Raw genomic sequence first — 57,671 nt, forward strand, 5'->3', positions numbered from 1 at the left:
TGTATCGTTAAAAGAGGGTTGGATTAAAGTTCATTACCCTAACGGGTAGTTAAATGAACCGCCCTGTGCGGACCCGCATGCAGGGTGGTGTGGGGAGGGCTGGCTAGATACCAGCCCTTACCCGATTAAGCATTTTTTACCTTGTTTAGAACAATAGTGCCAACACCAATTATTTTACTACCTTCTCGGATGCCGAATTGCTGACCTATAGGAAAGCGACCTTTTGAGCATTTTAGTAAGTTTGGAGATAGCACAATTTTACATGCTGCACATTGACCGGGATGAACTTGACCACTTTCAAAAATGTAGTGAGCATCCCAATCGGTAGAATCAACGTCATTAATATGCCAAAAGAATTGCCCGCAATATCCGTCAAAGACAGCAGATGACCTACCACCAAATTCTGTTTCTATTAAATAGACGTTCGCTTCTAAGTGAAAATCTTTAAATGTAGTGAAATCTTCCATAGTGCTTAACGCCCCGCACAGGGGCAGACAAAAAAGCGCAGCGTTTTGGCTGTCCCAGCGACCAACGGGAGCGATTGCTGCGGCTTGTTATGCGATTTCTCTATGCTGAGCATTCTTGCAACCCAAAGATGAACAGGATAAACCAAAAATTTGCTATTAGCAGTGAAATTACAACAGCATCTCTAGCAAATTTCGGGATATTTCTATAGCAATATAAATACGCTATTACGGCAAATTCTGAGACCAACCAAATTATAGATAGGTAAAAGAAAGAAACGTGACATTGCAGCTCTGGGATTGTGAATAAGATGTAACCAAACGCAGCTACTCCACCACCACACATAATAAATAATGCCGCCGTACTAACTGCGTTTCTCCAACCTGTAACGGATGTTGATAACAGTCTGCCCTTTATTTCAGTCATTCTATCCATTTGGTGATTTCGCATAACGCCCCGCACAAGGGCAGACAAATAAGCGCAGCGTTTTGGCTGTCCCAGCGACCAACGGGAGCGATTGATGCGGCTTGTTAAGTGTTGGGCACGGCAGGTTATTCATAATAATTGATACCTAATATAAATTCTGGTGCCTGATTGCGAACGAAGTCAGCTTCTACTGCTAGCAGATGAACTTCATTATTGATGACTATACGATCAAACAGAGATTTAGCTGCTGTCTTTCTAAACTCGAGGGACATATCAAGGCCATCATCTATCCTGGTGAAAATATCAATTGCCTTAGCTTCATCACTAGCCACTTCATCAATATTGAAAACGACTATGGCACATCGATTATCTTCCCTGCCCATATTTAAATTTACACTTAACGCTTAGTAAACGGCACCTGCCGAATTATCTCAAATGATACTGCACATGCCGTGTTATTTTATATTTAAGGTAATAATACGGCATGTGCAGTATATTACCCTATATCGCATCAGCTACACAGGGCGCTAACATCATGATTTTATTAATATTTTTATAGGACATCAAAATCAATTTAAAATGAACAACAACCGACCAAAATTTAATCACGCGAATAAAAAACAACCTCTTGCAGCCTAACCCACCATACTCCCAATAATACTTTTCTCTGTAACTGCATGAAAAACATGACGTTTTTCATTGAGACTCCTAAAAGGGACTGAATAACACTGCACTTGCTGTTTTTCTCCTCTCTGCGATAACGATCGAAATAGTATCACCTCTTATAAGCCATTCTACCCCCCCTCCTGATGCTCAGGTGTATTTCAAAAGCAGCATCGAACCACCGCCCCGCCCTGAGTACACCAAATGCTTTATTCTCCCGCCCAAAAACCAGTCTAACTTGAAATAATCCAATATTATATTGTGTTAAATACACACTATTGATGAATTAATTTTGTTAAAATATACTACATATTTACATAGTATGTAATACAGTATGAAATAGTAACGAAGTATAAAAAGCACTCAAAAGTCGAAAGAAAACTAATAACCAACCTATATAGGCAGCAAAATGGCTCGTGGCGGCATTAACAAAGCGGTTGTACTTAAGGCTCGGCAGGCTCTGTTAGCCAGAGGGGAAAACCCATCTATTGATGCGGTGCGAGTGGAACTTGGTAATACGGGCTCTAAGTCCACCATTCATCGCTATTTGAAAGAGATTGAGGCAGCGGAAACCACACGAATGGACGATGAGTCTTTACTCAGTGAACCCATTCGTACTTTGATTACACAACTGGTGTCACAGTTGAAGAAAGAGGCGGATACTATCGTCTCTTCAGCACAAGAGGTTGCTGATAATAAAGTAGCAACCATGGAAGCAGCTTTGCTCGAGCAGGCAGCCCATTCGGAGCGCTTAAGTCAGGAGCGGGACGAACACGCAACGATGATCAACGCCCTCACCTCTCAATTGGATGCCACACAGTTGCGTCTGAACGCCTCCGAAGAAAAACGACAAGCGTTAACGCAGTCTTTGGCCGTCTCCACTGAAGAACAGGCTCGGCTGCAGGCCGTTATTGAGGAAAAGCAAAGTCATATTGAATCATTAGAAGAGAAGCATGTTCATGCTCGTGAAGCATTACAACATTACCGGGAAGCCGTAAAAGCACAACGGGAGCAGGACGCGCGTCAACAAGAGCAACAATTACACACGCTGCACCGTGAACGACGACAACTAGCCGAAACCTTATCAGTAAAGCAATCCGAAATGACACAACTCAATCAGGAGAATGCACGCCTTGTAACTGAGTTATCAGCGGCTCAGCAACAACTTCAAACGCTAACCGTTCAAGCCAAGACTCTGGCATCTCTACAAATCGAACACGCCACCCTGGCCCAATCCTCAGAGCACCTTCAGGTCGAAAGAGACCGACTTGTTTCACAGCTGAAAATCGCACTCACAGAGCAAGAGAATGTTAAATCGGCACATGAAACACTCTCTCTAAGCCACGCTCGGCTTGAATCGGAAATGGCGGTTAAAACGGAATGGCTGGAAAACATCATGGCAGAGCTTACCCAACTCAAAGCGATGAAATCTGGCACCGAAAATAACACGATCGACAAACTGTGACCTCGTCCAATACACGCTATCATTGAATAAGACATTTTCCGTCCCCAATTGAACTGAAACAATGAGTTACTTGTCCAAGCAGTGGTTATGACAAAAATGTCTCAAACGGCGTACTGTGTTGAAAAATAAAGCATTTTTCTGCGGTATTCACTGCGATAAGATACATTTTTGAGGACGATACTCGAATTTCTGTGTCATATTGTCCGAAGGTGTTGCTACAGCGACCCAGTAGAATGACGGAGTAAATCACAGAAAACGGTTTACTCTATAAAAGACGCATATTAAGCGCCATTTACACAACTTTAGTGACAACCGATTGATAGCAACTGGAGCGAATGCACCAGTGAAATTGAGCAAAAATAGGATATTCCATGTATGAAAGCGTTTAAAACCTTGGCGCTTGCGGTTGCGCCACTGGCTTTAGCCTCCCAGTTTACCCTCGCTGCAAGCGAGCCCCTGAAGATGTCAACGTCACAGTCTAAGACGCTGATTGAAATTATCGACACTCTTTCTAAAAATCACTATCGACTTCAGGGTGTGGATGATTCGCTCTCTGCAAAATACCTGGATAATCTCTTAGAGCGCCTAGATCCGAATAAGGTGTTCTTTTTCCAATCGGATATCGACCACTTTGAAACCTATCGTCACGAGTTTGATGATCGCTTTAAACGTGGCAACCTAGACCCGGCCTACACCATCTACAACCGTTTTCGTCAGCGCCTTCAAGACCAGCTAGGCAAGAATATTTCCTTGCTGCAAGACGAAAACATCGTTTTTGATTTCACCAAAAATGAAGATTTGGCATTGGATCGAGATGAAGTTGAGGTCTGGCCAAAGAGCAAAAAAGAGTACGATGAACTGTGGCGCAAACGCTTGAAATCAGCGGTATTAAGCTTGGTGCTGTCAGGCAAAACACAACCAGAGGCAAAGAAAACCCTAGAGCGCCGCTACTCCAATCAGCTCAAGCGTGTGGAACAGCAAGATCAGGAAGACGTTTTCGAAACGTTGGTCAATGCGTTGGCTGAGTTGTACGACCCACATACCAGTTACCTCTCTCCTCGCACCGAAGAAAATTTCAACATCAATATGTCTCTCTCATTAGAAGGCATTGGAGCGGTGTTACAAAGTGAAGACGAATTTACCAAAGTTGTTCGCTTGGTGCCTGCCGGGCCTGCGGATAAACAAGGTGAACTGAAAGCCGCAGACCGCATTACCGGCGTCGGACAAGGCACAGATGGCGAGATTGAAGATGTCATTGGCTGGCGCTTAGACGAAGTGGTTGACCTGATTCGCGGAAAAAAAGGCACCTATGTGCGCCTGCAAGTGATTCCATCGGAAAGCAAAACCGAAGAAGGCACCAAAGTGGTCACCATCAAGCGTGACAAGGTCAAATTGGAAGAGCAAGCGGCGAAAAAGGCCGTTTTTGATGTGGACGATGGCAGTGGCGAAGTGTACAAGCTGGGGGTAATCGATGTTCCTGCCTTTTACTTAGACTTTGAAGCCTACCGCAAACGCGACCCCAATTACAAAAGTACAACGCGCGACGTTTACCGCTTATTAAATGAGCTAATGGCCGAAAATGTCGACGGTGTCATTTTGGATCTTCGCAGTAACGGCGGCGGCTCATTACAAGAAGCGACTCAATTAACCGATCTATTTATTGATGCAGGCCCCGTGGTACAAATTCGCGAGACCAATCAATCCATATCTCGCCAAAGCCGTTCTCGCTCTAAGGCACATTATCGTGGGCCATTAGTGGTGTTGATGAATCGCCTCAGTGCCAGTGCATCGGAAATTTTTGCTGGAGCCATTCAAGACTATGATCGAGGTCTGATCATCGGTACTCAATCTTTCGGTAAAGGCACCGTGCAATCTTTAACGCCGGTACACGAAGGGCAACTGAAAATCACCGAATCGAAATTCTATCGGGTTTCTGGTGACAGTACCCAACATCGCGGCGTTGTGCCAGACATCACCATGCCTCCAATGGTAGACCCAGAAGAAGTGGGTGAAAGTACTTACGACCATGCTCTTGACTGGGACCGCATTCACCCCGTCCGTCACGATAAATACATTGATTTTAGTGCGATTGTGCCGCAACTGAAATCATTGCACGACAAACGCGTCTCCACCGACCCGGATTTATTGTTCCTGAAGGATCAATTCTCTTTCGCTCAAGAAAATCGTAATCAAGATCGATTATCGCTGAACCGTAAGCAACGAGAAATGGAAAAAGAGGATCGCGAAAAGGTATTATTGGCGATCGAAAACAAGCGCCGACAAGCGAAAGGGTTGGAAGCGTTTGAATCCTTCGATGAAGCCACCGAAGAGGATGAAGACAATAATTCCGCCGTTGGCACCAATAAAATCGAACCCTCCAAAGACCCGCTGCTGATGGAAGCCGGTTATATTATGGCAGACTACATTCGCCTACAGTTGAAAAACCAAACAGCGAAAGCCGGTGGTATTTAATGAAGGCCTATCAGCCACCATTGACGGTTAATGGCGGCTGAGCATTATTATTCGTAACCGTTTGATATTACATCCCGCGTTATCGCGGGATTTTTTTACCTAAAAAGAACAACACAGAAAAGGGTTAAAAGTGAAAATTGTTTCCTTTAACGTCAACAGCCTTCGTGCACGTTTGCATCAATTAGAAGCTGTTATACGCAAACATTCGCCAGATTTTATCGGGTTACAAGAGACCAAAGTCCGCGATGAAGAATTCCCATTAGCGGAAATTGAAGCGTTGGGTTACCACCCTATTTATCACGGCCAAAAAACCCATTACGGTGTTGCCTTACTCTCTAAAGAAACACCCACTCATTCACAAAAAGGCTTTGAGGGCGAAGCCGAAGACGCTCAACGTCGCTTTGTATTAGGTGAGTTTGATCGCCCCTATGGAAAACTGGTGGTGGCCAATGGTTATTTCCCACAAGGAGAAAACCGCGATCACCCTACCAAATACCCAAATAAAAAAGCGTTTTACGAAGATTTACAAGCATTGTTAGAGCAGCGCTATTCCCCCAATGACCACATTATTGTAATGGGAGATATGAATATTTCTCCTGAAGATATTGATATTGGTATTGGTGAAGACAATCGCAAGCGTTGGCTGCGAACCGGAAAATGCAGCTTTTTGCCAGAAGAGCGAGAATGGTTACAGCGCTTAAAAGATTGGGGGTTAAGTGACACATACCGTTTGCACTATTCCGGCATGGAACAATTCAGCTGGTTCGATTATCGCTCAAAAGGATTCGATAGAGAGCCCAAACGCGGTTTACGAATTGACTTAATTATGGCAACCGAAATACTGGCAAAACAGTGCCTAGATGCGGGCATTGATTATGATATTCGCTCACTGGAAAAATCTTCCGACCACTGCCCAGTTTGGGCGACTTTTGCAGAATAAAACCGGCCTACTCTAAATCCCATGATACGACAGATCAGCATATGTACGACGAAAGTACACGTTCCAAACACGTCGTATCAACCAATCATTTTGAATATAATAACCTCATACTGTCATTTTAGGTGTATACGCTTAATTACTATATTTTAGTAAGATACAAGAAAAGACATCGCATATGAGGCAATATTATTTAAAACCTTCATCACGTTTCTCACAGAGGTTTCTTTTTTTAAATCCACTCTCTTTTCTTTCACGCAAAGCCGTTACCGGTATTTTCTTTTTCGTTTACGTTGCAAGCCAATGTGCTTTCTCTTCAGCTTTTGCTCAAGCATTAAAAATGAGCAACCCAACTTCTGACGATACCTTTCGAATTTTTTCGAATGAAGAGCCTCCACTGGCGTACTGGGATGAACACCAAAATCTAGTGGGTTACTCGGTTGAAGTAGTCAGGGCAATTCAAAAAGAAATGGGTGATCAAAGTGACATTATTATTCACCACCCTTGGATACGAGCCTACCGAACCGCCTTGAAAGAGCCCAATGTGGTCATATTCTCTGCTGCAAGAACTCCAGAACGCGAAAATAAATTTCATTGGATCACCCTCCTCAGTCGAAACTTACTCACGTTTTACACGCTAGAAGAAACGGATTTAGACCTTAAAACAATAGATGATTTACACCACATCAACTCTATTGCCGTTTTACGTGGCGGGGTTCGTGAAAAATTCTTAGAAGATCATGGTTTTACCAACCTTACTTCCACCAGTAATCATAGCCAAGCACTCAAAATGCTCAGCTCAAAACGAGTGGATGCACTATTACTTTACCCTTCCGGTCTAAGGATATTGAGCAAGCAAAACCACCATGAGAAAGTGCGCTTTAATGCCCGTTACAGCTTTCGTTTAGGGGATGCTTACCTGGCCATTTCCAAAAAGACACCTCTTCGTCTCGTTCAAAAGTGGCAGAAAGCGGCACAGACCATCAAAGAAAATGGCACCTTCGAGGTCATTGCGCAACGCTGGCAAGCAAAATTATTAAACGACTATTCCATCGATAGCCATATCCAAGACGGTGGTCTTAACCTTTGGAATGAGAAAAACACCGCCCCGGTAATTCAATAATGCAATGAGCATGACATAAAAGTGATCAGCTATGTTGAGTAGTCCTTATTTGAAGGGCTTTAATATTCTGCTTCATCATGTGTATTTTCAGTATGGTGTCTGCGCTTAACTGCACGTTCTCGTCGGTGCTCTCGATGCACTTTGCGCAAGGCTTGCATTTTTTCCATTTGCTCCAATGTGAGCACAGAGGCTAACTGAATATCGGTATCCTTACGCACAGCTTTTAGCTCAGTTCTTACATTATCCCGAGTAGGACGGTGGTTTTCCAAAATCGATTCAACCCGTGCATGGCTACCCTCCAGAATCGCCCTTACCTGCTCCTGTTGTTGCGTATCCAATGCTAATTTCTCTGTTAAATATTGTGTATGTCGTTCAGGGTTCAACCTGTGTTTGGCTTCAGGGTTACGGTCGTCAGCGAAGGCACTAACAGCGCCTAAAACTAACGTCAAAACCAGACCCCAATTGCATATTACTAATCTCATAATCCAACTCCTCTCTATCTATCGGATACCCCATAGAATAACTCTGCACTGCGCAAGAAATGTGCATAAATGAGGGAAGTTTTCGTATGGAAGGGTGCGTCATCTCAATCGGTCTTTTAAGCAGAGAATAAATTGTTATTTCTAAAAAGTGTCGCGTTTTATTTCAGATAAGAATGACAAGAAAGTCGTGTAATCTGATGATTCTTTAAGCAATGGTGCTGTAATAGTATGTAATGGCAGTGCGTAAAATTTTTATGTTTTATTTCTATACTGATAATTCAGGGTGCCACTCACTGATGATGGGTGTTATGTTTTTATTCGCTTCAATTATAATAATTTTCGTGAAAAGGAGCTCTTATGTCTAAAATAAAACTCGGTATCGGCCTCTATTCTTGCCCTACTTCTGATCACAACCGTGTCGTGAGCTATATCAAAGGCGATGACGACGTTGACAAGCTTATTGTTACATTAGACCAACAGTTAAAAGCCTTAACGGATCATATTAAGGCCGCAAAGATACCTGGATTTGGAGTGCAAGGTATCTTTGTGGCACCCGAGTACATGTTTTCTGCTGGTGACGGTAAGACCAATAATCGCGGCGTTGACGATTATATGAAGGATAAAATCGTCGAAAAACTTAAAAAGCTGTCATTGAAATACAGCAATATCGTATTTATCCCTGGGTCTATCTGTTGGCAAACCTCTGCGCTAGGACAAGGTGTTGCCAATATTTCCATGGGGGGAACATTATCCGTTGATCAAGCCAAAAAAGCGATTCCTGCTGTCAAGGCAAAACAAAACTGGCAAAACCCTGTTGCCAACAAAGTGGGGTTTGCAAAAGACTTGGGATCCTCAAAAGCCTCTGCGTTAGACAGCAAAAAAGCCACCGGAGATAATGTTAAGGCCAAATTTCAGAAAAATACGGTTTTTATTTTTCACCAAGGGAAACTTCTCGGAGAGCACAGCAAATCCAGTGATTACGATGAGAGTAACAAAGACAATGTGTATCACGTTGCAGACCCTTATCCTGGGTTGCATCAAGTTAAAACTCACAAGGGCTATGTCAATATCGGTATTGAAGTGTGCTTAGACCACGACTGCGACACTTTATACAATTGGGTGAATGACCCAAGCGGTGGAAACCAGAAACCTCATTTGCATGTTATTGCTTCTGCAGCCGTTCAGCCTAAAAGGTTTGCCTGTAAAGCCAATGGCTATTTTTTGCATGCCTCTAGCCACCCTAGTTTTACGATGCTGTACGACCCAGCACAGGGAAAAGTGGTAAAGAGCTTAAATAAGCCAGACCTGCTGTTAGATACCGTCGAGATGGATGTGTAGATTACGGTTTGGCCTGATTAAAATAAATAGAACCATAAGTCTAGCCCTGACGCACAAGACCGAAGGTTAAATTTTCTTTGGTATTATTAGGGGCCCAGGTATTAAACCACCGGTCCCAACAGGCCAGTGCGACCCCTAAGTTCTTATCTCTGTGCTCAGGGGCATTACTGTGGTGAATTTGATGTTGCGCAGGGCTAATCAGCCACCGCTCTAATTTTCCAAAGCTCAGTCTGATGTGGCTGTGTCGAAGGTTTGCCCCAAAGACATTGAATAGAAACCCGAGGATATCGACCCCCAATATTTGCCAACTTTGAATATTGTCTTTAAAGAGATAGACAAATACACCACTGACCACACCAAAGACGAAAAACCCTCGCAGGGTATACAAGGACATTTCAATGGGATGCACACGGTGTACTGTTAGTGGTGTAAGTACTGTTGCGGAATGATGTACTTTATGAAAACGCCATAACCACGGTAATTTGTGCATGGCGTAATGCACACCAAAACGGCTGAAATCCTCCAGAATAAAAAAGACGCACGCATACAACAGCCCAACCCAAACAGCAGGCACAGCCAGTGTAGGGGCATCACCAAAAGTGGTTTGCAACAGGGAACCAAAAAAAATGGTGGCGGCTAAGTGACTACCGATAAGGGGCGTGATTAATAATAAACGTACGGTATTATTGATAAAGACGTAGAAAACATCGGTAGCAGTAGAGATATTGAGCCAATACCGTCGATTCAATAATGATTTTAACTGTTGAATGAGATCGAATTTTTTTGACTGAATCGTTACTGATAACGATGCCATTACCAAAGCACTGATTAAAAACAGCCAAAATAAACGTTTACTGGGCTCAATAAAATAAGAAAACGGCGTGAGCAGAAGATCCATAATTATGTCCAATGGGCTTCTCCTTTTTGTTTTACTAAATCGTCACGCCTTTTCACAATGATCTAATAACGTAGATTACGGTAAACGCGATGAAATACCGTTAAAAACGGTATTTCACTCGGGCACGGGTAGTGCGAGGTCGATTCGGACGAGCCCCAAACGGACGCCACGACACAATGGCCTCTTCGTTGGTGAGATTATCCACGGCTAATTGCAACATCCATTGCGCATTGACATTCCAGGTGGCCGACACATCGGCTGTGGTGTAAGCATCGGTATGCAACACGTCATCAATATTAAGACTGCCCGCTTGATCCCGCATTTCACTTTGATAATTTAACGCCAGATAAGCCTCCCATTGCGTCGTGCGCGCACCAAATTGAATTCTACCTACGTGCTCTGGTAAATAAGGTAATTCATCGCCCTCACGCACATCGCCCCACTGTGAAAACGAAGAGGTGAAACTCGATTGAAAAGCAGATTCCGTATAGGTGTAATTCACGTTGATGGGGAATTCGATGGTATCACTGAGTGGCAGTAAAATTTCACCGTATACCTCAACCCCCGCTACTTCGACACTACCGCCGTTAAACTCTTCACCAATATTGCAATCGGTGTCACTGGCCCGGCAGCGGCCTAACAAATTGGTGTAATCGCTGAAAAAACCAATCACTTCCGCGTTAATCAAAGCGGTTTGGTAACGTAAGCCGTATTCAAAATTCGTTGCTTCTTCTGCGTCTGTCTCTTCACCGGAGGTGGCACCAGCCGGTGAAAAGCCTTTATTCACCCCAGCGAGAAAACCTAAGCTTTCAGAAAATTGCCAATGCACCCCAACACCGGGAACCACAATAGACTGCGATTTTTCCGATTCCGTTTCATTCAGAAAGTCAGTGGCACTGGCATCGATGTCTTCAAAACGCACACCGGCATTAAAGGTCCAATCGCCCCAAGCAACGGTGTCGTGGAAAAAGACGGCGATAGCATCGGTTTCGGCTTCGTTTTCCGTTTTATTGCCCCACGCAATGCCATCATTTTGCATGGTGCCATCGACCATTAAATACCCACGAGTCGAGTGCTGCCTTTCGATATAATCATGATGGAAGCGAATTCCCGCCTCTAATTGATGTGACCAATCCCCAAGGGATACGTCATAATCGGCTTTAAATTGAAGCCCGTATGAACCGTATTCACGATCATTATTGGTGACATCCAACGTTTCGGCAGGTATGGCTCGTGAGTTAATTTCACCCCGCAAAATACCCAGCTCACGTGAAAATACATTATCGCTGCGCGACAAAATATCTCGAACAGGCACCCCAGCCTGAGATGCCTCTACGTAAGGCGCACCAATAAAGCCATCCAATTTATTCCAAGAGCGCTCAAAGGTATTCCAATACATTTTTGTATTTAACGATAATTGATCACCGGCCTGAAGAAAATGATCAAAATGTATTTGGCTGTGCTCAGAGGTGAATTTATCTAACTGGCTGGCCGCATAACGACGATTAGGGTCATCGTCAAAGTCATCGGGCGTTAACCCTAAATAAGTTTCGTCAGCGTCTTCTTCTGCGTACCCTAACTTTAACGTCATACGCTGTTGGTAACCGAATAAGTCATCAAACGACCACTGTAATTTGGAGTTGATATCGGTGCGCTCAAAACCCGTATCACCCCCGCCGTCCAATTCCTTAAAGCCATCACTGCCAAAATGCAATGCGTCTACCCAATAACCGAAATTGTCATGAGTATTGCCGTAAAATACTTGGTATTTTTCAAAACCGTATTCGCCAAGAGCGGCGTCTACATATCCTTCAGAGGCACTGGGTACAGGTTGTGTGGCAAGATTAATCGCACCGCCCACATTATTTGGCCCCTGCTTTATGGAAGCTGGCCCCTTGACCACTTCCACGGCACTCATACGAGAAATATTCGGCACATAATACGCAGAAGGCGCTGAATACGGCGCAGGCTTAATTAATACACCGTCTTCCATCAGCGTAATTTTTTGGCTGCGATCGCTCGACACACCGCGTAACCCAATATTCGGCCGTAAGCCATAACCGTCTTCCTGCCGGACATACACGCCGGGTAATGTGCTTAATACTTGGGTTAAATCGGCGGAATCAAACTGCTCTAATGCGGCTTCATCCAATAAATGCGCCGAACCCGATAACGTATTAATGTTCTCTTTACCGCCGGTAACTAAAATTTCTTCAAATAAAGTATCGGTGCTGTCTTTTTCTGCATCGGATGCGTGGGCTCCCGATGCAGATAAACCAATCAATAACGCCAGTGTTGTTTTTGAAGTCTTCATTGTTTTTTCTGAATCCTAGTCGTTGAAACCGAGTCTTTGAGTCCTAGTCGTTATCCGATTGAGCACGATCGGGTAAATCCACGTTGACGGCGGCAACGAACCCCACTTTTAAATCGTCGGTAATACGTTTCACTAAGCCCGATAGGTTACAGGCAGAAAAATCACTGGGTGTGTCTGGATTGGAAAACGCATTGGCACACGCCGCTTCACTGACACTGTCATTGATGTTTTCACTTTGATCAATTAATGATTCAACCGTGTTATCGATGACATTCATCGACAATCGAATGTTGTCAAAAAACCGAACATTTAAACTGTCGACTCCCGCTTGAGCAATAATGTCATCAAACCCTAAACCGTCTGCGCCGGTTAACATGGTCTGAAAACCTTCCAAATTATTTCGGATATTAACCAATGAATTTTCTACGTAAGGTGATTCTACGAATTCAGGGCAACTGGTTCCCCGGCAATCGGCATTAATACCCGTGGGCAATCCTAATTTAGTATCTTTCACATCGACGTCTACATAAAACATCGCGTCCGATAAACTTTCTAAACTGGCCGCCGCATTATTAGGGTTGATAAATGTACTGCGGTAGTTACCCCCATTACTGTCCCACTGAGCAATAACGGTGGTGGCAGCATCGGCAATATCGTTGGCAACATGAAGGGCATACTCACACCGAAGTTGTCTTCGTTCGTTAATAGAGCGGTCATTCCAATCGGTCGTTTCGGTAATTTGGCTTGGGCAAGTATGCACTAAGGTTTCGTTGAACAATAAATATTCAAGAGCGCCAATACCCCGCTGATTGGTTGTTTTAATGGCGATATCAAAATCGGCTTGAGTATTCGCTTGAACCACGGATTGATCAATACCGCAAAGGCTTAATGAGCCCGTACCGTATGAGGTGAAACGATTGCGTAATGCACCGTTATTGTCGGCAACCGGGCCAATGGCGTGAGCTTCAGAACGCTGAATAGACGCTTGCAATGCTTGCCACGCTACAGTGACTTCACTTAATGCTGCCCCAGCGGTGGCTGAGCCAATGGTGTCGCAATAGGTCGCAATGGCGCCGTCTGGCTCAGCCAATGACTTTGCTTGTGCTTCAATCGCTTGATAATTGGGAAGAAAAATATTATCGGTGTAGTTTGCAAACATACCAGCGAAATCAAAGGTTTCGTCCGATACTTCGGTGGAATCTGAGCTTGAACTGGAACCGCTATCCGCTCCACAACCGGCAAGCAAGGCACCACACAATGAAACCCCAAGAAAAAACGCTTGTTTTTTATTCATCTTTATTTTCCTTTGAATACAAAGAAAGGCGCTAACGCGCCTTTCTTAATAACTCAACCTTAATACCTCAACTACTTCTAACACTGTCAATAGTGTTGCTGCTCTTGTGCTATCTCGCAACTGTCTTAATTAAAATCGTTTTACCAACCGGCAACATTATCCGCATCAAACGCATAAGCCGTTTGCAAAAGGTCGCGGGCCATCATCAAGTTTTCTAAATAGGCGCTTTTTGCGGCCTCAGCCGTAGTCGCATTATTAAACATCATGCCATTTTGCGTACCGTCTGCTAATACGGGAGCCGTGCCCATTAACTCAAGAATATTCTTGAGGTCTTCAATAGTAACCGCGACGTCTTGCGCTTCACCATTAACCATAACGGAACCCGTACGGAATGGAGAATATGGACTAAATTGCAGGCCCAATGCAAAGCCTTTCATTTCGCCCCAATGTTTTGCTAAGTCAATAAAATTTTGTCGATCAGCAAAATCATTGTTCATAAAGTTCGCCATGTCCCCTTGAACATCATTAATATAGTGAACAACGGTAGCGGCGATGCATTTTTCCCAGGTCTGAGCCGCGATGGCAAGTTGAACATCCAGTGCTTCAGACGCTTCCATAGACAAACTGCCAGGTGATGTTTCAGTGGCACCGGTAGCGGCATTTTGCAAAATCTCACGGCCTAGTAAGAAAGCATCAAACACTTCTTTGGTGAAATCCGTTGGGTTGGCGTTAGCCGCCGTACCTCTATCACGCTTGGCACAATTGGTGGAGTTACCAAAGTTAAACTCGCTGCGCACATCAATGGAGCCATCAGCCAAGAAGCTGTCTTCATACGAAGGTGAGCTGATGATGTCGTCGGTTAAATCATTGTAATTACGTGCGGCACCAAAGTAGCCAAACGCTTCATCAAAATCATGAGCGCCTTCGGTGTAGGTTTTACCAGATGCGAGGGTTAAATTTGCGTCTGAGCCGTAATCAATGCTCATGTAATCGGCGGTGCCTTGCGAAAAGGTCAAGGCACCTAATAAGAATTTTTGTACCAGTTGACGAAGGTCTAGACCTTCTTCGGTGACCGTGGCAACACCAATGTTGGCAGTTCCACCGGATATCGTAATTGAGTCTGTGGTGTCAGCCGCTTCATCACCCAACATGTCTAAATACAGATCCATTAGGTCAGCAGGAGTCGCAACAGAATCCCAACCAAAAAAACCGTCTCCCAAGATGTGATCTGCGCTGTCTATGCCAGCAAGTTTACTTCTCACAACCTTACCGGAAGACACATCCCCTGGCGCAATAGTCAGTGCAGGGACGCCATCGTCGCTACCGATAATATTTTGATTTTCACCAACATCGAATGTCGCGATATAGCTGCTATCACGAGCGTCACTGTCTTCAAAACCATAAAAGAAGTTTAAGTCCTTCACAACGCTTGCGGGAACATTAGACGCATCACGAGTTAGCGCATTCATCGCATCAACTAGATCACTCACAAGTATGTGACGTGCTGTTTGCCCAGTGTAAGAAACTGTACTAATACCGGCTTCGTTTTCGAAAATATAAGTCGTCGGTAACGGATCACAAGCATCACCCATGCCATCCACATCGCTGTCAGCTTGATCGGCATTGGCATTATTGGGGCAATTGTCAGTGCTATCGGCGACGCCGTCACTATCAGCATCGGCAGTGGTTGAACCACCGCCCGTTGAACCACTATCTGTAGGCGTTGAAGGGCTATCGCTAGAGCCACCCCCACCACCGCCTCCACCACAGGCAGTCAGTTGGGTAACAGAAAGAACGGCCAGTAAACATGCAAGCGCTCGTGTCGTCATAATTCGCTTTCCCACTTTTCTTGTTAATTTGGTTGCTAATGATAATGATTATCAGAATTTTTACAATGTTTCTTTAATGTACACCTTTTGCGAAGCCCCGGCATGCAGAAATACGTCCTCTAACACCCCTTCTTGACATAATTCAAATAAACCAAATCGAACAGGGAGGCAATTCAAGAGGCAAGACAAAAGCGGTAAGAAGGAAAAGAGGATAAAAGACAACTAAAAAATGGTAGTTTTATTTGATGTCACATCGCTGAAAAAAGCATCTGATAGTGTCTTCCGCTCTTATGATTTAATTGTTTTGTATGCTGTTATTTGATTGGTGTTTTACAAACATTTTCATTAAAAATAAACAGGTAGAGTATGAAACCCAAAAAGAAACAACTCATTCTTTTTACAGTAATCACAACATTATTACATGTTGTGATTTCTCAAAGTCATGCCGCACCAGATGACACCTTTGAACCTTTTACCACATGGAATGGAAAAAAAGTGTACCTTTCTCCGGCCCGCCACTCAGACGCAGGGTCACGAGGAGAGTGTAGCGGTACCAATGGTATGGGTTCGTTAAATGAGAATACAGCTGCCTATCGTTACGCCTATTATGCGGCGACAGGGAATTACGTTGGTAATGATATCTCCACAAGCCCTTACCGAAATCTTCGTAGCCGGGGGTATAAAATTCGTATTGGGCGCGGCACCATCAGTTCCGCCATTGCCAATTCAAACGCTTGGGGTGCGACGGTACACATTCCTATTCACAGTAATGCTCGCCCAGAAACTTGTGGTGACACTCGTGTTGAACGCCACGGGACTCATGTAATCTATCAATCTTACGGTGCAACAGGTGGCGAGGGGTTGTCTGGATTTATCAAAGAAACCGTTGGCGTTTCTAGCCCTGGAACCAATGATTTGATCTGCCACAACAGTAGTGACTGCACGGCATTTAATTGTTTGGGAGAGTTATGCCGAACCTCGGCAAAAGCTGCGTATTTAGAAAGAGAATTTCATACGTGGAATCGAGGTGCGAAATGGATTGAAACGGATCAATACCATGCTTGGCGCTTGGGTTGGGCTGTTGATCAATTCTTGGGTTACCCACGGTAATTTATTCACTATCGTTGACTTATGAAAAATAGTGAAGTGATGAAAAAATACGTTCCGTTCAGTGTGGTTGTGGGAGTTTGTATTATTGGCGTATCTATATACTCAGCCCTCTTTCAAGAGAGAGAATTGAAGCGCACCCCACAATTAATCTCACCTTTAGTGAAAGAAAAGACGAGTGTCTCGAATACAAAACCGATGAACAATCAAAAATCGGACGAAGTATTTTCTGCAAAAGAGCCTACACCAACTCCGGATGCGTCTCTTTCTAATCGAGAATCTAAACTTGCTGAGTACCCAGGCTTTGGGCACAACAGTGAGCAAGACGAAGAAACGTTTTCTGAAGAAGAATTGGCGCGAGAACATTTCGTCGCAGATTGTATGGCGCAAAGGGGCTTTGAGTATACGCCCTCCCCCTCTATTGTGGTGGATGATGCAACGGCACAAGATCCGGAAGCGTTTGAGCGGTTGTTGCAAGAAGCGGCAAGTGACCCTAATGAAAAATACCTTCAAGGTTTATCCCATACAGAACAAGAAGCCTATTATTTGGCGTTAGTGGGAATGAAAGACCCTAATGCGCAAGAAGCCATTGAGCATGAAGCAGCAAGCTTTAGTGACAGCTGTGTAAATCAGGCATTTTCAATCATTCCTAGCGTGTATGAAAAACGGAATGCCTTGCGTGAGGAAATCGATCAAATGGAGTTGGCCATCCTTCAAGATGATCGACTTTCTCTTGCTAACGACCAATGGACACGATGCATGAGTGATGCCCAGCTTTACTACTCATCACCCCAGGCATTGCTTGCAGCGGCTGACCAAGAAATGGCGCAGTTACTCAGCCAAAACGCCAGTGTTGAAGCGATTACGGCTTCCCGTCAAATCCACACAGCGGCATACGAAATGTCTCATCGCTGTTACCAGCAAGCCGACATAGCAGAGATTACTCGCGAAGTGAGAATTGAGTATGAAAACCGCTTCGTCGACGCTTACCAGAAACAACTGGATCATTAGGTCGAGACGCTAAGTTGCCTCAATGACCAGATGAATACATCAATCAAAGGAACACCTTTCAACCTGAATACATTATAGACCTTAGTGAATCGCAAGCCCTGGCAAATTACATATACAAATTACAAATAGATGCGTAAATTCAATTGAGCGGTACAAACCAGCTTGCCATTTCGTTGAAGTTCAATGTGAACATCATTGATTAAATCGAGGCTACGACGATTAATTAATACATCGTTTAACGACGTTCGAGCACGAATGGCAGAACCGGTTTTTACTGGACTTAGAAAACGCACTTTATCTACGCCACAGTTAACGACCATCCTGGCCTCTGGATAGTACTGTTCACCGTAAGCATCCAACTCACTTAATGTCGGCAATAAAGAAATTAATAAAAACCCATGGGCAACGGTACTTTGAAAAGGAGATTCTTTTTTTGCCCGCTCCGGGTCGGTGTGAATCCATTGGTGGTCACCGGTCACTTCAGCAAACTGGTTAATGCGGTCTTGATCAATCGTCAACCAATCACCAATGTGCGTTTCTGTTCCTTTAAACATCATCAAGCGGTTATACACCTCCACCACTTGTGGATTAATGGGCAATGGCTGAGGTTTGTCATCGGGCAGAATAAATCGAAAGCGCGACATTAAGCCACTTTGTAATGAATTAATGACCGTCTGATTAATGGTTGCTGAAATTTCTCGAAATTGCGGCTCAATTTTGCGGATAAACTCCACATTATTGAGTTGTATTTCTTGTCGCTTTTCCTTGAGCAATCTCACAATGTCCATGGCTCAGTCCCCTGCTGATCGGTTCATCAAACGTATCGTGCGACCATCGAGTCACACAAGTGTATCTTATGTCGGTTTTGTGACAGTTTTTTTTAATTGTATTCTTTCATCATCGCGATCACTCAGTAATTTTCTCCAAAAACGGAATACGTTCTCGCGCTAACCGTAGGCAATCTAACGGTAGACAATCTGTGTATAAAGAGCGTTAGGCGTTTTCAAATATTATTGCACCAACCAGTGATCAATCGACTTCTTCAATTCTTCTCTACGAATGGGCTTCGCAATAGTATCGTCCATACCTGAGGTTAAACACAGACGGTCTTGTTGATCACTCTTTTGAGTGGTCATCCCCAGCAATGGAATACGCCGCTGTGCGGCATCGTTGGCGGCATGGATTTTACCCGCCAAGTTAAAACTGTCTTCACATTCAGAACAGCCATTAAGGTGGCACGATAAGAAAATCAGATCATAATGGGTTGATTGCAGTCGTTTTAAACCGTCTGTGGCGCCGGCTGCAATATCCACACTGATGTTCATTTTCTCCAGCATTTTAGACACCACCAACTGATCAACCGAGTTATCGTCAATCAATAAAGCATGAGAACCAACATGCCCCACATTGGCAGCGTTATTTTTAAATTTATCTGCAATGGCGTTATACAGTTTATCTTGGGTTACAGGCTTTTGAATCATGGCTGTTAAAGGGTGTTGCTGCAAATGGTCATTAAGAATATCCGATTGCGCCTGAAGATGACTGACCACCAGGAATTGATAAATGTCTTGCTGGGTATCGGCATCCGTAATTTGCTCAGACACCGCGACTGCCGTAAGGCTGTCTTTACGTGAAAAGACGACAGCAATTTGTGCCGGCTGTGCCATTTCCTGACAATGCTGTATTACATCTTTCACGGATTCATTCGTCCCAACCAAGCGTGGCTTTAAACCCCACTGTTTGAGTACATCCACCAACTCTTCCTCGATTTTCGCCGGTGGATTGACCACTAAAGTGGTCTCACCATGAAACTTGCTTTCGTATTGCTTCACAAAAGACTGATTACTCACCGGCTCTAGCGGCACTCGAATCCAGAAAACAAAGTTATCCAGATCTTTAATGCCCATGCCCCCCCCCATTGCCACCGCCAAATGTTTGCTCATATTGAAAGAAAACGCATTATCGTGGGCCTGGGTTTCTTGGTCAGTGGGGCTTTGCTCTTCGTCATCATCTTGAATGTTGATGAGTAAGTTCGATTGGTTTTCGGAGGTGGTATCGAAATTAATATTAACCGTCAATTCAACACCCCGGCTCATTCCCAATGCTCGGTCGAGCAATGCGGTAATCAATTGCGCCAGGCGAATGGAATCCCCTCGCACCCGCGTGGGAATGGACGCCGAATAGTTCACGGCTAATTCTTTTCCCAGTACTTCGGCTTCCGGCTCTTTCTCATTAAAGAGGGTTTCTAACAGCTTCGGTAAATTGAACACCGTATTTTCGACCAGTAATTTATTGGCCTTTATCTTGGAGTAATCCATGACGCTGTTCATGACTTGTAACTGTCGATCACTGGCTTTTTCAGCGATATTGATCAAAGTGCGCTGACGAGAGGTCACATCATCACCATGGGAAATCACCGAAAGCGCGCCGACAATGTCATTAAGAGAGGCCCGGAACTCATCACTGAGTGAAACAAAAAAGGAGTGGCTTAAGTCAGCCGCCGCTTGAGAGTCGCGTTTTTCTATTTCAAGAATATTGGCTTTCTGGCGCAACGCATAGTTGGCTTCTAACCGCTCCCAGTAAGTACGACTGACTAAGTTGCCCTGGTTTCTTAACAGCAAAAACAACGCCAGCATGACAGTGCCGTACAAGTAGCCATCCAATGAAAAAAGTGAAAAGCTGGACAAGGCAACGGGGATTAGCCCAATAAATAAGTAAATATTAAGAAAGCGTTGGTACGGGGCGAACACATTACAAATGCTGGCGTAAAACACCACCGTATAAAGCCACAGAAAATTCGTCTCAGGTTGAAAACCCAGCACAATGGTTAACGATGAGAGGATCACTCCCCACCACATAGACCCGGCAAAAGCCGCACAGAAATGCATATTTCGCCAGCGCGCCGGTGCTTTGGGGTATAAGGTTTCAAACCGGAAGAGTAAATAACCCCGACCTATGGTGATCAAAAACAAAACCGACGTTAAGAAAATCGCAAGGTTGGTGGCCTTACCATAAAAGTCGCCCAGCACAAGTGTGAGTATAAAAACCGAGACCGACATAAGCAGCCCACGACGGCTGTACTTTGCGACACGCGCGTCGGTTTCGCGCATAATATTCCGGTTACGTTGAACTTTGGATACCGGTTCAAACAGTTGCAGCATAGGGCCGACAGTCTCTAGTTAAATCTCTACTTTGAGGCTTAGGTTCTTAGTTATCCGGGTGCTATAAACTCGACATTAGAAACGACATTCAGTTTGTAAAAATAAACAAAATCAATAACTTAACTATCAAAGCTAATAACAAACATTAATTTAAACAGTCAACTTCTACACCACTAGATTTCCAAATACTCTACCAATACCGTCTTGATGATAAAGCCCAGAAGTCCGAGCCCTAGGGCGGTAAATAAAATGATGGTGCCAAACTTTCCAGCATTGGACTTCTTGGCCAAATCCCACATGATGAACGTCATAAACGCGATTAATCCGCCAATACCAAGATATAAGGATATGGTTTCAAATTCTTCAATACTCATAAAACTTACTGACTCACAGAACAGGCATTTACAGTAAAAGTATATCACTCATTGCACTAGGACAAAGCCCCATTGAGCGTCTCTCTCTTGTGATAGCTTGATAAAAAGGCACAAAAAAAGCGCCATCGTTAGAGGGCGCTTTTATCAAGCTTATCGGCGGGAAGCGATAGCTTATACAGATTGCTCAAGCTCTGGCAGAGCTTCGAATAAATCAGCAACCAGACCGTAGTCTGCCACCTGGAAGATTGGTGCTTCTTCATCTTTATTGATGGCAACAATGGTCTTACTGTCTTTCATACCCGCTAAATGCTGAATCGCACCGGAAATACCCACAGCAACGTACAGGTTTGGCGCAACAATTTTACCGGTTTGGCCAACTTGCATGTCATTCGGGACAAAGCCTGCATCAACAGCGGCACGAGAGGCACCCACAGCCGCACCAAGCTTATCAGCCACTTTGTAAAGCAACTCAAAGTTGTCGCCATTTTGCATGCCACGACCACCAGAAATGACGATGTCGGCTGCAGTGAGTTCTGGACGATCAGACTCGGCTAACTCTTCGCCTACAAAGCTGGATTTGCCTTCATCGTGTGCCGCATCCAGGGTAACCACTTCGGCACTGCCCCCCTCTGCCGCAACAGGATCAAATGCGGTGGTCCGTACGGTAATGACTTTGATGGCATCGCTGCTCTCAACGGTCGCAATCACATTGCCTGCATAGATAGGACGCTTAAAGACGTTCTCAGATTCGACAGCAATGATATCGGAAATGGGTTGCACATCCAGCAATGCGCCTGCGCGAGGCATGACGTTTTTGCCCGTGGTAGTGGCCGGAGCCAAAATATAGCCGTACTCTTTACCCACTTCGGCAATCAGCTTAGCGGTATTCTCGGCCAATTGGTGCCCATAAGCAGCGTTATCTGCCACTTTTACTTTGGCAACGCCGGCAATGCTTGCTGCGGCTTGTGCAGCACCCTGGCAGTCACTGCCAGCAACCAGTACGTCAATATCACCACCCAATTTTTGCGCTGCGGCGATGGTGTTAAGCGTTGCGCCTTTAATTGAGCCGTTATCGTGTTCTGCAACAACTAGAATAGACATTAGATCACCTTCGCTTCGTTTTTCAGTTTCTCGACAAGCTCTGCTACGCTGCCCACTTTAACACCCGCTTCACGAGTCGCTGGTGGCTCAACCTTCAAAGTTTTGACACGGGGCTCTACCGCGACACCTAAGTCATCTGGGCTGATGGTCTCAAGTGGTTTTTTCTTCGCTTTCATGATGTTAGGCAAGGTTGCGTAGCGGGGTTCATTCAAGCGTAAATCGGTGGTAACAATGGCGGGCAAGCTTAAGCTGACCGTTTGCAAGCCCCCATCGATTTCACGGGTTACTGCAACTTTGCCGTCTGCAATGGCCACTTCTGAGGCAAAAGTCCCTTGCGGCATACCCGTCAATGCACCGAGCATTTGACCTGTCTGGTTGTTATCACCATCAATGGATTGCTTACCTAAGATCACCAATTCAGGATTCTCTTTTTCAACCAATTTTTGCAGGCATTTTGATACGGCCAAAGGTTGTAATTCCACGTCGGTTTCAACCAAGATGCCTCGATCAGCACCCAAAGCCATGGCCGTACGGATTTGTTCTTGAGATTGCTTGGTACCCATAGATACCACAACAATTTCGCTTGCAATGCCCTTTTCTTTCAATCGTACCGCTTCTTCAACGGCGATCTCACAGAATGGGTTGATGGCTTTCTTAGCGTTATCAATATCGACATCGCTTCCATCTGCTTTAGGACGAACTTTAACGTTGTAATCGACAACGCGTTTTACAGCTACGAGAATTTTCATGAATGGCTTTCCCTCTTGTAAGCTTGTTGAGCACTTCTACATCAAAAACTAATCACAGCGTAGTCGAGTGACTGTATTGATGAGCACATTCGAGCAATAAATTGCCAGAGGATGTTGTTAGTTTATATTGACCTGAGTCTAAAGGTTCATCTGGTAAAAACAAATCTTTCGCTGATCAAAATTGCTGCGATTCCGGGGGTTTGTAGATTTTGAGCCTTTTTTGGTAACTCAATCGACGAATTTGGTCAGTATTCAGCGCAACCCCTTGATTCTCTAGGATAAATCGTTTCTTCACTGGCGATTTATGACCGTCAATTTGATCCCTTTGGGTATTGGTGCAAATTCTTACTCATTTATATACTTTTAAACATGATTGTTTACGCATGACTATTGTCTGCGGTGCATTTTTACGCTCAAGTGCGTACACTGCATCGCCACAACATCACCACTACATAACGAATACTCTCATCCGTTTACGCAGGGTATTCATAATAATAGACCGTGTTTGAGTCCGATTTCCCAGGAGATTAACGTGGAAAGAGAATATATGGAGTACGACGTCGTTATCGTCGGTGCAGGCCCTGCTGGTTTGTCTGCTGCGATTCGTTTACGTCAAATTAACCCCGAAATCAGTGTTTGCGTGGTTGAGAAAGGCTCCGAAGTTGGTGCCCATATCTTATCGGGTGCAGTGTTTGAACCTACTGCGCTCAATGAACTCTTACCCGAATGGAAATCTCAAGGGGCTCCCCTTAACACGGAAGTTGCCGAAGATCATATTTATCTTTTGAAAAACGGTGAGAAAGGCTCTCGTATCCCCAACTTTCTTGCGCCGAAGACCATGCATAACCATGGCAATTACATTATCAGCCTAGGCAATTTATGCCGCTGGTTAGCCGAGCAAGCCGAAGGACTGGGCGTTGAGATTTTCCCAGGTTTCGCTGCCGCTGAAGTGCTGTATCACGACGATGGTAGTGTCAAAGGCATTGCCACCGGTGACATGGGCATTAGCCGAGAAGGCGAGCAAAAAGACAGCTACATGCCCGGTATGGAATTACACGCAAAATACACCCTATTCTGTGAAGGTTGTCGTGGCCATCTTGGAAAAGAACTCATCGCCAAATACAGTCTTGATGAAGGCAAAGACCCTCAGCATTACGGCATTGGTATTAAAGAAATTTGGAAAGTCAGCGATGAACAACACCAGCAAGGTTTAGTGGTACACAGCGCCGGCTGGCCACTGTCTGAATCCAGCAGCACCGGAGGCGGTTTTTTATACCACATCGAAGACAATCAAGTAGTTGTAGGGCTAATTACCGATTTAAGCTATACCAATCCACACGTCAGCCCATTTGATGAGTTCCAGCGTTATAAGCACCATCCGGTCATCAAGCAATACCTTGAAGGAGGCGAGCGAATTGCCTATGGCGCGAGAGCCATTGCCAAAGGTGGATTACAAAGCCAACCTAAAATGAGCTTCCCCGGTGGTTTACTACTTGGATGCGACGCGGGCACATTAAACTTCGCCAAAATCAAAGGCAGCCATACTGCCATGAAATCCGGCATGATCGGTGCGGAAGTGGTTGCTGAAGCCTTGAAAGCGGAACGTCAAAGCGATGATTTGGTCGAATACGCACAAGCTTATCAAGATTCATGGGCATACAAAGAGCTACATCAACAGCGCAACTTTGGCCCAGCTCAACACCGGTGGGGTAATTTAATTGGTTCGGCATACAGCTTTATTGATTTAAACCTTTTCAATGGCGCCCTACCTTGGACGTTATCCGATCCGATAGCTGATCATGATTGCTTAAAAACGGCCGACCGCTGTCAGCCGATTACTTATCCGAAACCCGATAACAAATTGAGTTTTGACAAGTTGTCTTCCGTGTTCTTGTCCAACACCAATCACGAAGAAGATCAGCCCATTCATTTGCAACTGAAAGATCCTTCTGTACCACTGGCCATCAACTTACCGAAATACAACGAACCTGCACAACGCTATTGCCCTGCAGGCGTGTATGAAGTGGTGACCAATGAAAGTGGTGAAAAGGCGTTTCAGATTAATGCGCAAAACTGCGTACATTGCAAAACGTGTGACATTAAAGACCCAACCCAAAATATACGTTGGGTTGCACCTGAAGGCACGGGTGGCCCGAACTACCCCAACATGTAATCATTATTCTCACACTATAAAAAAGCCGATGCAGACTGCATCGGCTTTTTACATTCTATCAGCTACCTAAAAATTCCATCTTTAAATTAGCTTATAAAATTGACTTCTTTTAAATTGACTGGAGGGATTCAGAGTTAACTTCTAAAGAGAAAAACATGCCTGCACTGACAATCCCGTAACGGCCTGCTTTATTTTGTATTGCCCTATCGCACAACTCGTAATAGACATTACGATTAAGCACGCCATTTAAATTATGCCTCACTCGTATTACCGGTAATGGAAAATCGTCCGTTCCCTCTACCCACAACGGATTTTGTTCCGAAATCGTTACCGCATAATTTTGCAGCCCTTCAACCGTAAATACATTCGGTTCATTTTCCACCAGTTTATTAAAATAAAATGGATGGCTTTCAACGGAAATTTGCCATTTTTCCACTGGCGTTATTAAATAATAATGATCACCTTCTCTTTTAAGAACTCGAGAAAATAATTGAATCAACTTCTCTCTTTCAATTTTATCTCCTTCGTGAATCCATTCGCCATTCGTTTTTATAACGAGATCCATAACGCCGCTGAGAGGTGGATTCCACAAGTGTACTGGCGGAAGCTCCTGCTCCCTTTTCTGCTGTATATGTAAGATATGCTGGGATAAATCATCCAGTTTCATAGCGTCTTCTCGAAAAAATTATCAATCAACACAATGCAAAAAAACAGACAGATCAAGACTTCTGCTTAAATGGGTGCAAGAGTTTCAGCGTAGGCTGCCATCGCCTCGTGAATGGCAGCACTTGAAGTATCCGGCTGAAATTGAGTGTTATTGGCTTTATGAAAAGAAATAATATCAATACTGTAGATATTTTTCGAAACCGGAGAAAATAAAGTCACTTTTATTGTGAAATCGTTGGGGGCCTTACCCTCTAACCACTGCGCATACATGCCCACACTTCCACCATAATCATTGGCCATCCCTGGGTTGACACGAGGATCTTCTTTTACAAACCGTGTTTTTACGGAAGCAAAGTGTTTTTCCATCGCTGATGTTAAGCATTCGGCCATCACTACAGTTAGGTCATCGTCAATATCGTTACTATCACTCTTTTTAGGCGCACTTTTTTTAGACGTACTTTTTTTAGACGTACTTTTTTTAGATAAGTCTTCCGCCATTGAAAAGACGATAGCAGTTGCCGTTGAGGGAAAGCGAAACGGTGATGAACGGGTTATTTCCGTACGATTAATAACACCGGCATCACCGCCAACCTCTTGGCTCAAAGAGGTTAAATCGGCAATGGAACAGGCTTCTAAAACGACTACAACGCCGATAAAAAAAAAGGAGAATACAGACTTAGGCTTTACCATTCGCCAGCTTCGTCTTCTTTATGGGTATACTCCGTAGCATTTGCTTGGCCAGTGCCATCTTCCTGCTCTTTAGGCTCATATTGAGTCATTTCATTTCCCATATGAATCCCCACCTCCTTAATGAATTTCATCAAGCCATCCATGTCCTCTATCACTTCTGAGAAAGATTGAGAATGAAAAAGCTCTACAGCTCCCTGCGTTAATGCCCAATAAGCGCAATAATAAAAATAAGGCGGCACCGGTTTTAACACCCCCTGTTCTATTCGCGCAGAAAAGACATTATTCAATGCCTCTTTGCTGGCATTTCTTAAGGCATGTAGTTCCGCAAGGCTCTCTGGCGATTGGCGAGATTTAATCAGTTTTTCTTCTAAGCGCTGAAAGAGTCGATCTTTTACGGGGTCAGCCATTCTTGATTCAAAATATGCCCGAGCAGGTGCGCGGTAATCGCCGTTTTTCGCCGCCTCTAAAGATTGAGTCAAGTTATCAGAAATACTGCGTTCATAATCAAACAATAAACGAAAATAAATTTCTGTCTTCGATGAAAAGTGTTTGTAAATAGTCCCTTTACCTATATCTACAACATTGGCAATTTGCTCGACGGTAACGACATCTTCACCGTGCTTGATGAGCAAATCCAGTGCAGTATCCAAAATGGCCTGCTCTCGTTCACGAAACTTTAAAACTTTTAATCGTGTTTTATCCATGCTTTGGTCTCACAAATATTCATCGAATTGAAGCAGATGTGACGCTTGATACGCTGATATCGTTGATATAAAAACCATACCAACTGCAGGCCACTCACTTCGACACGCTACTCACTATAGTGCTAAAGTGCCAATCATTCATCCCGTCAAGACATTAGAATTACTCGGTAGATTCGCTGACTGGCATTGGTCAAATAGGCTTATTTGCAATACTTTATTGATTCACCCTCTATGTTATTAAGGCTAGCGTGCTCTCGCATTAATTGCCCATCCAAAACACCGCTTAACTCATTTGTGTAAATGTGTAACGTATGTTTGCACTTTATTTGGGCACATTAAACCAGAGGCCAAACCTATTCAGCAAATTACTAGAGAAAATTATTACTATTACGAAATGATTTAAAAAATTGCGCTAGAGCTGTGGATGTTTTTGGCTCGTGATCAATACTTAAAAGGCAGCTGGCGCTTTTCATCCCCCAAGTGATTGGCGCCAGTGAGGTCTAACGACCTGATATTAAGGTGTAGTTCCTTAATGTTTCACTCCTAATGGTCTTCGCCCGACGCTCTCCCCCAAGTCGTCGGGCTTTTTTTGTTCGTCAACCTAATCTTTTCTGCCTAGGGATATAATCTGCTATAAAAAGACAAAAATCCTTTATCAGCCACAACCAATTATGCCTCAAAACTTGCTGAAGAATTCCCGCGCTATAATGATCCGTATTATGCGTAACATGAATCGATATTGCTACAACCCATACTTATTTTCATTATAAGCAGTGCTCTATTGCCCCCTTCATCTATTACAACCTTCAAGAAAAATATGAGCATCGAGAGTTCAAGGCATAAAAACGGAAAACACTTTATGTATCTGATATTTTCTGCTGTCGAATGGTTTGATACCAAACCGATGGGTGCTTAATTTCACCATCGTGTTCTCGGGTTTCTGGATAATCCAGATGGTTATCATGGCAGTATTGTGCAATAACCGGATGAGACCATTGAAACAGTCGCTTTTCATACAAGCCTTGATCAAGACGCCGTGACTCATAAAGCCCTGCTGTAACTCGCTGACGCTGCGCTTCCAATAAAATAATGGCGGCCGCCACTGAAACATTAAATGACTCCACCATACCGAACATAGGAATGGTCACTTTCACATCGGCTTGCTGTTCTGCACAATGGCTCACGCCACCTTTTTCACTGCCCAATAACAACGCAGTTGGCTTGGTATAGTCCACATCCACATAACTGCGTGCATCCGCATCAACGCTCGTGGTAACAATTTGAAAACCTTGCGATTTGAGGTTGTTAAGGGGCGTCATTACGTCCTCATGCGACTCCACATGGACCCATTTATGACTGCCGGATGCCGTACCTCGGTAACCGCGAAAACCTTTATCAGGCACAACAGAATGAATTGTATCAATACCCACGGCATCACAGGTGCGCACAATCGCGGATAAATTACGCCCTTTGTGCACTTCATCCGCAATCACCGTTAAATCCGGCTGGCGAGTATTTAATACTTCGCGTAAACGTTGATATCTCTCAGGTGTCATGATCTTCTTAATCGTATAAAAAAGAAAACGGCAAAAGCGCCATAGGCTTTTGCCGTTAGAAATAAACCTTGTCTTACTGGATTGCCACTATCAGACCATTACTAAACCGACGTTTCTAGACCGTTGTTCTAGACCTATGTTCTAGACCGATGCACAACAACATCAAAGTAAGACGCAGATTGGATGCTTAAAAAAATCGGTGCTGAGTCAGGCGTGATAACCAACGCGTTGCCATGCGATCCACAGAGGACTCTACTGCCCCACCAATTCGATCCATAATATTTTTATGCTCAACAAAATCCACCCGCAAAATTTTGGTTTCTTTCAGCTGTCGAGTAATGTATTCATCACTGGTACACAACTCATCCACAAGGCCATTATCTACGGCTTGACGCCCATACCACACCTCACCCGTTGCGACGGATGCAATATCGACGCTTGGCCTGTGTTCGGTGACGAAGGCTTTAAATAATTGATGAGTGTCTTCCAAATCCTCAACAAACTTTTGCCTACCTTTGTCGGTATTTTCACCAAATAACGTCAACGTGCGTTTGTATTCTCCTGCCGTCAGCATCTCGAAATCAATATCGTGCTTTTTCAGTAAGCGGTGAAAATTCGGCATCTGTGCGACCACACCAATAGAACCAATAATGGCAAAAGGTGCAGCGATGATTTTTTTCGCCACACAGGCCATCATATAACCACCACTGGCAGCCACTTTATCCACAGAAACGGTCAGGGGTATTCCGGCATTGGTAATACGATCCAATTGGCTGGATGCGAGGCCATAACTATGGACCATACCGCCGCCGCTTTCTAAACGCACCAATACCTCATCATCTGCACTGGCGGCATGTAAAACCGCAGAGACACAATGCTTAAGCGGCTCAACCGCACTGGCTTTCATGTCTCCATCAAAATCAATCACAAATAAGCGTTTCTCTGGGGGTGGCGCCTCCCCCTCTTTTTCTAATTTTTTTCGCTTTTTTTCTGCTTCTTTTTCGTCTTTTTGCTGTTGTTTTTTCTGAGACTTATACTCTTCTTCACTTAACAAATTTTGCTCAACACGCTCAAACATGTCATCGTAAAATTCGTTCATATTTTGTATTTTAATTTCACCTTTCGCAGAAGACTTACCGCGATGACTCAATGACGCAATCAACCCTACAATTACCGCCAGAGCTACAACAAAGGTGATCGTTTTCGCCAAAAAGAGGCCGTACTCCATTAAAAATTCCAATATCTACTCCAAATTACAGTTAGTCAGTCGTCTATATGAATTAAAGTTGGATTTCTTTTGTTCACAATGCGCAGCTTTAAAGCAAAGCTTCTCTTTCCAAAAAGGAGGCTTTAGACGCAAACAAGCGATACGAAATAAAAGCCAATTAGTGAACAATGAACAGTTAAAAATGTTTCAAAAAATAGAGTTAAAGAAGGCACCGATCATTCCCAAAGGCTAACCGCTCGATCAGCAGCATCATTAAATGGTCTTGCAATTAAACCGCTATGACCCAGTGTAACTTCATACAACGCACCGTCGGCCATGGGCAGATATGCGGCACTTCCATAGGTAGCATCAATACCCACATCCGACATGTTCAACTTACGCAACCATTCCCACAAATCAATTCGGTAAGGCTGCTCATAAATACCATGAACCGTACGCTCAGCATTGCGCTCCTTCTCCAATGAGTAATAACGCCCACCAATCCGTTCGAGCCGATAGGCAGGCTTGACTCCCATTGCCGCCATAGCGTTTGGCCATTTGATCACTCGTGCGTCTAATTGCCATTGATCTCCTAACAAGCGGAATCGTTTTTCTTCCCCTTCTGTTGTCATTAAAACAACATCGTACTCTTGATTATTAACCCGGCGAAACTCCAGTGTAGCGACGGATTTCTCTGCAATCACCTGCTGGTAACTGAATAAATCCATCGCCACAAGGGCCACAATCGCGGCACACGTAATCAACGCTAATGCAAAAGTGCCTTTAATCCAGCCTAAAATCCAATCACCTTTTAGTAATAACTTAGCTGCAAAAAATCCAATCACAGCTCCAATGGCAATAAAAACCGCGCCTGTTGCCTCGTAGAACATATCAGTGTCTCAGTGTTGTCATGGTTTACTGCCTATTTACAGAAGCCCAATAAAGACATCATCGTTAGAACCGTCGCTGTTAAAATCGTATTTGTTAAAACCGTCGTTATTGAAACTCAGGTGTCACCCGCTCAAAAATAAAGACTTGGCGATAGGCTAAGGCGGGTTACGCGTCGGGTCAATTGATATGAGGGCGATTATCCTTCTCACAAGAGGCTCTTTGAAAACAATAAAAACGGCTTTCCTTAATTAGGGCGAGATACCTAATGCGATTAAACTTTCTTCGGCAATTTGAAGAATATTATCATCCGCCTCACGATCCGCTTTGACGGCATCAATGTAATATTCAAGACTGATAATGGTATCGGCAAAAGTTTCCAGTAATTGTTGCAACACAGCAGGATGGTCATCCGTCATCAATACGTCTTGCACAAAGCGTTCACAGGCAACAATCACTTTTGCACCTCGATGAAGATGCAAGACCGTCATGCCACCACGAATGGTTTGCAAGATAGTAGAAACATTCTTGATATGGCCAATATCGTAGTTAGATTCTACGAATGAACTCAAAGCACGCTTGATCAGTGCCAGGCCCGATTCAGCCTCTTTCAATACGATGTTTTCTGCCTCCATTAACTGAGTATCGGCAATGTCTTGCACAGCGGTTTGACCTGCCTGAGTGGGCTGTATAAAGCTGCCACTGGTTTCAAATCGGCTAATGGCGCTTTCAACATGCAAGAGCGTATCGGCAACGGCGGTTAATGCCTTGGTGTCCATCGACTCGATGGCCTTTCCATCCCAGGATTGAATCACTTTCATTTGTGACTTCAAGTCTTGACTGTGTTGCGTTAGGCCAATCACCGCTAAGATTTCAGCAATTTTACCGAGCGCCGAGAGTAATTCACCAAACTCGGAAGCCCCGGCCTGAGCTGAGGTTTCTAGCATGTCTTTTGACGTGTTCAGCTCTTCTTTCAACACCGCCATCACCGATTGAACGGTTTGGGCACTAGGGCCTTTTAAGGCCTCCATTTGGGTATGGAGCTCCTCCTCCGTTAACGGCATTTTCTCAACACCGAACTTACTGAGGAAATCCGCTTTCGGTGCATTAATGTCTCCCGACATTGCTACCCAAAACACGAATTCAGTGACCAAATCCTCCGGTGGCTTCGTTTCGAGGGCCGGCATACCTTCTTGCTGAATTTTACGTAAATAGCGATCAATGGCACTGAGCGCCAATTTACGCGATTTATGAATTTCAGCGTTACTTTCAATAAGACTCTGAAGTCCTTCAGCCCCTGTTTGCCATAGCAGGGTTAACGGATATTCACCACTGATTGTTGTAATACGCTCTAAAGCACGCTTCATCATTGCGAGAGCGGATTTCGGTGGTTTTCCTTGGAGTACCGCCAACAACCCTACCTGATACATGTGTCTTAAACGACGTGCCACAGGACTGAAGTCTTCACCTAATAAAGTACTGGTATTACTGACTGGCAAACAACGAGGAATTTGTTGAACAGAAAAATAGTGGCTTTCTTTTAAGTGGGGGCGATTTAACAGGGCGCGAATTTCATTAATGGGTGGAATTAAAAGCTCTGGAAGGTCAACTTTTGTGGTTTCCAAATATTCTAAATATCGTGGAAGTACAAAAAAAGAGGTGGTCAACACGCTCAGAGCCTCTTCAGACACACCGTCTGCGCCTGGAGTTAACTCTTTGCCTAAGGCCAAAATATGATCTGAAAACTCATAAGGACCTTGCAGCTGTATGAGTTTTAACGTGCCCGTAATTTGAGTTAATCCGTCGACACACGACTGTAGTGCTTCGGCATTACTGTTATCGCCGATGAATTGCTCAAGCCCCTTGGCGGAATCTTCAATAGTGGCGACGAGCTCATCTCGAACTAATGCAAGAGAGCTAATAGTGGTTTTCTGCATAGACTCAACAACGAAATCTGTTTGTGGTTTAACGTAATCTGGTTTTACCTATAGCTATCAATGTACAGTGAGAGCAAAGCTCTTACATAAGCCAATCGCGACCAGTTAAAGTTCTATTGGCTTCTATTATCAAGACTATGGTGACACATCACTTTCTGCAAGTGAGGGTATAGACAGCTCCTAATAGATGCGCATTAGATAGCAATTCAAGACTATTCTATTTTTAAAGGTTGATACTTTTAGGCCGATACTCTTAAAAAGCAATATCATGGCTTTTTGTGCCAAATCTCCCTACCAAGCTCATACTGCCAGATTTACCCCCTATAATGTAGCCATTACTTTAAAGTGTTACTAGATCTAATTGAAATAGTTGAAGTTTTTCGCAATGATTGACTCTGCATTCATGACGGTGTGCTACTGGGACGATCACAACACGATAACACTCTCTTTATTTGAGTGTGATTCATACAAAACACCGTCCTACAACCACTGCAACATAGGATAGAAGTATGGATATGACGCTTTCTCGCGCTTTGGGAAAGAACTTTCTCGGCCAGGCGCCTACCTGGTACAAACAAACCATCATTGCCTTTTTAGCCATCAACCCTATTTTACTGCTGTTAGGCGGTGAATCTGGCCCCTTTATCACAGGCTGGATACTCATCGCAGAATTTATTTTTACTTTGGCCATGGCACTTAAGTGCTACCCTCTTCAACCAGGCGGCCTACTGGCCATCGAAGCCGTGATTCTGGGAATGACCTCTCCGGAAAGTGTTTATCACGAAATCGACGCCAACCTCGAAGTGATTCTGTTATTGATGTTTATGGTGGCAGGGATCTACTTTATGAAGAACCTGCTACTGTTTACGTTTACGAAGATCTTGCTGGGTATTCGTTCAAAAGTTGTTCTTAGTACGCTCTTTTGTTTCGTTGCAGCGGTATTGTCGGCGTTCTTAGATGCACTCACCGTCACCGCCGTATTGATCAGCGTTATTGTTGGCTTTTACTCGGTTTACCATAAGGTCGCCTCCGGTAAGCAGATTCATCATGACAGTAGCCACGATCATGGCGATGACAGCACAGTCATTGAATACCATCGTGAAGATTTAGAAAGTTTCCGCGCTTTCTTGCGCAGTTTAATTATGCACGGTGCTATTGGCACCGCATTGGGTGGTGTGTGTACTCTAGTGGGTGAGCCACAAAATCTTCTGATTGCTGAGCGTGCCGGCTGGGAATTTCTCACCTTTGTCGAAAAGATGGCGCCTGTCACCATGCCAGCCTTAGCCGTAGGCCTCATCACCTGTGTTGTCCTAGAGTTAACTGGGTGGTTCGGCTATGGGGCAAAGCTGTCCAAACCCGTCAGAATGGTTTTAGAAGAATTCGACTCTCACGAACGCAGTAAACGCTCCAAGAGAGATGTCGCTCAGTTAATTGTTCAAGGCATCATCGCCTTACTGTTGGTCGTGGCGCTTGCAACCCACGTTGCCGAAGTGGGCTTGATAGGCTTAAGTATTATTGTGCTATTAACCGCATTTAACGGCATTATTGAAGAGCATCAAATTGGTCATGCGTTTGAAGAAGCGCTTCCATTTACGGCGCTTTTGGTCGTATTTTTTGCCGTTGTTGCGGTCATTCATGAGCAACATTTATTTAGCCCAATTACCCATGCGGTACTCTCATTAGAGATATCAGCTCAAGCACCTATGTTGTTTCTCGCCAATGGCATCTTATCGATGATCAGTGACAATGTGTTTGTCGCAACTGTTTACATTAACGAAGTGGCAGACGCTTTGGCCCAAGGCCAAATTTCGCGAGAACATTTCGAAAAATTAGCCATTGCCATTAACACAGGGACTAACCTTCCGAGCGTTGCCACCCCGAACGGTCAGGCTGCATTTTTATTTTTACTCACCAGTGCGCTAGCGCCTCTCATTCGCTTATCTTACGGGCGAATGGTGCTGATGGCGTTGCCTTACACCATCGTTTTGTTAATTGTCGGGTTAACCGGGGTAACTTACTTCATTTAACCTACCCACACACCTCACCAATAAAAAACCCTCTTCGTTGAAGAGGGTTTTTTAGTTACAGCTGCATAAGCTACAGCTACATCAATTTACCACGTCAATTAACGATACATCCGTTTAACACGGTTAAGACCATTTAATGCCGCTTGGCGATAGGCTTCTGCCATGGTGGGATAGTTGAACGTAGTGGTGGCAAAATAATGAATGTCATTGGCCTCGCCAGTTTGTTTCAGAATGGCTTGACCAATATGCACAATCTCAGAGGCTTCAGCTCCAAAGCAATGAATCCCCAAAATTTCATTGGTATCAACGTGGAAAAGTAATTTTAACATACCCACATCTTCACCCGAAATTTGTCCACGAGCCGTATGCTTAAAGAAAGCCCGACCCACTTCATAAGGAATTTTCGCAGCCGTTAATTCGCGCTCTGTTTGCCCGATTGAACTAATCTCTGGCAGTGTGTAAATACCCGTTGGGGCATCGGCCTCATACCGCTCTGGCATCCCCAACACAGCCTTGGCAGCAGCCCTACCCTGGTCGAAAGACGCACTGGCCAAGCTCGGCCAACCAATCACATCACCAGCCGCAAAGATATTTTCATTAGCGGTTTGATAATGCTCATTCACCTCAATTTGGCCACGATGATTAGCGCCCAACCCTACTGCCTCCAGGTTTAACGATTCCGTATTACCAGAGCGACCATTACACCACAACAGTGCATCCGCACGCAGACGTTTGCCGGATTTCAAATGCAAAGTGACACCACTGGCGTCCGCTTTTACCTCACTGTACTCTTCGTTATGGCGAACCATCACACCGGTATCGCGTAAGTGGTAGCTTAAGGCATCGGAAATTTCGTCGTCTAAAAATGATAACAAACGATCGCGACTGTTAATCAAATCCACTTTCACACCAAGACCTGCGAATATTGAAGCGTACTCGCAACCAATCACACCAGCGCCATAAATCACCAAGGTATTGGGCGTGTGAGACATTTCCAAAATGGTATCGCTGTCGTACACCCTTGGGTGGTTAAAATCGACATCGGCAGGGCGATACGGCCTAGAACCAGTGGTAATGATAAATTTTTCGGCGGTGATGGTTTCGGTGCCGCCGTCCTGATTGGCCACCTTAACGGTGTGCTCATCCTCAAAGCGCGCCAAACCAATATGCACATGAATGCGATTGCGAGAGTAATGGTTGGTGTGCATCTCCACTTGCTTAGGAATCACCTCAGAAGCCGATGCCAAGACTTGAGGAAAGCTGAGTTTCCGCACTTCACCCAATTGGCGAAAGAGCGAATTGTTATTGAAACGAATAATTTGTTTAACGGCGTGCCGGAGCGCTTTAGAAGGGATTGTGCCCTTATGAGCACAATTGCCGCCAACCATTGCACGACTTTCGACAATACCCACTTGTTTTCCATTTTTTGCAGCTGATATGGCCGCAGATTCACCTGCCGGTCCTGAACCAATGACCAGCACATCGTATTTAAATAACTCACCCATTAACCCAATATTCCTTCCCAAAATGAACGTAAAGTATAGTCTTGAACTGAGACCCTGAAGTGTAAACCGCAATCGCTAACCTGATTCGTCAAACGCTTAAAGCACTCGTTCTTATTTTGATTGTGAGGCGTCGTAGGCGAGCGCCTCTGGAGCTGTCGAGTGAGCACTCTGTACACGATCTTTTGTATTACCTTGCAACTTTTGTTCTTCGCATTTTTGTTCATCGCCACCGCACAGTTCGCACACATAATCGTCTTCACCAAGCGCCTTTCCAACGCCGCCACACGAACCCGCTAAAGGCTTACGACCCATAATGACACCAATGGCCATACCGCCAATGAGCAAGGCCAATACAATAAATGCAATCAAAAATGTCATGATTTACTCCTTACATAAAAATTACTTGGCACTCAGCTACCCGTTTTTAAAGGGTCAATCGATATAGGCAGAAAATGCGGACGATTGACTCTCTGCAAATTGCCCCTCCCCTTCACGGGTAAGAAAAAAGCACGCCAATTGATGCTGCTCACATACTTGCATCGCCTCTTGCTCGCCCATAACACTGAATGCCGTCGCGATGGCGTCAACAAAACCTGCTCGAGATTCTATCACAGTCACGGATGCCAAATTATGAGTAATTGGTCTACCCGTCCTGGGGTCTAAAGTATGAGAGTAACGCACTCCGTCTTTCATAAAAAAATTGCGGTAATCACCGGAGGTAGCAATCGCAGCGTTTTCAACATTAACCGCTCGCTGCACTCCCCCTTGAAACACATTGGGGGATTCAATACCCAGTCGCCAAGGTTGGTGTCGCTTATTGCGACCTTTTGTACGAATCTCGCCCCCTATTTCAACCAAATGATTTTGATAGCCATCACGGGTAAGAAGATCACTGATTTCATCGACGGAAAAACCTTTGGCAATTGCCGAAAGATCCACAAATACATCTTTGGTTCGACGAGCCGCACGGGGATTCTCACGTAATTCAACATGCTCAAAACCCATCTCCGCCAGTGCGGAAAGAATGGCCGACTCTTCAGGAAAGGCATTACGCTTTTGAGGGCCAAACCCCCATAAATTCACCAATGGACCAATCGTGGTATCAAAAGCCCCATGGGTCACTTCATAAACAGATTGACTCAAGGTTAAAACACCGTAGAGCTCCTCACTGACAGGTTGCCATTCATTCACCGGTGAACGGTTAAAACGCATTAATTCTGAATCAGGGATATAGGTCGAGTAGGTTGAGTTTAAAAACGCTAATCGATCTATGATGTCTTTCTCTAATTTATCCAATGCAGCATCTGTATAAAGTCCAACCACCGTCACATTAAAATGCGTCCCCATGATTGGACCAGAAATAAGCCGAGTGTTTGCATGACTAGACTGCCTGTCTGAATCACACGCGATAATCATGCAACTTAAAAGAAACGCGGCACAACAAGATATGGCTCGTTTCAAATACCAATTTTTGAACTGCCCAAACAAAAACAGGGCCCAATAACATGGCCCTGTTTTTGTTGGTAAGCGTTTTTGCTTAGCCACCAAAGTCATCCAATAAGATGTTTTCGTCTTCCACACCGAGATCTTTCAGCATTTTAATGACGGCTGCGTTCATCATCGGGGGTCCACACATGTAGTACTCGCAATCTTCCGGTGCCGGATGATCTTTCAAGTAATTTTCGTACAACACGTTATGGATGAAACCGGTTAAACCTTCCCAGTTATCTTCCGGTTGTGGGTCAGACAACGCGATGTGCCAATCGAAGTTCTCGTTTTCATCGGCAAGCATGTTGTAATCATCTTCGTAGAACAGCTCACGCAAGGAGCGCGCACCGTACCAGAACGACATCTTACGAGAAGATTTCAAGCGACGAAGCTGATCGAAGATATGAGAGCGCATTGGCGCCATACCCGCACCACCACCAATGAAGACCATTTCGGCTTCGGTTTCTTTCGCAAAGAACTCACCGAAAGGCCCGTAAACGGTAATCTTATCGCCTGGCTTCAAGCTAAAGACATAAGACGACATTTGACCCGGTGGAATACCCTGAGAACGAGGTGGCGGTGTCGCAATACGAATGTTGAACTTCACCACGCCTTTTTCTTCAGGATAATTCGCCATGGAGTAAGCACGGATGATTGGCTCATCCACTTTGGACTCCAGGTCAAAGAACTTGAAGTGTTTCCAGTCGCCACGGTATTCCTCTTCAATATCGAAGTCAGAATATTTCACGTGATGCGGTGGCGCCTCAAGTTGTACGTAACCACCCGCACGGAAATCCACGTTTTCACCTTCTGGCAAACGTAGAGTCAGTTCTTTAATGAAAGTAGCCACATTCGGATTAGATTCAACGGTACATTCCCATTGCTTCACACCGAACACGTCTTCTTCAACATGAATTTTCATGTCTTGTTTAACGGGCACCTGACACGACAAGCGCCACCCTTCATTGGCTTCACGCTTGGTAAAGTGAGACTCTTCCGTAGGCAGCATTGAGCCGCCCCCTTCATTAATCACACACTTACACTGAGCACAACTACCGCCACCACCACAGGCAGAGGGTAAGAACATACCACTCTCCGCCAATGTTTGGAGAAGCTTGCCACCAGCGGGAACGGTCAGGGTTTTTTCATCATTAACAATAATGTTAACGTCGCCACTGTTAACCAGTTTGGAACGGGCGCTGAGGATGACTGCAACCAGTACCAATACGATACCGGTAAACATCGCCACGCCTAAAAGTATCTCAATATTCATACGTTATCCTTACCTCCGCTCTTACAGGTCGATGCCGCCGAAAGACTGGAAGCCAAGCGACATCAAGCCAACGGTGATGAAAGTGATACCCAACCCTTGTAAACCAGCAGGCACGTCACTGTATTTGAGCTTTTCACGAATACCCGCTAGCGCAGTAATCGCCAATGCCCAACCAATACCAGAACCGATACCAAATACCGTACTTTCTGCCAGGTTGTAATCACGCTCAACCATGAACAAAGAGGCACCCATAATGGCGCAGTTCACGGTGATTAACGGTAGGAATACACCCAATGCGTTATAAAGCGCAGGGATGTATTTATCGAGCACCATTTCCAAAATCTGAACCAATGCCGCAATCACACCGATGTAGCTGATTAAACCCAAAAAGCTTAAATCCACTTCAGGCAAACCGGCCCACGCCAATGCGCCATCAGCAAGAAGATAGGTGTAAATGAGATTGTTTACTGGCACTGTAATGCCCAACACCACTACAACCGCCACGCCCAAACCCAGTGCTGCTTCTACTTTTTTGGAAACCGCAAGAAAAGTACACATACCCAAGAAGAACGTCAGCGCCATGTTGTCGATAAAGATGGCTCTTACAAAAAGACCTAAATATTGTTCCATGATTAGGCCTCCTTCGGCTTGGTGTTAGCAGTAATTTTGAACTCAGGTTCTTCCACTTGATCTTTCTTCCAAGCGCGAATGCCCCAGATGATCAAACCAATAAGGAAGAAGGCACTTGGCGGCAACAGCATCAAGCCATTAGAGACATACCAACCACCTTCAGTGGCTAACGGCAGAATCTCAACGCCCATTAATTTACCAGAGCCCAGTAGCTCACGAATAAACGCCAAGGCAATTAGCATCGCACTGTAACCCAAGCCGTTACCAATACCGTCTAAAAAGCTGGGTAATGGTGGGTTTTTCATGGCAAAGGCTTCAGCGCGCCCCATCACGATACAGTTGGTGATAATCAAACCAACAAAAACCGCCAATTGCTTACTGATGTCGTAGGCGACCGCCTTCAAAATTTGGTCTACCACGATCACCAATGACGCAATGATGGTCATTTGAACGATAATCCGAATACTGCTGGGAACGAAATTACGTACCAGGGATACGAACAAGTTAGAAAACGCCGTAACCGAAGTTAGTGCAATACACATGACCAAGGTCACTTTCATGCTACTGGTGACGGCAAGTGCTGAACAAATCCCCAAAATTTGCAACGCAATGGGGTTGTTGTCAAAAATAGGCTTAAAGAGCAGTTCTTTCGCTTTCACGATTACGCCTCCCCTTGCTTAAGGTTGTTCAAGAAGGAACCATAACCTTCTTGCCCCATCCAGAATTGAACGAGATTGTGAACACCTTTACTGGTTAAGGTTGCCCCAGACAACCCGTCGATTTGGTGTTTAGAATCCGCAGGCGCCGTGCCTTTGATCACGCTGATTTCAACATCACCACCGGCACTGTAGATTTCTTTTCCAATCCACAAACCTTTCCATTTCGGGTTATCCACTTCACCGCCGAGCCCAGGTGTTTCACCATGCTCGTAAAAGCCAAGACCGGCCACGGTGTTTAAATCTGATTCTAGCGCCAAAAAGCCATAAAGCGTGGACCAAAGGCCGTAACCTTTGACCGGTAAAATCACCTTATCCAGACCAGAGCCGTTATTGATGAGGTAAATCTCAGCCACATCAACACGACGACCGATCTTGGCGATATCTTGCTCTTTAGACAGAGCAGAGGAAAACTTCGGGTCTTTAGAGACTTTGCGCTGATCGTAGCTGTCTGGATCGTATTGATCGGTAAACTTACCGGTACTCAAATCCACCAAGCGTGTTTCTACTCGCTCGAACTGTTTCTCAATGCTCACGCCCTCTTCCAGCATACCTGCGGCAGCCAAAATATTGCGCTTAAAGTCTTTTTCTTTGTTTGCCACTTGCGCAGGCTTAAGTACAACCGCTGCGGTGGAGACCACCACGGAGCAGACAATACACAATACCAATGCGACTGTGACGGTACTGAGGGTCGATTCTTTATTAGACACGCGCCAACCTCCGCTTAATGTTCGATTGAACGACAAAGTGATCGATGAGCGGTGCAAATAAGTTGGCAAACAAAATGGCCAACATCATGCCTTCTGGGAAAGCGGGGTTCACCACACGAACCATCACCACCATAAAGCCGATAAGCGCACCGAACCACCACTTACCCGCGTTGGTCATAGACGAACTGACTGGGTCGGTGGCCATAAACATCATGCCAAACGCAAAACCACCCAACACCAAATGCCAGTACCAAGGCATAGCAAACATCAGATTGTCATCGGAGCCCACTGCATTAAACAGCATTGACGTTGCCACCATACCCACCATGACACCGGCAACGATTCGCCAAGAAGCAATGCCTGTCATCAGCAGTACTGCACCACCAATTAAGATCGCGAGGGTAGACACTTCACCCATGGAGCCTTGCATATGACCAAAGAACGCATCAAACCAGCTCAGCTGAGAAGTCAGTGCCGCCATGCCTTCTGAAGCAGCAACAGACAATGCCGTTGCACCGGTATAACCATCAACGGCGGTCCAAACTGCATCGCCGGACATGCTCGCCGGATACGCGAAGAACAAGAACGCACGACCTGCCAAAGCAGGGTTGAGGAAGTTTTTGCCGGTACCACCGAAGATTTCTTTGGCAATGACCACACCGAAACTAATACCCAATGCCACCTGCCACAGAGGAACGGTAGGAGGGCAAATCAAGGCAAAGAGGATAGAGGTAACAAAGAAACCTTCATTCACCTCGTGGCCACGCTTCATGGCAAACAAGACTTCCCAGAAACCACCGACGATGAACGTCACGGCATAGACAGGTAAGAAGTACAATGCGCCGTGCCAGAAACAATCCCACAGGCTATTGGCATCAAAGCTGCCAATGAAAAGATCACGCCAGTTACCAATTTCAGTGACACCCATTTGCGCCATAATGGTATTGGCTTGCCAACCGACGTTGTACATGCCATAGAACATGGCCGGGAAAGTACACAACCAAACCGTAATCATGATGCGTTTGAGGTCAACACCATCACGAACGTGTGCTGTGGTTTTAGTGACCGAATTAGGACGATAGAAGATAGTGTCTACCGCTTCATACAGGGCGTACCAAGACTCCCATTTGCCGCCTTTATGGAAGTGCGGCTCCATATTGTCGAGAATATTACGTAAAGACATAGCGATTAACCCTCTTTCTCAATACGAGTCAGGTTGTCGCGCAAGATGGGGCCATACTCGTATTTGCCCGGACAAACGTACGTACAAAGAGCAAGGTCTTCCTCATCCAACTCAAGACAGCCGAGTTTCTGTGCAGTATCGGTATCACCCACAATCAGCGCACGCAGCAACTGAGTCGGCAAAATATCCAACGGCATAACGCGCTCATAATTGCCTACTGGCACCATAGCACGCTCACTACCATTGGTTGTGGTAGTAAAGCCGTATTGCTTACCGCCAAATAATTTAGACACGTAAATCCGCATGACTGAGAAGTAATCTAGCCCCGGACGCAAATAGTGTAGGAAAGGTCTGTCACGGCCTTCGGACAACACAGAAATCTGGTTGTGATAACGCCCTAGATAACCAAAGGGCCCTTCTGCCGTACGCCCACCAAACACCGACCCGGAAATAATACGGTTATCGCCACTGGCCAGTTCACCGGCGGTCAGTTCCACCAAATCAGCCCCTAAGCGAGTGCGCAACAAGCGCGGCTTATTGACTTGTGGGCCAGCCAGAGCAACAACACGGTCAACATAGAGTTCACCGGTCGTAAATAACTTACCCACGGCAATGACATCTTGGTAACCAATCGTCCAGACCACCTTATTCACGCCCACCGGATCAATAAAGTGGATGTGCGTACCCACATTACCCGCAGGGTGCTTACCAGAAAACCCGTGCGCTTCTACACGATCAGTATTGCCGGTATCTACGCTGGTATTTGCGTCATGACCCACAAAGACTTTACCTTCGGTCAATCGCGATAACACGGTAAGACCTTGAGTAAAGCTTTCTGCATTTTCTTTGATGACAACAGAAGGGTCGGCGGCCAATGGATTGGTATCCATCACGCTGACAAAAATCGAACTTGGCACAGAATCAATCGCTGGCACTTTACTGTAAGGACGAGTGCGTAATGCCGTCCAAAGACCGGATTGAACGAGATTCTCTTTCACTTTTTCACGATCAAGTGAGGCCAACTCGTTTTGGTTGTATGCAGTGAACGATTCGGCGTCATCGCCCTCTATTGTAATCACAACAGATTGCAACGCCCTTTTGGCACCGCGATTGATGGTGGATACGGTACCGGCTGCAGGGGCGGTATAGCGAACGCCCTCATTTTTTTTATCACTAAATAGCAGCTGGCCGCGTTTAACGTTGTCGCCTTCTTTTACCGCCATTGTCGGCTTCATGCCGTGATAGTCAAAACCGACGACAGCTACGCTGCTGACGGCTTTACCATCTTCAATGACTTGTTCAGGCGCCCCGGATATAGGTAAGTCCAATCCCCGACGGATTTTTATCATACGTCTTTGCCTAATCACTGGTTGGATTATGTAGGCAATCAAATCAAGTTGATCACCCTGCCCTGTCGTCACCTATGTGCGAACCGACTTTGCGCTCAATGCCATATATTTTTTGACTTTCTCTTGAAACTCTAAGAAAGAGAGTAAAAAGAAAACAAATGACACCAAAAAGCTAGTCAGACATTGCATAAATAACTATGACCCACAATACCGCCTGCCGCTGTGGCTGGGTGCGCTGTAAAGACAACGAACCTCAATTCACGTTACGGTAGGACAGACCGTAGGCCCCCTAACCTTTGCAAAGGATAGGAGTAAATGTTGTGTTTTGAAGTTTAGACGGGTGCATTTTTTGTACACCCGCCCCCCAAAAATCCGCGCAATTATAAAGAGCACTGTGTGTTGTTTCCAGTTAAGGAAGCGCTTTTTTTACTAAAGTAGAGGTAAAAAGCTTCGAATTCTCAAGGGTTTATAGGAGAAAAAAGCGTTTGTTGGTTTATTTTTGATCAAAAACCACTTCGAGAAATGGCGTACAAAAAAACACCTATGGCACACTTTGTTTTGAAAACTAAAGGATGAAATAAAGGAGAAAAAGACAAAGAAGAGAGGCGAGCCACAGGTTGATCACCCAGGCTCTGGTTTGAAATGAATGACACTATATGTGAAGTTTTCTGTGTGAAGTTTATTGAACCGCCAGTGCCGCTTTTGCGGGGTATCGAGCCAAAGCAAGCCCCGCCATATCTTCCAAACAACGCACCACTTGGCAGCTATAACCAAACTCATTGTCGTACCACAAATAAATTACCGCACTTTGCCCATCCACAATCGTTGCTTTCGCATCAAAAACACAAGCATGGCGCGACCCCACAAAATCGGACGAGACCACTTCCGGTGAATTGGTGTAATCAATTTGCAGATTAAGAGAGCTATGCAAAGCCACATCGCGCATGTATTCATTCAACCCTTCTTTAGTGGTCTCTTCTTCGAGCTGAAGGTTTAAAATGGCCATAGACACATTAGGGGTCGGCACTCGAATGGCGTTACCGGTGAGCTTGCCTTTCAATTCTGGCAGAGCTTTCGCCACTGCTTTGGCGGCACCTGTCTCGGTTAACACCATATTCAGTGGCGCAGCACGCCCTCGGCGCTCACCTTTGTGATAATTATCAATCAAGTTCTGATCGTTGGTAAACGCGTGTACGGTCTCGACATGTCCGTGGCGAACACCGAATTTATCCAACAACGATTTCAATACCGGCACAATGGCGTTGGTGGTGCATGAGGCAGCGGAAACAATCGTGTCTTCGGGAAGAATGTCTTTATTATTGATTCCGTAAACAATGTTTTTCAAATTGCCTTTGCCAGGGGCGGTTAAAATGACTTTTTTCACCCCCTTGCTTTGCAAATGCTGCCCTAAACCGTCTTCATCGCGCCAAACGCCGGTGTTGTCGACCACAATAGCGTTATCAATACCGTACTCGGTGTAGTCGATCTCAGCGGGGTTGTTGGCATAAATCACTTTGACTTCATTGCCGTTAACCACCAGGGTATTGGTCTCTTCATCTACGCGAATGGTGCCTTTAAAGGAGCCATGTACTGAGTCACGACGCAGTAAACTGGCGCGTTTCACCAAATCGTTCGCCGCCCCACCTTTTCTCACCACAATGGCTTTCAGGCGTAAGCAATCTCCACCCCCAGCGTTTTCCACCAACAAACGAGCGACTAAACGACCGATGCGCCCAAAGCCATAGAGCACCACATCTTGAGGCGCCTCTAACGGTTGATTGGTGTTGCTGATGACCTCGGCCAGCTCCTGCTCGGCAAACGCCGTGATGTTGGCCGTTTGTTCTGCGTTCATGCAGGCCACGGTGAGCTTCCCAAGGTCAATCTCCGCAGAAACAATGTCTAGGTTGCAGATGGCTTCCAGCATGGGAAAACTCTCAAACTCTGACAATTCGTTTTGCTCTACTTGGCGCACAAACCGATGGGCTTTCATAATGTCGATGACAGAGCGGTTGACTAATGGTTTACCATAAATCGTGATGGAAACATTACGCTCCCGGTACAACTTCCCCACCATAGGAATCATGGATTCAGCGAGGGCTTCGCGGGCTTTCCAATCCTTAAAAAAATCATCGGGTTTTGGTCGATTCACGTGCTTGATCCTTTCGTTTTTAAACATGCGTTTTTAAAAAAGGTTAATGAGGTAAGCGGGGTACTTTAATAGGGATACTTTTAAAGGATGACCCTTTATGGAAGGTTCCGTTATGAAGTGTAGAACACCCTATTAAGTGAACAATTTCATTTGACTCGTGTGTTATTTTTATTGGAAACGGACAAATGAAATCTGGCGTCAAAATAATAATTTTTAGAAACAAGACGGTGAATATTCCCGCCATATGCGACGCCATTTGTCTCTCGCATTAGCGATTATCTTGAATCGAAATAAGGGTCGCAACCAAAAAAAACACTTTTTTCACCATTTTTGAATTCTCGATCACTTTGCCATCATTTTTCCGAAATAAATGAAATTTCGTTACAATTTAATACCGTTCAATGAATTTTTATTTCACATTTATCCCATTAAAAAGTGAAATGAAAGAAGCTCAAAAAGAAGTCTAAATAGGAGATCAAGCGAGACAAAAAGAGAAAAAACAAATAAAAGCGACCACGTATAAACACGTCCCTTGCCAACCACTGTTTTTACATACAAGCAACAACAATCGAATAAAAATCAAAGTTCTAAGCAATCAAGTTTTTCTTTTTATACGGAAGGTCGGTAGACTCCTCTTCCAGAACAATTTCAACGAACTTTATGTACTAGCCGCTTTTCTGTACTGACGAGTTTTCTGTACTGATCGGCTTTACCGTACTAATTGCATTTTACCGTACTAACTGTATTAAGAGTGGATACATGGGCAATTTTTCACCACTGGCACCACCAACCCCATCGAAAAGTCAAACGTGGAGCGGATTACCGCCTTCGTGCCAAGCACTGGCGATTTTATCGGCAACGCAGTCTCAGCCTGGTATGCACTTGGCGGTGACACCCGATACCCAAAAAGCCATCCTGCTAGAACAACAATTAACCGCTTTTGCCAAAGGGCTGGAAAACCCGCCTGAAATTTTGCATTTCCCTGATTGGGAAACCCTGCCCTACGACCACTTTTCCCCCCACGAAGACATCATTTCCGATCGCTTACAGGTGCTTTCGCGTATTGGCAACGTAACCCATGGGGTGTTAGTGGTGCCCATTACCACCTTGATGCATCGGCTTGCCCCTAAAGAATTTGTGGCCGTCCGCTGTTTGCAGCTCACCGTAGGTGCGCCACTGGAGGTGAATGCCTTTCGAGAACAGCTCAACGCCGCCGGCTACCGGTGTGTAGATACGGTGTATGAGCACGGTGAATACGCATTGCGGGGCTCTATTTTAGACGTCTATCCCATGGGGTCTGAATGGCCGCTACGCATCGATTTTTTTGATGAAGACATCGATTCTATTCGTACCTTTGATGTAGACAGCCAATTAACCATCGACAAAATCGAGACGTTTTCGCTTTTGCCAGCAAAAGAATTTCCGTTGGATGATGAGGGAATCCGTACCTTTCGCAATAACTGGCACAGCACATTCGATGTTAATCATCGCCAATGTCCCGTTTACGAAGACATCAGCCGACAAATTTCACCCGCTGGGGTGGAATATTTTATCCCATTGTTTTTTGAACGTATGGATGGGCTTCTAGATTACCTCAAGCCCGAGACCACGTTGTATTTATGTGGCGATTTGCATACCCCTGCTAGCGCTTTCTGGCAAGAAGTGAAAAGCCGCTTTGAAAACCTGAATGTCGACCCCACGCGTCCACTGCTAGAACCCGCCGCAATTTTTGAACCTGTTGAATCCGTATTTGCTCGTTTCAAGCAGGCGGTGGCGGTGACCTTTAATAACGAGGCCGCCAACCACACCGCCAACCTGACTGGGCTGCCTGATTTGGCCGGAGACGTGCGCGAAGAAGAACCCCTGCAAAAGCTCACCGAGTTTTGCACAGAACACAGCGGTAAAGTGATGTTTTGTGTGGACACTTTAGGCCGCCGCGAAGTGGTTTTAGAACAGCTGAAAAAAGCCGGCGTAGTTCCTACCTATTACGACGACTTTTGGGGCTTTCTGAACGACAACGAACTCTTCGGTATTTTAGTGGCACCACTGGATGCCGGAGTATTGATTCATCAAGATAACGATCAAGCACTCGCCTTGATCTGTGAAAATGATTTATTTGGCTTAAAAGTTCAACAACCCCGTCGTCGTCGAAAAAACGCCACAGACAACACCGACCACATCGTTAAAAATCTCACCGAATTAACCTTGGGCGCCCCAGTGGTCCACATTGATCACGGCGTGGGTCGTTATCGAGGATTAGAAACCATCGAGTTAGACAACGAAGCCAATGAGTTTTTAACCCTTGAATACGCCAATGAAGCCAAGCTGTATGTGCCTGTGGCAAACTTGCACTTAATTAGTCGATACAGTGGGGCAGATGAGGCTCTGGCCCCATTGCACAAATTAGGGACAGAAAATTGGTCTAAGGCGAAGCAAAAAGCGGCCGATAAAGCCCGTGACGTAGCCGCCGAGTTATTGGACATCTACGCACGACGAGCTGCTCGTCAAGGACACGCTTTTGATGATCCAGGCCTTGCCTACGAGCAATTCGCCGCTAGCTTCCCGTTTGAAGAAACCCCTGATCAACAGCAGGCCATTGATGCTGTGCGCAAAGATATGTTGAGCCAACAACCGATGGATCGCTTGGTCTGTGGTGATGTGGGTTTTGGAAAAACCGAAGTGGCTATGCGCTCGGCGTTTATTGCCGTCACCGGTGGCAAGCAAGTGGCGGTGCTGGTGCCCACCACGCTGTTGGCGCAACAGCACTACGACAACTTTAAAGATCGCTTTGCCAATTGGCCGGTCAATATCGAAGTCTTATCTCGTTTTAAAAATGCCAACGAACTGAATCACACCCTCGAGCAACTCAATGAGGGCAAAGTTGACATCATTATTGGCACGCACAAACTGATTCAAAAAGACGTCCGCTATGCCAATTTGGGCCTAGTCATTATCGACGAAGAACATCGCTTTGGGGTTCGCCAAAAAGATCAGTTAAAAGCCATACGTTCAGAGGTCGATGTATTGGCACTGACGGCCACCCCCATCCCAAGAACCTTGAATCTTTCCATTCAAGGTGTGCGCGACCTCTCCATCATCGCCACACCCCCAGCAAAACGGCTTTCAGTCAAAACCTTTGTTCAAGAGCAAAAACCCAGCTTAATCAAAGAAGCCATTCTCCGGGAAGTTCTCCGTGGTGGTCAGGTGTATTACCTGCACAACGAAGTCAAAACCATCGAGAAAGTGGCCCGGGAATTACAAGAGCTACTGCCCGAAGCCCGTGTGGGTATTGGTCACGGACAAATGCGCGAGCGCGAACTGGAGCGGGTGATGTCCGACTTTTACCATAAACGCTTTGATGTCCTCGTGTGTACCACCATTATTGAAACGGGGATTGATGTCCCCAACGCCAATACCATCATCATTCATCGTGCAGACAAGTTTGGCCTGGCACAATTGCATCAATTGCGTGGGCGCGTTGGGCGGTCACATCATCAGGCTTATGCGTATCTGTTGACGCCACCACCGAAAACCATCACTACCGATGCAGTAAAACGGTTGGAGGCCATCAGCTCTGCCACGGACTTAGGGGCAGGTTTCACTCTGGCCACCCATGACCTGGAAATTCGAGGCGCTGGCGAATTACTCGGGGATGAGCAAAGCGGCCAAATACAGCATGTGGGCTTTTCCCTCTACATGGATATGCTTGATCGTGCCGTGAAATCATTAAAATCCGGCGAAACGCCTGAGAAAGAACTGCGCCCATCCAATACTGAAGTGAATTTACGAGTACCGGCATTGATTCCCAATGACTACTTGCCGGATGTGCACTTGCGGTTAACACTCTACAAGCGTTTAGCCAGCGCCCAGAACGACAAAGCACTGGAAGCATTACAAGTGGAAATGATTGATCGCTTTGGCTTATTGCCCGACAACATTAAATGGCTATTTAGGGTGACGCAGCTGCGAATTCAAGCCGAGGCCATGGGCATCGAAAAACTCGAAGGCAGCGCAGCCAGCATCAAGATTGAATTTGGGGCAAAGCCGAACGTTGAACCCCTTACCATTGTCCAATTGGTTCAAACCCAGGCCGATACCTATAAAATGTCTGGCGCCAACCGGCTAACCATGGTTGCCCAATCTGACTCGGCCGAAGAACGCTTGAACCATGCCGAACAACTGCTGGAACGTTTAAGCGCATCATGAACTCAACGAAGGCAAATCCCAATAAAAGAGAATCGTGGTCTGTATTATCAGGCACCCTGCACAAAATCGGGCTTTCTTCGGCAAAGCCCCTGTCGCAAAAACCGAGTAGGGTTATACTGATGCTCACGCATTTTCACTTATGTTTAACTTCAATAACGTATTGATTTATGAAGAATTTCTGTAAAAATTTTGTGTCAGTGGGCCTGATAAATACTTCTTTATTAAGTACTTCTTTATTAAGTACTTGTCTATTAAGTACCTCTCTGAGCTGGGCAGAGGACGACCTTTACCAAATTGAAATCATTGCGTTTACCCAAACGCCCAGCAGCATGGATGCCCGTGAAGTATGGCCAAATGACATCGCTCTGGCCTACCCCCCTGGGACGATGGTACTGAAAACCGCAGAGGCGCTTGAAGCAGAGGCCGCGACGACCGACACCACAATGGGTGAGCTTTCATCGGCTATTGCGCCCTCTCACTCCGAAGCAAAAAGCATCGAGGGAGAAACTATTGAGGCAGAAAGCACAGGGGATGAGACATCAACCCTCCCCCCTGCCTACGCGCTCCTGTCACCGGACGTCTTCACACTCACAAACACAGCAGCCCACATTCGACGAAACAACCGCTACCGCCTTCTGGCACACAATGCTTGGCGTCAACCACTCACCAACAAATCTCAAGCCGCCTCGATTGTGGTTACCGGTGGCGATGCCTTCGGCAACCATCATGAGTTAGAAGGCACCATTACGCTTTGGGCCTCTCGCTATGTTCACGCCAAAGCCAACTTATGGCTCACCGAGTTTTACCCAAACTACGGGCAAGACCAAGAGTTCAGTATTTGGCCTGATTTACCCACCCTGCCCACCGAGCAGAAAGCCCCCTTCGGCAACACTATGATGGAAGTTTCAGATAACAAAGACGCCACCCTGTGGGACCAAGACATTAACCGTGGCTTCAATAGTGGTTTCAGCACCTTTGGCAGCCTGGGCGAAAGCGGCTATCTGGTCTCACGGGTGGTATTAATGGAAGAAAGCCGCCGTATGCGCAGCGGAGAAGTCCATTACATTGACCACCCTCTGTTTGGCATTGTGGTCCGTGTTGTGCCGGTTGATGAGCTTGACGAAGCATGACCTATCTAGGTGAAAGGTATGACTTATCTAGGTGAAAAGGCAGCGTTATCATCATCGCCTTCGAGCACGACGACCACACTGCAATTTTCACACGCGAATGGTTTTCCCTTTGGGTCATACCAGAAATTGTTTCAGGCGCTGCCCACACATTATCAAGTACAAGGTTTGGAGCGCTTTGGCCATAATCCTGCCTACCCCATCAGCCAGTATTGGGGTAATCAAATCGATGAGCTCATCGAGGACATCCTCACCCAAAATAATGGGCCTGTGTATGGTGTGGGCCATTCGTTTGGAGGGCTGGTAACTTACATGGCCGCCTGTCGAGCACCCGATTTGTTTCGAGGGATTATCCTGCTTGACCCACCGCTGATCACCGGCCCAACCCGCTGGCTGTTAAAACTGATGCCAACACCGGTAATCGATAAAATCACCCCTGCTGGGAAATCGAAAATACGCAATACACACTGGCCACTCAAAACAGACTTAGTGAAGTACTTTTCTCAACGGGCGTTGTTCAATGGTATGTCGCACGAGGTGATTGCAGATTATGTCGAGGCCAGTACAGACATCGTCGGAGAGTACCGAAAACTGAACTTTTCCAAAGACGTGGAGACCGCCATTTTTCGAAATCTGCCATTAAACTTACCGTCGTTTTATGGTCAGCTTACCGTGCCTGGGATGCTATTGGCAGCTGAGCACTCTCATGCCTGTATGCCATCCATGTACCGCCCTTTTTTAAAACGCAACACCACTATAAAACATCGTGTTGTCACAGGCCTCGAGCATATGTTTCCTCTGCAAGCTCCAGAATTCACCGCACAGTTCATTACTGACATCATCACACATATGGAGAGCGAGTCTCATCTGTGAATACGCCGGTTAAATCTCACACACCCCAAAATGAAACCATCACCTCTGCCACTGAATCGCTCCTATCGTCGTTTGACCAATTGCGCCTGTCTATCGAACAATTAAAAGGGCGCTTGCAGCAAGACCCTGCCGAGCTTCCTTTTTGGCTACCCCCAGAACATGAACAAGAGAACGCCAATGCCATTCTGTCGTCTCGAGACCGCGTGATTCGAGCACTAACCTCATTGTGGCGTTATGAACAAGAAGACTTTCCTCTTTCTGGAATTTGTTGTGCGTCACCCCAAGCCATCGAGTGCGCCTTGGCCGTCAATGCAGCAAAACAGCAATTTAAAGCCTCTGTGACTCACTTCAAAACCGTGGCCGGGATTCAAAAAGACAAAATTACTCGAGTATTGGATCAAATCATTAGCACCGAGGGCGCGCGCGAAGCGGAGTTGGCGTCGTCGCTGAATATTTCAGGGCTAAGCCGTTTACACTTGATATGGTGCTACCGTCAAATTTTGATTCTGCCACCCAAACTGCAATCCATTAGTTGGACATGGATGAAAAAACACCGTGAAATTACACGCCTATCGGTGGACGACGCCATGAAACTGGCGCTAAAACTGGAAGACCCCATCACCCGCGAATCGACTCTCCAACAACTTCAACACGAAGACAGTTCTCAACCATTGGCCTACATTAAACCCATTGCCCAGCAATTAAGGGCCAATATTGTTTGGGAAGAAGACCAAGAGAAGCAACGTAAACTCATCATTACGCCAACCGTTGTCTTATGCCAAGATGCGTCCCTGCCACGGCTTAAATGGCCAGACCCACCAGAACAGGCTCAATCCAGGCTAGAGCGCTCTGACCGAAAAATTGAGCCTCACCCTATTATCCCAGCACTGAATTTGTATCGTTATTTGGAGCGTGTGAACCCCCAATGCTCCTAAACATCATGTTCCTGAACCTCATGCTCTTAAAAAACACATTCTTAAAATAAAAACGCTTAAACAAGTATTCTCAATAAAAATATTATTAGAAATAATACTCTTAAAAATAATATTCTTATAAAAATACATTTAAAAATCGCTCTCTGGCCACACAACTTCAATCATTTCGTTTTTAAAATTTAATAAAACATTGTTTATAAACAAAAGGTTATGAAGGAAACATCATAAAAAACATCAAATAGCGACATCCGCATTACCAATGTAAATCAATCGTTGCATATCACACTTTTTTTGTACATATTTGCAATACTGATGGATTTATTAATTACGACTTGTCAGTCATGGCATTTTCTGAAACTATTCACTAATAAAATCGAAAGTTGCATATAGCCATTTATAAGGCGGGCGTTTTATTGACTGATTCAACCCTTGCATCACAACGGTAACGGTTAAACCAAGCAGTAAAACGATTATAAAAAGCTTCGTTTCGCCCAGTTTCAATTGGGCAGTGTGTTTAGTTGGGTGAGGACATCGCAGAAGGACTGCGAACACGCAATAAAGCCTTGAAAAGCGTACGACGAGAAAAGAAACGTGGCGTTTTTTAGGCTTTGAAAATTTACACTGTCGCGTACTACTGACTCCAAGTATTGCCAGCAATTGAGACAAAACGTTATGAATCAACGTATTGCCAGTATCGCTTATCAAGGTGAAAGCGTCGTATCTATCTCTTCTCGAACGGATTCTTCTCAAGCTGACATGCCGCCCAGTGATACCCAGGCACATCTCACCAACTCTTCACCCAAAAGCAACACCAAGTTCGACCTTCTGCAACACATTCTTGACAACAAAACCATTTGCCCAATCTTTCAGCCCATTGTGGACATTCAGAATGGATTAGTCTTCGGTTACGAAGCGTTAACGCGGGGGCCATTAAAAAGCCCTCTCTACTCCCCCATAGAATTGTTTAAAACGGCATACCAGTCTAAGCAGCTGCCTTTACTTGAAAGCTTATGCAGTGACAGCTCGATTCGTAAATTTTCGCAGCAAAAATTACCCGGATTGCTCTTCCTCAATCTGAGCCCGATCGCTTTAATTGACTTCCACTCTCGTGGCATCCACCCTGAACATATCCTCCAAGAGGTAGGGCAAAAACCGGAAACCGTCGTATTGGAGCTATCCGAGCAGTATCCCTATGACGATATGGGTATCCTCTTACCCATTCTGGAAACGTACCGGTCATTAGGGATTCGTATCGCCATTGACGATATGGGAGCCGGGTATGCTGATTTACAGTTGTGGTCACGACTCAAGCCAGACTTCGTGAAAATAGATCGTTATTTCATTGACGGTATCCACAAAGACCCTTCCAAAGAGCTCTTTGTGAAAATGATGGTGGACCTCTCCTATAAAATGGGGGCCACATTGATTGCAGAGGGAATTGAGCTCCCTCAAGAACTGCAGGTAATAAGACGTTTAGGGGTCAAATTATGTCAAGGTTTTTTATTTGCCAAACCCCAAGGCGCGCCTCCCGTCCGTATTGACCCTTCTAGCTGGGGGGAACAACGCGCCGGTTAGTCACGACGCTGTTACTGTTTAGTCCATACAGGTTTAGTCCGTACAGGTTTTCTCCAATCGGAACGAGCACTTTGACCCCTCAAACTGAATTCTGCCTACCCAGTAATTCCACCTACCCAGTTCCACCTACCCAGTACTAGGTATTTAACGCTATGTACTCAAAACGCATATTACCCTCCCCTTCAATGCCACCTTCATGACGAAACGCCTTTAACGCCGTTTCTGTATTCACTCGATGGCTAATGGGGCCTTCCACTTCCGCCAGAGTTGCACGAGTAACGATCATTGGATGACCGATGGGTAACGACATGGCTGCAATAGACAACGCAGAAGCCACAGGCGATAAACTGGGGTTATAAGCGGCATTTTCTGCATAGCGACCCATAAAACACTCCCCAGAATTGAATTCTATTTCAACCGCCGCATACACACCGCTATAAGGAGCGTAACTGTGAGCAACCTCATCCAATAATGTTGCCATCGACGAGACTGAAATGGGCATATCCGACGAAGATTCGCTCAAAGAATGACTGAATTCATGGGCTAACAACCCGTGAGTCACCCCCAAGTCTGACGGACCAAAATCATGGGGAAGAAATTCACTCAGCGTCATTTTTACACGCTCTTCCCCTTGCTCTTCATTCGAAGGTAAAAGAATGTGTAATGGTGCCCCAGGTATTTTTTGCAGCTCATTTAAAAACTGTCGGCAATGCCCGCAAGGGGCCGCATTAATCGCTAAGGTAGACAATTGCGTCTCACCGTGTAGCCACGCATTATTGATGGCCGCTTGCTCTGCATGAACACTAAAATTAAGCGACTGGCCCGCACACTCTAGATTCGCCCCAAAATAGACATTGCCAATCGCTTCATCGCCTCCCTCACCGCCTTGAGCCAATATCACCGCCCCCACCGCAAAAGAGGAAATCGGCGCTCTCGAATAACGTGCAGCCAAAGGCAATAACGCCACCAACAAGTCATCGGTGGGTAATTGCGTGTCTTTAAGCAAAGATTGAACAGCACTTTGGGGCAGGCAACCATGGGCAGAAAGTGTGGAAAAGACAAACTCTTCTTGTACGGAGGTCAACATCATTGCGTAATTCCAAACAGCGGTAAAAGCAGCCGTCAAAACCGCTGCCAAAAAATATCACGGCAAAGCCGTCTTTAATGATGCCCATTCAATTCAGGCTAAAAAATACGGAACGAAAAAACGGGCATCATTGGGTGTAAAATAATGGACTACTTCAAACTTTTATTCACGACCTCATAAACGTCTTTTGACAACGTAGGCACTTTACGGATTCGTTCCAACTGCGCCCGAATCAGGACTTGTCGGTTTTCATCGTACAGCTTCCATTTGGTCAATGGCGTAAGCATACGTGCAGCCATTTGCGGGTTTAGAGTATTTAACGCGATGATTTGATCCGCTAAAAAAGCGTAACCTTCACCATCGGCCCGATGAAAATTAACGGGGTTAAACCCACAAAATGCACCGACTAACGCACGCACCTTATTTGGATTTTTCAGGGTATAAGCCGGGTGAGCTTGTAACGCCTTCACATGATCCAACGCATCTTGGCTGGGGCGGGTCGCCTGTACGGTAAACCATTGATTCACGACCAAAGACTCCTCTTGCCAGCGCGCATAAAAATCCGCCAAAGCTTGTTTTGCTAGTGGTGCTGCACTGGGTTTGTCGCTGTGTACCAAGACTTTCAACGCTTCAAAGCCATCCGTCATGTTTTCAGCCTGAACAAACTGCTGGTGGGCAAGGGTAATGCCCATGTCATCGTCTGCCAATGCACGGTAGCCTAAGCACACGTTTTTTAAACTACGTGCAGCAATTTGCTTGGCACTGGGAGCGTAGGCCTCGGTAGTGTGAAGTGCGTGATACGTCGCCTCCAACTCCGCAGTAAGGGCATTGGCAACAGATATGCGAACAAAATGACGCGCGAAATGAATGGCATCCACATCGGCCACTTCTGCAATTTGCGCAAGATAATTTTCTGTAGGCAAGGTTAACATCGCCGCCACCATCGCCGGGTCCAGTAAGCTATTCGACTCTTGCACTTGAGCCAATAAATGTCCATAAGCGGTGATGAGGGTGGCATCCATTTCCGGTGAGGCGTTATTTTGACGAGCCGCCACCACATCTTGAATGACGGCAATGGCCAATTTTTGACTGGCATCCCAACGGTTGTAGCCATCGCTGTCGCGTTCCATCAATGCAACCAATTCTTCGCGACCATATTCATAGTGCAATTTGACCGGCGCCGAAAAGTTTCTCAGTAACGAAGGAACCGGTGCTTCGGGGACGCCTTCAAATACAACCGTTTGAGTCGGCTCGGTGATCTCCAGCACGCGATGAGTATTGTCACTCTGTTCCACATCAGCCGGTTCACCTGTCACCGGCTCACTTTTCACCTGTAGCCTCAACTCACCGGCATCGCCAACCAGCCCCAAACCAATGGGGATTAAATACGGTTTTTTCTCTTCAGACGTGGCTTCTGGGGTAGTTGGGCAAGATTGAGTGAAGGTTAAGGCATAGGTTTGATCCTCGGCATTGTAATGACTGGTCACCGTCACTTCGGGAGTGCCTGCCTGACGATACCAATTCATAAACTGCGTGAAGTCACGGCCAGATACCTCAGACATCGCCGCGACAAAATCTTCAATGGTCACCGCTTGGCCATCATGGCGCTCAAAGTAAAGGTCGGAGCCTTTACGGAATACCTCAGGCCCCAATAATGTGTGAAGCATTCTCACCACTTCGGCGCCTTTCTCGTAAACCGTCAAGGTATAGAAGTTCGAGATTTCGATAAAAGAAGAAGGTTGCACTGGATGAGCCATGGGGCCGGCGTCTTCGGCGAACTGCGCATTTTTCAATAGATTGACGTCTTC

General features: G+C 45.5%; 45 protein-coding genes (1 of these 45 running past the window's edge). 14 read left to right on the forward strand and 31 right to left on the reverse strand.

Annotated elements, in window-relative coordinates:
* Positions 1-125: 125 nt before the first annotated feature.
* Together LU351_RS10555 and LU351_RS10560 are read right to left on the reverse strand one after the other, a co-directional pair.
* Positions 126-467: an EF-Tu C-terminal domain-related protein gene (locus LU351_RS10555; RefSeq protein WP_232594040.1), complete on the reverse strand. Its 342-nt coding sequence runs from the start codon at positions 465-467 to the stop codon at positions 126-128.
* A gap of 549 nt (positions 468-1,016) precedes the next feature.
* Positions 1,017-1,274, reverse strand: coding sequence for a hypothetical protein (locus LU351_RS10560; RefSeq protein WP_232594041.1), 258 nt, complete (start codon positions 1,272-1,274; stop codon positions 1,017-1,019).
* Positions 1,275-1,963: 689 nt separating this feature from the next.
* Between LU351_RS10560 and LU351_RS10565 the strand changes: the two genes are divergently transcribed.
* The 4 genes from LU351_RS10565 to LU351_RS10580 all read left to right on the forward strand — a co-directional run bounded on the left by LU351_RS10565 (position 1,964) and on the right by LU351_RS10580 (position 7,551).
* Entirely contained in the window at positions 1,964-3,019 is a 1,056-nt protein-coding gene (locus LU351_RS10565) for a DNA-binding protein (protein ID WP_232594042.1), read from the forward strand.
* 375 nt (positions 3,020-3,394) lie between these two features.
* Positions 3,395-5,491 carry a carboxy terminal-processing peptidase gene (locus tag LU351_RS10570; protein WP_232594043.1) on the forward strand — a complete coding sequence of 699 codons (2,097 nt, stop codon included), beginning with the start codon at positions 3,395-3,397 and terminating at the stop codon, positions 5,489-5,491.
* Positions 5,492-5,621: 130 nt separating this feature from the next.
* Positions 5,622-6,431: an exodeoxyribonuclease III gene (xthA, locus tag LU351_RS10575; RefSeq protein ID WP_232594044.1), complete on the forward strand. Its 810-nt coding sequence runs from the start codon at positions 5,622-5,624 to the stop codon at positions 6,429-6,431.
* 337 nt (positions 6,432-6,768) lie between these two features.
* Positions 6,769-7,551 (forward strand): substrate-binding periplasmic protein, encoded by a 783-nt coding sequence (locus LU351_RS10580; RefSeq protein WP_232594045.1) that lies wholly within the window; start codon positions 6,769-6,771, stop codon positions 7,549-7,551.
* 59 nt (positions 7,552-7,610) lie between these two features.
* Here the strand turns inward: LU351_RS10580 and LU351_RS10585 are convergent, their stop codons facing one another.
* Complete coding sequence (locus LU351_RS10585) at positions 7,611-8,033, reverse strand: Spy/CpxP family protein refolding chaperone (protein ID WP_232594046.1); 423 nt, start codon at positions 8,031-8,033, stop codon at positions 7,611-7,613.
* Positions 8,034-8,390: 357 nt separating this feature from the next.
* On the opposite strand from LU351_RS10585, the gene LU351_RS10590 reads away from it, so the two are divergent.
* A complete protein-coding gene (locus LU351_RS10590) occupies positions 8,391-9,371 on the forward strand; it encodes a hypothetical protein (protein WP_232594047.1) in 981 nt (326 codons plus the stop codon).
* A gap of 40 nt (positions 9,372-9,411) precedes the next feature.
* Here the strand turns inward: LU351_RS10590 and LU351_RS10595 are convergent, their stop codons facing one another.
* The 4 genes from LU351_RS10595 to LU351_RS10610 all read right to left on the reverse strand — a co-directional run bounded on the left by LU351_RS10595 (position 9,412) and on the right by LU351_RS10610 (position 15,706).
* Positions 9,412-10,281, reverse strand: coding sequence for a sterol desaturase family protein (locus LU351_RS10595; protein WP_232594048.1), 870 nt, complete (start codon positions 10,279-10,281; stop codon positions 9,412-9,414).
* A gap of 88 nt (positions 10,282-10,369) precedes the next feature.
* Positions 10,370-12,583 carry a TonB-dependent receptor family protein gene (locus LU351_RS10600; protein ID WP_232594049.1) on the reverse strand — a complete coding sequence of 738 codons (2,214 nt, stop codon included), beginning with the start codon at positions 12,581-12,583 and terminating at the stop codon, positions 10,370-10,372.
* A gap of 43 nt (positions 12,584-12,626) precedes the next feature.
* Positions 12,627-13,877, reverse strand: coding sequence for an imelysin family protein (locus tag LU351_RS10605; RefSeq protein WP_232594050.1), 1,251 nt, complete (start codon positions 13,875-13,877; stop codon positions 12,627-12,629).
* A 140-nt stretch (positions 13,878-14,017) separates the two neighbouring features.
* The gene (locus LU351_RS10610; protein WP_232594051.1) at positions 14,018-15,706 is read right to left on the reverse strand and encodes a DUF4856 domain-containing protein; all 1,689 of its coding nucleotides are present in this window, start codon (positions 15,704-15,706) and stop codon (positions 14,018-14,020) included.
* Between the two features lie 366 nt (positions 15,707-16,072).
* On the opposite strand from LU351_RS10610, the gene LU351_RS10615 reads away from it, so the two are divergent.
* Together LU351_RS10615 and LU351_RS10620 are read left to right on the forward strand one after the other, a co-directional pair.
* A complete protein-coding gene (locus LU351_RS10615; protein WP_232594052.1) occupies positions 16,073-16,816 on the forward strand; it encodes a hypothetical protein in 744 nt (247 codons plus the stop codon).
* Between the two features lie 126 nt (positions 16,817-16,942).
* Complete coding sequence (locus tag LU351_RS10620; RefSeq protein WP_232594053.1) at positions 16,943-17,824, forward strand: hypothetical protein; 882 nt, start codon at positions 16,943-16,945, stop codon at positions 17,822-17,824.
* A gap of 119 nt (positions 17,825-17,943) precedes the next feature.
* On the opposite strand, the gene LU351_RS10625 is transcribed toward LU351_RS10620, so the two are convergent.
* The 5 genes from LU351_RS10625 to LU351_RS10645 form a co-directional block, all read right to left on the reverse strand.
* Entirely contained in the window at positions 17,944-18,612 is a 669-nt protein-coding gene (locus tag LU351_RS10625; RefSeq protein WP_232594054.1) for a MaoC family dehydratase, read from the reverse strand.
* Positions 18,613-18,834: 222 nt separating this feature from the next.
* Positions 18,835-20,985 (reverse strand): response regulator, encoded by a 2,151-nt coding sequence (locus LU351_RS10630; RefSeq protein WP_232594055.1) that lies wholly within the window; start codon positions 20,983-20,985, stop codon positions 18,835-18,837.
* A 173-nt stretch (positions 20,986-21,158) separates the two neighbouring features.
* Positions 21,159-21,359 carry a DUF2788 domain-containing protein gene (locus tag LU351_RS10635; protein WP_232594056.1) on the reverse strand — a complete coding sequence of 67 codons (201 nt, stop codon included), beginning with the start codon at positions 21,357-21,359 and terminating at the stop codon, positions 21,159-21,161.
* Positions 21,360-21,530: 171 nt separating this feature from the next.
* On the reverse strand, positions 21,531-22,460 hold the full coding sequence (locus LU351_RS10640) for an electron transfer flavoprotein subunit alpha/FixB family protein (protein ID WP_232594057.1): 930 nt from the start codon (positions 22,458-22,460) through the stop codon (positions 21,531-21,533).
* Positions 22,460-23,209, reverse strand: coding sequence for an electron transfer flavoprotein subunit beta/FixA family protein (locus LU351_RS10645; protein ID WP_232594058.1), 750 nt, complete (start codon positions 23,207-23,209; stop codon positions 22,460-22,462). Before LU351_RS10645 ends, LU351_RS10640 begins: the two co-directional genes overlap by 1 nt.
* A gap of 547 nt (positions 23,210-23,756) precedes the next feature.
* On the opposite strand from LU351_RS10645, the gene LU351_RS10650 reads away from it, so the two are divergent.
* Positions 23,757-25,382, forward strand: a complete 1,626-nt coding sequence (locus LU351_RS10650; RefSeq protein ID WP_269783431.1) for an electron transfer flavoprotein-ubiquinone oxidoreductase — start codon at positions 23,757-23,759, stop codon at positions 25,380-25,382.
* A gap of 109 nt (positions 25,383-25,491) precedes the next feature.
* Here LU351_RS10650 and LU351_RS10655 read toward each other — a convergent pair whose 3' ends face one another.
* From LU351_RS10655 to LU351_RS10685, 7 genes are all read right to left on the reverse strand, one after another.
* Positions 25,492-26,049, reverse strand: coding sequence for a DUF1285 domain-containing protein (locus tag LU351_RS10655; protein ID WP_232594060.1), 558 nt, complete (start codon positions 26,047-26,049; stop codon positions 25,492-25,494).
* A 65-nt stretch (positions 26,050-26,114) separates the two neighbouring features.
* On the reverse strand, positions 26,115-26,738 hold the full coding sequence (locus LU351_RS10660) for a hypothetical protein (RefSeq protein ID WP_232594061.1): 624 nt from the start codon (positions 26,736-26,738) through the stop codon (positions 26,115-26,117).
* The gene (locus LU351_RS10665) at positions 26,732-27,442 is read right to left on the reverse strand and encodes a TetR/AcrR family transcriptional regulator (protein WP_232594062.1); all 711 of its coding nucleotides are present in this window, start codon (positions 27,440-27,442) and stop codon (positions 26,732-26,734) included. The genes LU351_RS10660 and LU351_RS10665 overlap by 7 nt, the downstream gene beginning before the upstream one ends.
* Before the next feature lie 857 nt (positions 27,443-28,299).
* On the reverse strand, positions 28,300-28,998 hold the full coding sequence (gene trmH / locus LU351_RS10670; RefSeq protein ID WP_232594063.1) for a tRNA (guanosine(18)-2'-O)-methyltransferase TrmH: 699 nt from the start codon (positions 28,996-28,998) through the stop codon (positions 28,300-28,302).
* A gap of 187 nt (positions 28,999-29,185) precedes the next feature.
* Complete coding sequence (sohB, locus tag LU351_RS10675) at positions 29,186-30,238, reverse strand: protease SohB (protein WP_232594064.1); 1,053 nt, start codon at positions 30,236-30,238, stop codon at positions 29,186-29,188.
* Positions 30,239-30,441: 203 nt separating this feature from the next.
* Positions 30,442-31,095: a cation/multidrug efflux pump gene (locus tag LU351_RS10680; protein ID WP_232594065.1), complete on the reverse strand. Its 654-nt coding sequence runs from the start codon at positions 31,093-31,095 to the stop codon at positions 30,442-30,444.
* A gap of 249 nt (positions 31,096-31,344) precedes the next feature.
* Positions 31,345-33,030, reverse strand: coding sequence for a pilus assembly protein (locus tag LU351_RS10685; RefSeq protein ID WP_232594066.1), 1,686 nt, complete (start codon positions 33,028-33,030; stop codon positions 31,345-31,347).
* Positions 33,031-33,539: 509 nt separating this feature from the next.
* On the opposite strand from LU351_RS10685, the gene nhaB reads away from it, so the two are divergent.
* The gene (nhaB, locus tag LU351_RS10690; RefSeq protein WP_232594067.1) at positions 33,540-35,057 is read left to right on the forward strand and encodes a sodium/proton antiporter NhaB; all 1,518 of its coding nucleotides are present in this window, start codon (positions 33,540-33,542) and stop codon (positions 35,055-35,057) included.
* A 98-nt stretch (positions 35,058-35,155) separates the two neighbouring features.
* Here nhaB and sthA read toward each other — a convergent pair whose 3' ends face one another.
* The 10 genes from sthA to LU351_RS10740 all read right to left on the reverse strand — a co-directional run bounded on the left by sthA (position 35,156) and on the right by LU351_RS10740 (position 46,060).
* Entirely contained in the window at positions 35,156-36,562 is a 1,407-nt protein-coding gene (gene sthA / locus LU351_RS10695) for a Si-specific NAD(P)(+) transhydrogenase (RefSeq protein ID WP_232594068.1), read from the reverse strand.
* Between the two features lie 111 nt (positions 36,563-36,673).
* Entirely contained in the window at positions 36,674-36,940 is a 267-nt protein-coding gene (gene nqrM, locus LU351_RS10700; protein ID WP_232594069.1) for a (Na+)-NQR maturation NqrM, read from the reverse strand.
* A gap of 54 nt (positions 36,941-36,994) precedes the next feature.
* A complete protein-coding gene (locus tag LU351_RS10705) occupies positions 36,995-37,909 on the reverse strand; it encodes an FAD:protein FMN transferase (RefSeq protein ID WP_232594070.1) in 915 nt (304 codons plus the stop codon).
* Between the two features lie 190 nt (positions 37,910-38,099).
* Positions 38,100-39,323: an NADH:ubiquinone reductase (Na(+)-transporting) subunit F gene (gene nqrF / locus LU351_RS10710; RefSeq protein WP_232594071.1), complete on the reverse strand. Its 1,224-nt coding sequence runs from the start codon at positions 39,321-39,323 to the stop codon at positions 38,100-38,102.
* Between the two features lie 21 nt (positions 39,324-39,344).
* Positions 39,345-39,953, reverse strand: a complete 609-nt coding sequence (nqrE, locus tag LU351_RS10715; RefSeq protein WP_232594072.1) for an NADH:ubiquinone reductase (Na(+)-transporting) subunit E — start codon at positions 39,951-39,953, stop codon at positions 39,345-39,347.
* A 2-nt stretch (positions 39,954-39,955) separates the two neighbouring features.
* Positions 39,956-40,612 carry an NADH:ubiquinone reductase (Na(+)-transporting) subunit D gene (locus LU351_RS10720; RefSeq protein ID WP_232594073.1) on the reverse strand — a complete coding sequence of 219 codons (657 nt, stop codon included), beginning with the start codon at positions 40,610-40,612 and terminating at the stop codon, positions 39,956-39,958.
* Between the two features lie 2 nt (positions 40,613-40,614).
* Entirely contained in the window at positions 40,615-41,379 is a 765-nt protein-coding gene (locus LU351_RS10725; protein ID WP_232594074.1) for a Na(+)-translocating NADH-quinone reductase subunit C, read from the reverse strand.
* Positions 41,372-42,562, reverse strand: a complete 1,191-nt coding sequence (locus LU351_RS10730) for an NADH:ubiquinone reductase (Na(+)-transporting) subunit B (protein WP_232594075.1) — start codon at positions 42,560-42,562, stop codon at positions 41,372-41,374. The genes LU351_RS10725 and LU351_RS10730 overlap by 8 nt, the downstream gene beginning before the upstream one ends.
* A 5-nt stretch (positions 42,563-42,567) precedes the next feature.
* Positions 42,568-43,911, reverse strand: coding sequence for a Na(+)-translocating NADH-quinone reductase subunit A (locus LU351_RS10735; protein ID WP_232594076.1), 1,344 nt, complete (start codon positions 43,909-43,911; stop codon positions 42,568-42,570).
* Positions 43,912-44,590: 679 nt separating this feature from the next.
* Entirely contained in the window at positions 44,591-46,060 is a 1,470-nt protein-coding gene (locus LU351_RS10740) for a glyceraldehyde-3-phosphate dehydrogenase (RefSeq protein ID WP_232594077.1), read from the reverse strand.
* 759 nt (positions 46,061-46,819) lie between these two features.
* On the opposite strand from LU351_RS10740, the gene mfd reads away from it, so the two are divergent.
* From mfd to LU351_RS10765, 5 genes are all read left to right on the forward strand, one after another.
* Entirely contained in the window at positions 46,820-50,266 is a 3,447-nt protein-coding gene (gene mfd / locus LU351_RS10745) for a transcription-repair coupling factor (protein WP_232594078.1), read from the forward strand.
* A gap of 197 nt (positions 50,267-50,463) precedes the next feature.
* Positions 50,464-51,396 (forward strand): CsiV family protein, encoded by a 933-nt coding sequence (locus tag LU351_RS10750; protein ID WP_232594079.1) that lies wholly within the window; start codon positions 50,464-50,466, stop codon positions 51,394-51,396.
* 18 nt (positions 51,397-51,414) lie between these two features.
* Positions 51,415-52,266, forward strand: a complete 852-nt coding sequence (locus tag LU351_RS10755) for an alpha/beta fold hydrolase (RefSeq protein ID WP_232594080.1) — start codon at positions 51,415-51,417, stop codon at positions 52,264-52,266.
* Entirely contained in the window at positions 52,263-53,201 is a 939-nt protein-coding gene (locus tag LU351_RS10760; protein WP_232594081.1) for a DNA replication terminus site-binding protein, read from the forward strand. The genes LU351_RS10755 and LU351_RS10760 overlap by 4 nt, the downstream gene beginning before the upstream one ends.
* Positions 53,202-53,873: 672 nt before the next feature.
* Positions 53,874-54,776: an EAL domain-containing protein gene (locus LU351_RS10765; RefSeq protein ID WP_232594082.1), complete on the forward strand. Its 903-nt coding sequence runs from the start codon at positions 53,874-53,876 to the stop codon at positions 54,774-54,776.
* Between the two features lie 136 nt (positions 54,777-54,912).
* On the opposite strand, the gene cdd is transcribed toward LU351_RS10765, so the two are convergent.
* On the reverse strand, positions 54,913-55,866 hold the full coding sequence (cdd, locus tag LU351_RS10770; RefSeq protein ID WP_232594083.1) for a cytidine deaminase: 954 nt from the start codon (positions 55,864-55,866) through the stop codon (positions 54,913-54,915).
* Between the two features lie 146 nt (positions 55,867-56,012).
* Positions 56,013-57,671, reverse strand: the 3' portion of a protein-coding gene (gene pepN, locus LU351_RS10775) for an aminopeptidase N (protein WP_232594084.1). The gene runs 1,050 nt beyond the window's last position; only the last 1,659 of its 2,709 coding nucleotides appear in the window; the start codon falls outside the window, past its right edge; it ends in the stop codon at positions 56,013-56,015.

This window comes from Marinibactrum halimedae, assembly GCF_021234875.1.
Classification (GTDB): domain Bacteria; phylum Pseudomonadota; class Gammaproteobacteria; order Pseudomonadales; family Cellvibrionaceae; genus Marinibactrum; species Marinibactrum halimedae.

Excerpts from the sequence above, each read along its gene's own strand:
- LU351_RS10555 (WP_232594040.1), bottom strand. The coding sequence starts at position 467 with ATGGAAGATTTCACTACATTTAAAGATTTTCACTTAGAAGCGAACGTC.
- LU351_RS10560 (WP_232594041.1), bottom strand. The coding sequence starts at position 1,274 with ATGGGCAGGGAAGATAATCGATGTGCCATAGTCGTTTTCAATATTGAT.
- LU351_RS10565 (WP_232594042.1), top strand. The coding sequence starts at position 1,964 with ATGGCTCGTGGCGGCATTAACAAAGCGGTTGTACTTAAGGCTCGGCAG.
- LU351_RS10570 (WP_232594043.1), top strand. The coding sequence starts at position 3,395 with ATGAAAGCGTTTAAAACCTTGGCGCTTGCGGTTGCGCCACTGGCTTTA.
- LU351_RS10580 (WP_232594045.1), top strand. The coding sequence starts at position 6,769 with ATGAGCAACCCAACTTCTGACGATACCTTTCGAATTTTTTCGAATGAA.
- LU351_RS10585 (WP_232594046.1), bottom strand. The coding sequence starts at position 8,033 with ATGAGATTAGTAATATGCAATTGGGGTCTGGTTTTGACGTTAGTTTTA.
- LU351_RS10590 (WP_232594047.1), top strand. The coding sequence starts at position 8,391 with ATGTCTAAAATAAAACTCGGTATCGGCCTCTATTCTTGCCCTACTTCT.
- LU351_RS10600 (WP_232594049.1), bottom strand. The coding sequence starts at position 12,583 with ATGAAGACTTCAAAAACAACACTGGCGTTATTGATTGGTTTATCTGCA.
- LU351_RS10605 (WP_232594050.1), bottom strand. The coding sequence starts at position 13,877 with ATGAATAAAAAACAAGCGTTTTTTCTTGGGGTTTCATTGTGTGGTGCC.
- LU351_RS10610 (WP_232594051.1), bottom strand. The coding sequence starts at position 15,706 with ATGACGACACGAGCGCTTGCATGTTTACTGGCCGTTCTTTCTGTTACC.
- LU351_RS10615 (WP_232594052.1), top strand. The coding sequence starts at position 16,073 with ATGAAACCCAAAAAGAAACAACTCATTCTTTTTACAGTAATCACAACA.
- LU351_RS10625 (WP_232594054.1), bottom strand. The coding sequence starts at position 18,612 with ATGGACATTGTGAGATTGCTCAAGGAAAAGCGACAAGAAATACAACTC.
- LU351_RS10630 (WP_232594055.1), bottom strand. The coding sequence starts at position 20,985 with ATGCTGCAACTGTTTGAACCGGTATCCAAAGTTCAACGTAACCGGAAT.
- LU351_RS10635 (WP_232594056.1), bottom strand. The coding sequence starts at position 21,359 with ATGAGTATTGAAGAATTTGAAACCATATCCTTATATCTTGGTATTGGC.
- LU351_RS10640 (WP_232594057.1), bottom strand. The coding sequence starts at position 22,460 with ATGTCTATTCTAGTTGTTGCAGAACACGATAACGGCTCAATTAAAGGC.
- LU351_RS10645 (WP_232594058.1), bottom strand. The coding sequence starts at position 23,209 with ATGAAAATTCTCGTAGCTGTAAAACGCGTTGTCGATTACAACGTTAAA.
- LU351_RS10650 (WP_269783431.1), top strand. The coding sequence starts at position 23,757 with ATGGAGTACGACGTCGTTATCGTCGGTGCAGGCCCTGCTGGTTTGTCT.
- LU351_RS10655 (WP_232594060.1), bottom strand. The coding sequence starts at position 26,049 with ATGAAACTGGATGATTTATCCCAGCATATCTTACATATACAGCAGAAA.
- LU351_RS10660 (WP_232594061.1), bottom strand. The coding sequence starts at position 26,738 with ATGGTAAAGCCTAAGTCTGTATTCTCCTTTTTTTTTATCGGCGTTGTA.
- LU351_RS10665 (WP_232594062.1), bottom strand. The coding sequence starts at position 27,442 with ATGGATAAAACACGATTAAAAGTTTTAAAGTTTCGTGAACGAGAGCAG.
- trmH (WP_232594063.1), bottom strand. The coding sequence starts at position 28,998 with ATGACACCTGAGAGATATCAACGTTTACGCGAAGTATTAAATACTCGC.
- LU351_RS10680 (WP_232594065.1), bottom strand. The coding sequence starts at position 31,095 with ATGTTCTACGAGGCAACAGGCGCGGTTTTTATTGCCATTGGAGCTGTG.
- LU351_RS10685 (WP_232594066.1), bottom strand. The coding sequence starts at position 33,030 with ATGCAGAAAACCACTATTAGCTCTCTTGCATTAGTTCGAGATGAGCTC.
- nhaB (WP_232594067.1), top strand. The coding sequence starts at position 33,540 with ATGGATATGACGCTTTCTCGCGCTTTGGGAAAGAACTTTCTCGGCCAG.
- sthA (WP_232594068.1), bottom strand. The coding sequence starts at position 36,562 with ATGGGTGAGTTATTTAAATACGATGTGCTGGTCATTGGTTCAGGACCG.
- nqrM (WP_232594069.1), bottom strand. The coding sequence starts at position 36,940 with ATGACATTTTTGATTGCATTTATTGTATTGGCCTTGCTCATTGGCGGT.
- LU351_RS10705 (WP_232594070.1), bottom strand. The coding sequence starts at position 37,909 with ATGGGGACGCATTTTAATGTGACGGTGGTTGGACTTTATACAGATGCT.
- nqrF (WP_232594071.1), bottom strand. The coding sequence starts at position 39,323 with ATGAATATTGAGATACTTTTAGGCGTGGCGATGTTTACCGGTATCGTA.
- nqrE (WP_232594072.1), bottom strand. The coding sequence starts at position 39,953 with ATGGAACAATATTTAGGTCTTTTTGTAAGAGCCATCTTTATCGACAAC.
- LU351_RS10730 (WP_232594075.1), bottom strand. The coding sequence starts at position 42,562 with ATGTCTTTACGTAATATTCTCGACAATATGGAGCCGCACTTCCATAAA.
- LU351_RS10735 (WP_232594076.1), bottom strand. The coding sequence starts at position 43,911 with ATGATAAAAATCCGTCGGGGATTGGACTTACCTATATCCGGGGCGCCT.
- mfd (WP_232594078.1), top strand. The coding sequence starts at position 46,820 with ATGGGCAATTTTTCACCACTGGCACCACCAACCCCATCGAAAAGTCAA.
- LU351_RS10755 (WP_232594080.1), top strand. The coding sequence starts at position 51,415 with ATGACTTATCTAGGTGAAAAGGCAGCGTTATCATCATCGCCTTCGAGC.
- LU351_RS10765 (WP_232594082.1), top strand. The coding sequence starts at position 53,874 with ATGAATCAACGTATTGCCAGTATCGCTTATCAAGGTGAAAGCGTCGTA.
- cdd (WP_232594083.1), bottom strand. The coding sequence starts at position 55,866 with ATGATGTTGACCTCCGTACAAGAAGAGTTTGTCTTTTCCACACTTTCT.